This is a genomic window from Spiroplasma endosymbiont of Halictus nicosiae (genome assembly GCF_978018445.1).
Genome location: NZ_OZ389573.1, coordinates 2,422,202 through 2,479,872, shown reverse-complemented (window position 1 = coordinate 2,479,872; position 57,671 = coordinate 2,422,202). Strand labels below are relative to the sequence as shown.

82 protein-coding genes and 5 pseudogenes (1 of these 87 cut by a window edge) are annotated in these 57,671 nt (G+C 25.5%); 34 read left to right on the top strand and 53 right to left on the bottom strand.

What is annotated here, in order from left to right:
• From ACZ91P_RS16845 to ACZ91P_RS16805, 9 genes are all read right to left on the bottom strand, one after another.
• Nucleotides 1–380, bottom strand: partial view of a hypothetical protein gene (locus ACZ91P_RS16845; RefSeq protein WP_465155641.1) — the 5' portion only. Its footprint begins 91 nt before the window's first position; 380 of the gene's 471 nt are visible here — the first part of the coding sequence; the start codon lies at nucleotides 378–380; its stop codon lies off the left edge, out of view.
• Nucleotides 365–1,273 (bottom strand): recombinase RecT, encoded by a 909-nt coding sequence (locus ACZ91P_RS16840; RefSeq protein WP_465155639.1) that lies wholly within the window; start codon nucleotides 1,271–1,273, stop codon nucleotides 365–367. Before ACZ91P_RS16840 ends, ACZ91P_RS16845 begins: the two co-directional genes overlap by 16 nt.
• Nucleotide 1,274: 1 nt before the next feature.
• A complete protein-coding gene (locus ACZ91P_RS16835) occupies nucleotides 1,275–1,976 on the bottom strand; it encodes a hypothetical protein (RefSeq protein WP_465155637.1) in 702 nt (233 codons plus the stop codon).
• 2 nt (nucleotides 1,977–1,978) lie between these two features.
• Nucleotides 1,979–2,116 carry a hypothetical protein gene (locus tag ACZ91P_RS16830; protein WP_465155635.1) on the bottom strand — a complete coding sequence of 46 codons (138 nt, stop codon included), beginning with the start codon at nucleotides 2,114–2,116 and terminating at the stop codon, nucleotides 1,979–1,981.
• Between the two features lie 2 nt (nucleotides 2,117–2,118).
• Nucleotides 2,119–2,283, bottom strand: a complete 165-nt coding sequence (locus ACZ91P_RS16825) for a hypothetical protein (protein WP_465155633.1) — start codon at nucleotides 2,281–2,283, stop codon at nucleotides 2,119–2,121.
• Nucleotides 2,276–2,530, bottom strand: coding sequence for a hypothetical protein (locus ACZ91P_RS16820; RefSeq protein WP_465155631.1), 255 nt, complete (start codon nucleotides 2,528–2,530; stop codon nucleotides 2,276–2,278). The genes ACZ91P_RS16825 and ACZ91P_RS16820 overlap by 8 nt, the downstream gene beginning before the upstream one ends.
• Before the next feature lie 13 nt (nucleotides 2,531–2,543).
• A complete protein-coding gene (locus ACZ91P_RS16815; RefSeq protein ID WP_465155746.1) occupies nucleotides 2,544–2,702 on the bottom strand; it encodes a hypothetical protein in 159 nt (52 codons plus the stop codon).
• Between the two features lie 9 nt (nucleotides 2,703–2,711).
• On the bottom strand, nucleotides 2,712–2,996 hold the full coding sequence (locus tag ACZ91P_RS16810; protein WP_338991147.1) for a hypothetical protein: 285 nt from the start codon (nucleotides 2,994–2,996) through the stop codon (nucleotides 2,712–2,714).
• Between the two features lie 519 nt (nucleotides 2,997–3,515).
• The gene (locus ACZ91P_RS16805) at nucleotides 3,516–3,755 is read right to left on the bottom strand and encodes a hypothetical protein (protein ID WP_338988931.1); all 240 of its coding nucleotides are present in this window, start codon (nucleotides 3,753–3,755) and stop codon (nucleotides 3,516–3,518) included.
• 677 nt (nucleotides 3,756–4,432) lie between these two features.
• On the opposite strand from ACZ91P_RS16805, the gene ACZ91P_RS16800 reads away from it, so the two are divergent.
• Genes ACZ91P_RS16800 through ACZ91P_RS16765 form a run of 8 tightly spaced genes read left to right on the top strand, consistent with a single transcriptional unit; the run spans nucleotide 4,433 to nucleotide 8,735 of the window.
• Complete coding sequence (locus ACZ91P_RS16800) at nucleotides 4,433–4,744, top strand: hypothetical protein (protein WP_465157426.1); 312 nt, start codon at nucleotides 4,433–4,435, stop codon at nucleotides 4,742–4,744.
• A gap of 12 nt (nucleotides 4,745–4,756) precedes the next feature.
• Nucleotides 4,757–5,197, top strand: coding sequence for a hypothetical protein (locus ACZ91P_RS16795; RefSeq protein ID WP_465157425.1), 441 nt, complete (start codon nucleotides 4,757–4,759; stop codon nucleotides 5,195–5,197).
• Nucleotides 5,198–5,218: 21 nt separating this feature from the next.
• Nucleotides 5,219–5,452, top strand: a complete 234-nt coding sequence (locus ACZ91P_RS16790; RefSeq protein ID WP_465157424.1) for a hypothetical protein — start codon at nucleotides 5,219–5,221, stop codon at nucleotides 5,450–5,452.
• Nucleotides 5,452–6,006, top strand: a complete 555-nt coding sequence (locus ACZ91P_RS16785; RefSeq protein ID WP_465157423.1) for a hypothetical protein — start codon at nucleotides 5,452–5,454, stop codon at nucleotides 6,004–6,006. The genes ACZ91P_RS16790 and ACZ91P_RS16785 overlap by 1 nt, the downstream gene beginning before the upstream one ends.
• A gap of 15 nt (nucleotides 6,007–6,021) precedes the next feature.
• Nucleotides 6,022–6,291: a hypothetical protein gene (locus ACZ91P_RS16780; protein ID WP_465157422.1), complete on the top strand. Its 270-nt coding sequence runs from the start codon at nucleotides 6,022–6,024 to the stop codon at nucleotides 6,289–6,291.
• Between the two features lie 13 nt (nucleotides 6,292–6,304).
• Nucleotides 6,305–7,558, top strand: a complete 1,254-nt coding sequence (locus ACZ91P_RS16775; protein WP_465157421.1) for a hypothetical protein — start codon at nucleotides 6,305–6,307, stop codon at nucleotides 7,556–7,558.
• A complete protein-coding gene (locus ACZ91P_RS16770) occupies nucleotides 7,558–8,415 on the top strand; it encodes a hypothetical protein (protein WP_465157420.1) in 858 nt (285 codons plus the stop codon). Before ACZ91P_RS16775 ends, ACZ91P_RS16770 begins: the two co-directional genes overlap by 1 nt.
• Nucleotides 8,385–8,735, top strand: a complete 351-nt coding sequence (locus ACZ91P_RS16765) for a hypothetical protein (protein WP_465157419.1) — start codon at nucleotides 8,385–8,387, stop codon at nucleotides 8,733–8,735. Before ACZ91P_RS16770 ends, ACZ91P_RS16765 begins: the two co-directional genes overlap by 31 nt.
• A gap of 973 nt (nucleotides 8,736–9,708) precedes the next feature.
• Here the strand turns inward: ACZ91P_RS16765 and ACZ91P_RS16760 are convergent.
• Both ACZ91P_RS16760 and ACZ91P_RS16755 read right to left on the bottom strand, forming a co-directional pair.
• Complete coding sequence (locus ACZ91P_RS16760; RefSeq protein WP_465157418.1) at nucleotides 9,709–10,209, bottom strand: lipoprotein; 501 nt, start codon at nucleotides 10,207–10,209, stop codon at nucleotides 9,709–9,711.
• Entirely contained in the window at nucleotides 10,209–10,568 is a 360-nt protein-coding gene (locus ACZ91P_RS16755; protein WP_465157417.1) for a hypothetical protein, read from the bottom strand. Before ACZ91P_RS16755 ends, ACZ91P_RS16760 begins: the two co-directional genes overlap by 1 nt.
• Before the next feature lie 404 nt (nucleotides 10,569–10,972).
• Between ACZ91P_RS16755 and ACZ91P_RS16750 the strand changes: the two are divergent.
• Nucleotides 10,973–11,581: pseudogene (locus ACZ91P_RS16750) on the top strand (transposase); the annotation flags it as partial.
• A gap of 109 nt (nucleotides 11,582–11,690) precedes the next feature.
• Here ACZ91P_RS16750 and ACZ91P_RS16745 read toward each other — a convergent pair.
• Nucleotides 11,691–12,065, bottom strand: a pseudogene (locus tag ACZ91P_RS16745) (transposase); the annotation flags it as partial.
• Between ACZ91P_RS16745 and ACZ91P_RS16740 the strand changes: the two are divergent.
• Entirely contained in the window at nucleotides 12,053–12,280 is a 228-nt protein-coding gene (locus ACZ91P_RS16740) for a hypothetical protein (protein WP_465157416.1), read from the top strand. The pseudogene ACZ91P_RS16745 and the gene ACZ91P_RS16740 overlap by 13 nt on opposite strands.
• A 240-nt stretch (nucleotides 12,281–12,520) precedes the next feature.
• On the opposite strand, the gene ACZ91P_RS16735 is transcribed toward ACZ91P_RS16740, so the two are convergent.
• The 8 genes and pseudogenes from ACZ91P_RS16735 to ACZ91P_RS16700 form a co-directional block, all read right to left on the bottom strand.
• Complete coding sequence (locus ACZ91P_RS16735) at nucleotides 12,521–12,643, bottom strand: hypothetical protein (RefSeq protein ID WP_465157415.1); 123 nt, start codon at nucleotides 12,641–12,643, stop codon at nucleotides 12,521–12,523.
• Between the two features lie 2 nt (nucleotides 12,644–12,645).
• Entirely contained in the window at nucleotides 12,646–12,810 is a 165-nt protein-coding gene (locus ACZ91P_RS16730) for a hypothetical protein (protein ID WP_465157414.1), read from the bottom strand.
• Between the two features lie 804 nt (nucleotides 12,811–13,614).
• Nucleotides 13,615–13,851: a hypothetical protein gene (locus ACZ91P_RS16725; RefSeq protein ID WP_465157413.1), complete on the bottom strand. Its 237-nt coding sequence runs from the start codon at nucleotides 13,849–13,851 to the stop codon at nucleotides 13,615–13,617.
• A 258-nt stretch (nucleotides 13,852–14,109) separates the two neighbouring features.
• A pseudogene (locus ACZ91P_RS16720) lies at nucleotides 14,110–14,501 on the bottom strand (RidA family protein).
• 287 nt (nucleotides 14,502–14,788) lie between these two features.
• Nucleotides 14,789–15,322, bottom strand: coding sequence for an aminotransferase class I/II-fold pyridoxal phosphate-dependent enzyme (locus ACZ91P_RS16715; protein WP_465157412.1), 534 nt, complete (start codon nucleotides 15,320–15,322; stop codon nucleotides 14,789–14,791).
• A gap of 150 nt (nucleotides 15,323–15,472) precedes the next feature.
• Nucleotides 15,473–15,649, bottom strand: coding sequence for a hypothetical protein (locus ACZ91P_RS16710; RefSeq protein ID WP_465158950.1), 177 nt, complete (start codon nucleotides 15,647–15,649; stop codon nucleotides 15,473–15,475).
• Between the two features lie 60 nt (nucleotides 15,650–15,709).
• The gene (locus ACZ91P_RS16705) at nucleotides 15,710–16,402 is read right to left on the bottom strand and encodes a DDE-type integrase/transposase/recombinase (protein ID WP_465157411.1); all 693 of its coding nucleotides are present in this window, start codon (nucleotides 16,400–16,402) and stop codon (nucleotides 15,710–15,712) included.
• A gap of 1 nt (nucleotide 16,403) precedes the next feature.
• Nucleotides 16,404–16,556 (bottom strand): hypothetical protein, encoded by a 153-nt coding sequence (locus ACZ91P_RS16700; RefSeq protein WP_465157410.1) that lies wholly within the window; start codon nucleotides 16,554–16,556, stop codon nucleotides 16,404–16,406.
• Between the two features lie 203 nt (nucleotides 16,557–16,759).
• Between ACZ91P_RS16700 and ACZ91P_RS16695 the strand changes: the two genes are divergently transcribed.
• The 3 genes from ACZ91P_RS16695 to ACZ91P_RS16685 all read left to right on the top strand — a co-directional run bounded on the left by ACZ91P_RS16695 (nucleotide 16,760) and on the right by ACZ91P_RS16685 (nucleotide 19,499).
• Nucleotides 16,760–17,683, top strand: a complete 924-nt coding sequence (locus ACZ91P_RS16695; RefSeq protein ID WP_465157409.1) for a ribosome-inactivating family protein — start codon at nucleotides 16,760–16,762, stop codon at nucleotides 17,681–17,683.
• Between the two features lie 260 nt (nucleotides 17,684–17,943).
• The gene (locus ACZ91P_RS16690) at nucleotides 17,944–19,038 is read left to right on the top strand and encodes a hypothetical protein (protein WP_465157408.1); all 1,095 of its coding nucleotides are present in this window, start codon (nucleotides 17,944–17,946) and stop codon (nucleotides 19,036–19,038) included.
• Between the two features lie 20 nt (nucleotides 19,039–19,058).
• Nucleotides 19,059–19,499: a spiroplasma phage ORF1-like family protein gene (locus ACZ91P_RS16685; protein WP_465157407.1), complete on the top strand. Its 441-nt coding sequence runs from the start codon at nucleotides 19,059–19,061 to the stop codon at nucleotides 19,497–19,499.
• 25 nt (nucleotides 19,500–19,524) lie between these two features.
• On the opposite strand, the pseudogene ACZ91P_RS16680 reads toward ACZ91P_RS16685, so the two are convergent.
• From ACZ91P_RS16680 to ACZ91P_RS16565, 24 genes and pseudogenes are all read right to left on the bottom strand, one after another.
• Nucleotides 19,525–21,606: pseudogene (locus ACZ91P_RS16680) on the bottom strand (spiroplasma phage ORF1-like family protein); the annotation flags it as partial.
• A gap of 130 nt (nucleotides 21,607–21,736) precedes the next feature.
• Nucleotides 21,737–22,045 carry a hypothetical protein gene (locus ACZ91P_RS16675; RefSeq protein ID WP_465156743.1) on the bottom strand — a complete coding sequence of 103 codons (309 nt, stop codon included), beginning with the start codon at nucleotides 22,043–22,045 and terminating at the stop codon, nucleotides 21,737–21,739.
• 11 nt (nucleotides 22,046–22,056) lie between these two features.
• On the bottom strand, nucleotides 22,057–22,293 hold the full coding sequence (locus ACZ91P_RS16670) for a hypothetical protein (RefSeq protein WP_465155605.1): 237 nt from the start codon (nucleotides 22,291–22,293) through the stop codon (nucleotides 22,057–22,059).
• Between the two features lie 18 nt (nucleotides 22,294–22,311).
• Nucleotides 22,312–22,746 carry a hypothetical protein gene (locus tag ACZ91P_RS16665; protein WP_465155607.1) on the bottom strand — a complete coding sequence of 145 codons (435 nt, stop codon included), beginning with the start codon at nucleotides 22,744–22,746 and terminating at the stop codon, nucleotides 22,312–22,314.
• A pseudogene (locus tag ACZ91P_RS16660) lies at nucleotides 22,739–23,751 on the bottom strand (hypothetical protein). Before ACZ91P_RS16660 ends, ACZ91P_RS16665 begins: the two are co-directional and overlap by 8 nt.
• On the bottom strand, nucleotides 23,751–23,954 hold the full coding sequence (locus tag ACZ91P_RS16655) for a DUF2649 family protein (protein ID WP_465159005.1): 204 nt from the start codon (nucleotides 23,952–23,954) through the stop codon (nucleotides 23,751–23,753). The pseudogene ACZ91P_RS16660 and the gene ACZ91P_RS16655 overlap by 1 nt, the downstream one beginning before the upstream one ends.
• Before the next feature lie 152 nt (nucleotides 23,955–24,106).
• Complete coding sequence (locus ACZ91P_RS16650) at nucleotides 24,107–24,544, bottom strand: DUF3627 domain-containing protein (RefSeq protein ID WP_465157406.1); 438 nt, start codon at nucleotides 24,542–24,544, stop codon at nucleotides 24,107–24,109.
• 255 nt (nucleotides 24,545–24,799) lie between these two features.
• Nucleotides 24,800–25,027: a hypothetical protein gene (locus tag ACZ91P_RS16645; protein WP_004028563.1), complete on the bottom strand. Its 228-nt coding sequence runs from the start codon at nucleotides 25,025–25,027 to the stop codon at nucleotides 24,800–24,802.
• Complete coding sequence (locus tag ACZ91P_RS16640; protein WP_465156735.1) at nucleotides 25,027–25,176, bottom strand: hypothetical protein; 150 nt, start codon at nucleotides 25,174–25,176, stop codon at nucleotides 25,027–25,029. The genes ACZ91P_RS16645 and ACZ91P_RS16640 overlap by 1 nt, the downstream gene beginning before the upstream one ends.
• Nucleotides 25,177–25,927: 751 nt before the next feature.
• Nucleotides 25,928–26,398: a hypothetical protein gene (locus ACZ91P_RS16635; RefSeq protein ID WP_465157405.1), complete on the bottom strand. Its 471-nt coding sequence runs from the start codon at nucleotides 26,396–26,398 to the stop codon at nucleotides 25,928–25,930.
• Complete coding sequence (locus tag ACZ91P_RS16630) at nucleotides 26,374–26,583, bottom strand: hypothetical protein (RefSeq protein ID WP_465157404.1); 210 nt, start codon at nucleotides 26,581–26,583, stop codon at nucleotides 26,374–26,376. Before ACZ91P_RS16630 ends, ACZ91P_RS16635 begins: the two co-directional genes overlap by 25 nt.
• A 209-nt stretch (nucleotides 26,584–26,792) precedes the next feature.
• Nucleotides 26,793–27,158: a hypothetical protein gene (locus ACZ91P_RS16625; RefSeq protein WP_465157403.1), complete on the bottom strand. Its 366-nt coding sequence runs from the start codon at nucleotides 27,156–27,158 to the stop codon at nucleotides 26,793–26,795.
• Between the two features lie 226 nt (nucleotides 27,159–27,384).
• Entirely contained in the window at nucleotides 27,385–27,651 is a 267-nt protein-coding gene (locus tag ACZ91P_RS16620; protein WP_465157402.1) for a PTS fructose transporter subunit IIB, read from the bottom strand.
• Between the two features lie 83 nt (nucleotides 27,652–27,734).
• The gene (locus tag ACZ91P_RS16615) at nucleotides 27,735–27,968 is read right to left on the bottom strand and encodes a PTS sugar transporter subunit IIA (protein WP_465159033.1); all 234 of its coding nucleotides are present in this window, start codon (nucleotides 27,966–27,968) and stop codon (nucleotides 27,735–27,737) included.
• 224 nt (nucleotides 27,969–28,192) lie between these two features.
• Nucleotides 28,193–28,477 (bottom strand): hypothetical protein, encoded by a 285-nt coding sequence (locus ACZ91P_RS16610; protein WP_465157401.1) that lies wholly within the window; start codon nucleotides 28,475–28,477, stop codon nucleotides 28,193–28,195.
• A 98-nt stretch (nucleotides 28,478–28,575) separates the two neighbouring features.
• Nucleotides 28,576–29,007 (bottom strand): MurR/RpiR family transcriptional regulator, encoded by a 432-nt coding sequence (locus tag ACZ91P_RS16605; RefSeq protein ID WP_465157400.1) that lies wholly within the window; start codon nucleotides 29,005–29,007, stop codon nucleotides 28,576–28,578.
• A 252-nt stretch (nucleotides 29,008–29,259) separates the two neighbouring features.
• Entirely contained in the window at nucleotides 29,260–29,694 is a 435-nt protein-coding gene (locus tag ACZ91P_RS16600; protein WP_465157399.1) for a hypothetical protein, read from the bottom strand.
• Nucleotides 29,695–30,354: 660 nt separating this feature from the next.
• Nucleotides 30,355–31,002 (bottom strand): hypothetical protein, encoded by a 648-nt coding sequence (locus tag ACZ91P_RS16595; RefSeq protein WP_465157398.1) that lies wholly within the window; start codon nucleotides 31,000–31,002, stop codon nucleotides 30,355–30,357.
• A 283-nt stretch (nucleotides 31,003–31,285) separates the two neighbouring features.
• Entirely contained in the window at nucleotides 31,286–31,867 is a 582-nt protein-coding gene (locus tag ACZ91P_RS16590; RefSeq protein WP_465157397.1) for a hypothetical protein, read from the bottom strand.
• Between the two features lie 72 nt (nucleotides 31,868–31,939).
• Complete coding sequence (locus ACZ91P_RS16585) at nucleotides 31,940–32,161, bottom strand: hypothetical protein (protein ID WP_465157396.1); 222 nt, start codon at nucleotides 32,159–32,161, stop codon at nucleotides 31,940–31,942.
• Nucleotides 32,162–32,207: 46 nt separating this feature from the next.
• Nucleotides 32,208–32,573 (bottom strand): hypothetical protein, encoded by a 366-nt coding sequence (locus ACZ91P_RS16580; protein WP_465157395.1) that lies wholly within the window; start codon nucleotides 32,571–32,573, stop codon nucleotides 32,208–32,210.
• Nucleotides 32,574–32,620: 47 nt separating this feature from the next.
• Nucleotides 32,621–33,370 (bottom strand): ribonuclease III, encoded by a 750-nt coding sequence (gene rnc / locus ACZ91P_RS16575; protein WP_465157394.1) that lies wholly within the window; start codon nucleotides 33,368–33,370, stop codon nucleotides 32,621–32,623.
• Nucleotides 33,371–33,377: 7 nt separating this feature from the next.
• Nucleotides 33,378–34,382: a phosphate acyltransferase PlsX gene (gene plsX, locus ACZ91P_RS16570; protein WP_465157393.1), complete on the bottom strand. Its 1,005-nt coding sequence runs from the start codon at nucleotides 34,380–34,382 to the stop codon at nucleotides 33,378–33,380.
• A gap of 79 nt (nucleotides 34,383–34,461) precedes the next feature.
• Complete coding sequence (locus ACZ91P_RS16565; protein WP_465157392.1) at nucleotides 34,462–36,570, bottom strand: polyribonucleotide nucleotidyltransferase; 2,109 nt, start codon at nucleotides 36,568–36,570, stop codon at nucleotides 34,462–34,464.
• 106 nt (nucleotides 36,571–36,676) lie between these two features.
• On the opposite strand from ACZ91P_RS16565, the gene ACZ91P_RS16560 reads away from it, so the two are divergent.
• On the top strand, nucleotides 36,677–37,003 hold the full coding sequence (locus tag ACZ91P_RS16560; RefSeq protein ID WP_465157390.1) for a rhodanese-like domain-containing protein: 327 nt from the start codon (nucleotides 36,677–36,679) through the stop codon (nucleotides 37,001–37,003).
• 49 nt (nucleotides 37,004–37,052) lie between these two features.
• Here ACZ91P_RS16560 and dnaJ read toward each other — a convergent pair whose 3' ends face one another.
• From dnaJ to ACZ91P_RS16535, 5 genes are all read right to left on the bottom strand, one after another.
• Nucleotides 37,053–38,195, bottom strand: a complete 1,143-nt coding sequence (dnaJ, locus tag ACZ91P_RS16555; RefSeq protein WP_465157389.1) for a molecular chaperone DnaJ — start codon at nucleotides 38,193–38,195, stop codon at nucleotides 37,053–37,055.
• A 60-nt stretch (nucleotides 38,196–38,255) separates the two neighbouring features.
• Nucleotides 38,256–40,037 (bottom strand): molecular chaperone DnaK, encoded by a 1,782-nt coding sequence (gene dnaK, locus ACZ91P_RS16550; RefSeq protein WP_465157388.1) that lies wholly within the window; start codon nucleotides 40,035–40,037, stop codon nucleotides 38,256–38,258.
• Between the two features lie 28 nt (nucleotides 40,038–40,065).
• Nucleotides 40,066–40,689, bottom strand: coding sequence for a nucleotide exchange factor GrpE (locus ACZ91P_RS16545; protein WP_465157387.1), 624 nt, complete (start codon nucleotides 40,687–40,689; stop codon nucleotides 40,066–40,068).
• The gene (gene hrcA / locus ACZ91P_RS16540) at nucleotides 40,682–41,743 is read right to left on the bottom strand and encodes a heat-inducible transcriptional repressor HrcA (protein WP_465157386.1); all 1,062 of its coding nucleotides are present in this window, start codon (nucleotides 41,741–41,743) and stop codon (nucleotides 40,682–40,684) included. Before hrcA ends, ACZ91P_RS16545 begins: the two co-directional genes overlap by 8 nt.
• Nucleotides 41,744–41,830: 87 nt before the next feature.
• On the bottom strand, nucleotides 41,831–43,972 hold the full coding sequence (locus tag ACZ91P_RS16535) for an ATP-dependent Clp protease ATP-binding subunit (RefSeq protein WP_465157385.1): 2,142 nt from the start codon (nucleotides 43,970–43,972) through the stop codon (nucleotides 41,831–41,833).
• Between the two features lie 190 nt (nucleotides 43,973–44,162).
• Here ACZ91P_RS16535 and ACZ91P_RS16530 point away from each other — a divergent pair, with 190 nt between their 5' ends.
• Together ACZ91P_RS16530 and ACZ91P_RS16525 are read left to right on the top strand one after the other, a co-directional pair.
• Complete coding sequence (locus ACZ91P_RS16530) at nucleotides 44,163–45,026, top strand: Cof-type HAD-IIB family hydrolase (protein ID WP_465157384.1); 864 nt, start codon at nucleotides 44,163–44,165, stop codon at nucleotides 45,024–45,026.
• Nucleotides 45,027–45,228: 202 nt separating this feature from the next.
• Nucleotides 45,229–45,438 (top strand): hypothetical protein, encoded by a 210-nt coding sequence (locus ACZ91P_RS16525; protein ID WP_465157383.1) that lies wholly within the window; start codon nucleotides 45,229–45,231, stop codon nucleotides 45,436–45,438.
• Between the two features lie 399 nt (nucleotides 45,439–45,837).
• Here the strand turns inward: ACZ91P_RS16525 and ACZ91P_RS16520 are convergent, their stop codons facing one another.
• Nucleotides 45,838–46,236 (bottom strand): hypothetical protein, encoded by a 399-nt coding sequence (locus tag ACZ91P_RS16520; protein ID WP_465157382.1) that lies wholly within the window; start codon nucleotides 46,234–46,236, stop codon nucleotides 45,838–45,840.
• A 56-nt stretch (nucleotides 46,237–46,292) separates the two neighbouring features.
• Nucleotides 46,293–46,619: a hypothetical protein gene (locus tag ACZ91P_RS16515; RefSeq protein WP_465157381.1), complete on the bottom strand. Its 327-nt coding sequence runs from the start codon at nucleotides 46,617–46,619 to the stop codon at nucleotides 46,293–46,295.
• A gap of 97 nt (nucleotides 46,620–46,716) precedes the next feature.
• Here ACZ91P_RS16515 and ACZ91P_RS16510 point away from each other — a divergent pair, with 97 nt between their 5' ends.
• A complete protein-coding gene (locus ACZ91P_RS16510; RefSeq protein ID WP_465157380.1) occupies nucleotides 46,717–47,091 on the top strand; it encodes a hypothetical protein in 375 nt (124 codons plus the stop codon).
• Nucleotides 47,092–47,400: 309 nt separating this feature from the next.
• Nucleotides 47,401–47,742 carry a lipoprotein gene (locus tag ACZ91P_RS16505; RefSeq protein ID WP_465157379.1) on the top strand — a complete coding sequence of 114 codons (342 nt, stop codon included), beginning with the start codon at nucleotides 47,401–47,403 and terminating at the stop codon, nucleotides 47,740–47,742.
• Between the two features lie 135 nt (nucleotides 47,743–47,877).
• Here the strand turns inward: ACZ91P_RS16505 and ACZ91P_RS16500 are convergent, their stop codons facing one another.
• Complete coding sequence (locus ACZ91P_RS16500) at nucleotides 47,878–48,813, bottom strand: hypothetical protein (RefSeq protein WP_465157378.1); 936 nt, start codon at nucleotides 48,811–48,813, stop codon at nucleotides 47,878–47,880.
• Nucleotides 48,814–49,186: 373 nt separating this feature from the next.
• On the bottom strand, nucleotides 49,187–49,375 hold the full coding sequence (locus tag ACZ91P_RS16495) for a hypothetical protein (RefSeq protein ID WP_465157377.1): 189 nt from the start codon (nucleotides 49,373–49,375) through the stop codon (nucleotides 49,187–49,189).
• 995 nt (nucleotides 49,376–50,370) lie between these two features.
• On the opposite strand from ACZ91P_RS16495, the gene ACZ91P_RS16490 reads away from it, so the two are divergent.
• The 16 genes from ACZ91P_RS16490 (at nucleotide 50,371) to ACZ91P_RS16415 (ending at nucleotide 57,587) form a co-directional block, all read left to right on the top strand.
• Entirely contained in the window at nucleotides 50,371–50,592 is a 222-nt protein-coding gene (locus ACZ91P_RS16490; protein ID WP_465157376.1) for a hypothetical protein, read from the top strand.
• A 16-nt stretch (nucleotides 50,593–50,608) separates the two neighbouring features.
• Entirely contained in the window at nucleotides 50,609–50,950 is a 342-nt protein-coding gene (locus ACZ91P_RS16485; RefSeq protein WP_465157375.1) for a hypothetical protein, read from the top strand.
• A 126-nt stretch (nucleotides 50,951–51,076) separates the two neighbouring features.
• Nucleotides 51,077–51,343: a hypothetical protein gene (locus ACZ91P_RS16480; RefSeq protein WP_465157374.1), complete on the top strand. Its 267-nt coding sequence runs from the start codon at nucleotides 51,077–51,079 to the stop codon at nucleotides 51,341–51,343.
• A gap of 15 nt (nucleotides 51,344–51,358) precedes the next feature.
• Entirely contained in the window at nucleotides 51,359–51,598 is a 240-nt protein-coding gene (locus ACZ91P_RS16475; protein WP_465157373.1) for a hypothetical protein, read from the top strand.
• A 653-nt stretch (nucleotides 51,599–52,251) separates the two neighbouring features.
• The gene (locus ACZ91P_RS16470) at nucleotides 52,252–52,635 is read left to right on the top strand and encodes a hypothetical protein (RefSeq protein WP_465157372.1); all 384 of its coding nucleotides are present in this window, start codon (nucleotides 52,252–52,254) and stop codon (nucleotides 52,633–52,635) included.
• Nucleotides 52,636–52,737: 102 nt separating this feature from the next.
• A complete protein-coding gene (locus ACZ91P_RS16465; protein ID WP_465157371.1) occupies nucleotides 52,738–53,100 on the top strand; it encodes a hypothetical protein in 363 nt (120 codons plus the stop codon).
• Nucleotides 53,093–53,317 carry a hypothetical protein gene (locus ACZ91P_RS16460; RefSeq protein WP_465157370.1) on the top strand — a complete coding sequence of 75 codons (225 nt, stop codon included), beginning with the start codon at nucleotides 53,093–53,095 and terminating at the stop codon, nucleotides 53,315–53,317. Before ACZ91P_RS16465 ends, ACZ91P_RS16460 begins: the two co-directional genes overlap by 8 nt.
• A 491-nt stretch (nucleotides 53,318–53,808) precedes the next feature.
• The gene (locus tag ACZ91P_RS16455; RefSeq protein WP_465157369.1) at nucleotides 53,809–54,432 is read left to right on the top strand and encodes a hypothetical protein; all 624 of its coding nucleotides are present in this window, start codon (nucleotides 53,809–53,811) and stop codon (nucleotides 54,430–54,432) included.
• Between the two features lie 247 nt (nucleotides 54,433–54,679).
• Complete coding sequence (locus tag ACZ91P_RS16450) at nucleotides 54,680–55,096, top strand: hypothetical protein (RefSeq protein WP_465157368.1); 417 nt, start codon at nucleotides 54,680–54,682, stop codon at nucleotides 55,094–55,096.
• A gap of 12 nt (nucleotides 55,097–55,108) precedes the next feature.
• Nucleotides 55,109–55,234 (top strand): hypothetical protein, encoded by a 126-nt coding sequence (locus ACZ91P_RS16445; RefSeq protein WP_465157367.1) that lies wholly within the window; start codon nucleotides 55,109–55,111, stop codon nucleotides 55,232–55,234.
• 117 nt (nucleotides 55,235–55,351) lie between these two features.
• The gene (locus ACZ91P_RS16440) at nucleotides 55,352–55,567 is read left to right on the top strand and encodes a hypothetical protein (protein ID WP_465157366.1); all 216 of its coding nucleotides are present in this window, start codon (nucleotides 55,352–55,354) and stop codon (nucleotides 55,565–55,567) included.
• Nucleotides 55,531–55,968, top strand: coding sequence for a hypothetical protein (locus tag ACZ91P_RS16435; RefSeq protein ID WP_465157365.1), 438 nt, complete (start codon nucleotides 55,531–55,533; stop codon nucleotides 55,966–55,968). Before ACZ91P_RS16440 ends, ACZ91P_RS16435 begins: the two co-directional genes overlap by 37 nt.
• Before the next feature lie 109 nt (nucleotides 55,969–56,077).
• Nucleotides 56,078–56,236 carry a hypothetical protein gene (locus ACZ91P_RS16430; RefSeq protein WP_465157364.1) on the top strand — a complete coding sequence of 53 codons (159 nt, stop codon included), beginning with the start codon at nucleotides 56,078–56,080 and terminating at the stop codon, nucleotides 56,234–56,236.
• Nucleotides 56,237–56,359: 123 nt separating this feature from the next.
• Nucleotides 56,360–56,638: a hypothetical protein gene (locus ACZ91P_RS16425; RefSeq protein ID WP_465157363.1), complete on the top strand. Its 279-nt coding sequence runs from the start codon at nucleotides 56,360–56,362 to the stop codon at nucleotides 56,636–56,638.
• Nucleotides 56,639–56,651: 13 nt separating this feature from the next.
• Nucleotides 56,652–57,437: a hypothetical protein gene (locus ACZ91P_RS16420; protein ID WP_465157362.1), complete on the top strand. Its 786-nt coding sequence runs from the start codon at nucleotides 56,652–56,654 to the stop codon at nucleotides 57,435–57,437.
• Between the two features lie 9 nt (nucleotides 57,438–57,446).
• Nucleotides 57,447–57,587: a hypothetical protein gene (locus ACZ91P_RS16415; protein ID WP_465157361.1), complete on the top strand. Its 141-nt coding sequence runs from the start codon at nucleotides 57,447–57,449 to the stop codon at nucleotides 57,585–57,587.
• Nucleotides 57,588–57,671: the final 84 nt, after the last annotated feature.

The following is a 57,671-nucleotide window of genomic DNA, read 5'->3' as shown; positions in this document are numbered from 1 at the left end:
GTTAAATTATTATCTTTATCATATTTTCATATACAACTATCATTATATTTACTTAAATTTTCCATATTTTTAACAACTGATTTAGTATGTTTTGGTGATACTCAATTAACATTATTTAATTCGTGTGTATCATATTTAATTACTCCAATTATTTTTAATAAATCATCACGGTCTTTTGAACCATTAGCATTTGTATATAAACAATCTTCAATATTAATAATTGCATCTTGTTTTAACTTATCTAAAATAATATCGGTTTGTGTAATTCAATAATGATTTGTATATTCAGATTTATCAATTAATTTATTATCTTCAAAAATAGCAACGGCCGTAGTGCCAGTTCCTGATGGGTCAATACCTATTTTTATCAAGTCGCTCATTCCTCATCGTTGTTAACTGTTGGTAATACATTTGATATATCTTCTTCTTTTACTACATTATTATCTGTCAATCTTTCATTTGATTCATGTAATAAATTATTATTTGATATATTTTCGTTGCTAATTTGACTCTTATTTATGTTTATATTATTATCATTATCAATATAAATCTTTTCATCATTAGTTGTAATAACTGCTTGGTCTGATTTATAAGCTTGTTGTAATTCGACTGACATAATACCTCATTTTCGCAATAAACTAGTTAATACTGTTTTAAGTGCCATTTCATCAAAACTAGCAATATAAAATGATTTATTTTTAGCATAAGTTTTAGAATATTTCATAAAATGATTTTCCATTTGTTCTTTTGTCATATATAATGTTTTTTCAAAACCATTAACCATTTTAAAATATGCTACATAACCTATAATTGGTAATTTTTCTCTTTCATCTTCATTTTGTATTCAATTAAAACTAGTTCCTTTTAATCTATCATAATTTACTAATTCATTTTCTCTGACGTCTGATACTGACATATCTAAATATTGACCGCTTCTTTGAGCTAATTGAATATAACCTTTATAACCCATTTGAAATTGTGCTTGATTAATTCATTCTTGGATTTCACGACCATTAATAATTCTTGTTATTTTAGTATTATATGGAACGACATAAGCATATCCGAATTGCTTTTCCATAGGTAAATTTAATAAAACACCTTGATAACAAGCGGTCATAATTGTTTTTGGGTCTGCTTTTTGTAATAATTCATTACTGTTTGATATTGAAACTATATTACTCTTAAATCTTGCAATTTCATTTTCATTTGAAAATTTACTTTTTATTCATTCTGTTGCTTTATCTGTTCTTAAAAATTCAACAATATTTGCCATATTATTTTTCTCCTTTATTTATTTTAAAATTAATACCTTTAATACCAATTAAATTAATATCTTTATTACTATCTCATTGTTCTTTAATTTCATTTTTAACAATTTGTTCATCAACAATTAAATAGTTTTTAATAAGATTAATAAGTTCTAATTTATCAGCTTTTTGTAAAAAATCATCATTAATACCTATAACTTCAATATCTTTAACTAATAATTTTTCTTTACGAAAATTACTAGTAATAATTTTTAATTCTTGCATTTGTTTTGCTACACTTTTAATTTCTAAAAATTGTTCTTTTTTGTGATTTTCAATAATTTCATTTTGTTTTTGAAATTGAATATTAATAACACTATTTTTAAAAGAATCATGATTACTTTTAATATTATTTTCTAAATTCAAAATATCTTTTCTAATAAAATTTAATTCATCTTTAAAATTTTTTATTAATTCTAATGGTTCTCTAAAAATATAATCAATTTTTGAAACTACTAGTTTTAAATCTTTTAGTGATTGTGATTTATATTCTCCATTTATTAATCAAGCTTGTTGTCGATATATAAATTCTGCTAATTCTTGCCCATTTTCATCAATTCATTTTTTAATTGTTAATGCTTTTAAACTTAATTCTTTAAAATCATTTCCTTTTAAATAAAATGGATAAGTAATATTTTTAACTTCATTATTTAATTTTAAGTCTTCCATAATTAAATTTCCTCCAAATTCATATTCATAATTAAATTATCAATATACTCATAAGCACCGTCTTCTGAGTGACATTCTTCTAATGCTATATTAAATAAGTCTTCTTCGGTATAAACCTTACCATCTTCATCTTTTCACATATTTACTCACATCCTTGTCATTTAATATTTTTGTTTTCTAAATCAATAATTGTAGTTTTACAATAATTTAAATTTTCAGAATAAATTCTTGCCTCATCAAATGTATAAAAATATGTAGTATTTAAGCTATATTTATCTTTTGTTACTAATAAGTATCTTTTATTCATAATTTATCACCTCATAATCTGCTTCTTCATCTGCTAAATAATCACTAATTAAACTTTTAACTTCATCAATTTCATATCATTTGCAATTTAAGTCAAAATTTGTTGGCAATGAAATATTACCCACATGTCGTTCCTCATCACCAAATTTAAGATATAAATTTAACTCTAAATTATCTGAATAATCACTATCAATTTGTGCATAAATAATATCTTTATTGGTAATTTTTAATGCTTTATTACATATCATTTTTTATTTCCTCCTAATTTTGTTTTCCTAATGCTCAATGTTCATCAGTCATATCTTCAAATGATACTGAATAACTTTTAAGCATTAATTCATTTAATTTATTTTCTTGATTACATTTAAAGCAATAACCTCAATATCTTTTTTTAAGACAAATTTTATTTAACTTTTTCATATAAACCTCCTAAATTATTCCTTTGATTTTTTGGTCAATTTGTAATATTTTTCAACCATCAGAAGCTAAATCTAAAATATCGTTAATTTTGTAATATTGCATATAAGAAGCAATAACATCTCATTTATCTTTAAATAAATTTAAGTACATTTTGGCTCATTCTAAACATTGCAAATCATAATGTTTTTTATGATGTGAAATACGACAATTAATAGGTTGACAATTAACTCAATAAAATGATGTTGTTATTTCATTTCAAGTTTTATTAATATATTTACTTTTATATTCTGTCATTTATTTTTTCCTCCTAGTTTTAACTCGCTGGCACTCACTCCCAAGTGAAAGTGCCAAGCGAGAATTAGTTATATAAGTATTTATCTATTTACTTACTACGCCATCCGCCTCACTGGGGGTGAGCGGTGGCGATATGTTAATTGTTTGAATGTTTAATAATCCACAGTTGTTTTTTTAATATTGACGCCAGACATATATATGTCTTCCTTTATCCGTGCCCATTTGTGCTTTTGCTCTGGGATTTGACGTTCAGTTTTTAAATTAAAAATTCACTCGCATTTTAAAGGACCAAATGCTATAAAACTCCAACCAACCACACTTTTCGCAAATTTAATTGTAAAGTCACTATCTCTATTTTTATTGTCGTTTGATATTAACCTTGGACTTATCACGACCATCGCTTAGTTCTAATGAACCAGCGCCGATTTACATTTTTCCTCATACACTATTTCAGTACTTGCCTCGGCCGGCTGTGGAATAAAAACACTTAGTTATTTAAAATAACCGTTTCGCTCTGCATTAAGTTGTTTTATAAAATTTAAGTTTTAATAAACCAGTTTCATAATCAAAGATAATTTTTGAATTTTCTAGGCGTTTATAAAACCGCTTTTGTGTTTTATCTTTTACTTTATTCAATAAATCTTTATGTTTTTCACAAGTTCATAAAACTTTATTTGATAAAAATTCTTCGGTAATGAATGATATTGCTTTATAGCAATTATCAACATCACATATTGTTTGTTGCTTATTAATTTTCATTACCTACTCCTTCCTTTATTAAGTTTTTTTATTAGCAAATTAATTAACTGAAACAGAGAAAGGACAACACCTTAAAATTGGAGAAAAAACAGGTACACTTTATAAAGATTTCTAAGATATTTAATAAATGTGTAAACAACTTAAAGAGGGTATCAAAAAGTTGTAATAAAAAGTTTCTATTTTAAGAATTTAAGATGCTGTCCTTTCTCTGAATCAATTAATAATTTTGGTTTTACAAATAAAAAAACCATTTTAGTAAATGGTTTATTATTTTTATTCAATTTCTATGTATTTGTTAAAACCCTTCTTTTTTACATGCGACCAAAAAATTATTAGCCCCAATTGAAAAACAAATAATTACTATTAAACAAAAAGTAATTAGTAAAATTACTGATAAAACTAAAAAAATATTATCTAAATTTGAAACTAAGGCTACTAAAAAAGATCAATTATTACCTTTTGCTTATGGTTCTGATTTTTTTTAGCAGTTAAAATTGTTCCTTTATCAATTGCGGGTGAAGTTGCTTTAACAATATATTATAAAAATCCTAAATATGTCCCTATTGTCATTATGACAACTTTAATCAAAGCAGAACAGTTTGTTTTGGCTCCTGAACCGTTTAAATTCTATATGAACAGTGAGTGGTTTATTGGTTGGGGATTTTAAAAAAACAAGTTTGTTTAATTTAGTTTCTTTTGCCCCACTTGCTTATCAGCAAGTAGTAAAAGATAGTTTTAAAATATATCGGATAATTGCTAAGATATTAAAAATGCAAGAACAATTTAAAAATAACTTTAATAAAGATAAATTGTTAAATACGCTAGAAGATAGTGCAATTACTAGTTTATTGGGTAATGGACTAGTATTTCAAGCATATAAACAACTCAGAACAAAACAAGATTTAAACAAAAAAATTAAAACAAAAACATTACTAAATAGTAAAAAATTTATATTAAAGAAAATATATTCTAAAAAAAGTAAATGATAAAGAGATGATTAAATGTTAAATGAATTATGACAAAATGTTACTTTGGAAAATTATAATAATTTTATTCCAATGACAGGTAAAATTACAAAAGTTCCAGTTCGTTATAATAAGTTCTTTAAAGGTGATGTAGAATTATGATTTAAAACATTTGCTTTAAGAGCCCAAAATATGATTAATTCTTACTTAAACTATCCATTTTCAAAGCTAAAATTTGAAACATTTAAAGACCCATTATTAAAGAAAATTTGTATTAATATGCTGTTTATTACGATTGAACATTGAACATTTAACCGTATTCCAATTGAGTTTTTTACTTCGGCAAATATGAGTGTTGGTGATATTAATTATTCTTCGCAAAATGACCCTATGGCAACATGACAAGGTCTATTGCCTACCTATGCAAAATCATTGGCTAATTTAACAACTTTAAAGAAAATGTTTCGTACTTTTTAAGAAGAAGGTATTGATTTAACAATGATTGATTTAGAAGCATATTATACTCAATTAGAAGTTGATGCTTTAATAGAAAAAGAAAAAACTAAGATTGACAATAAAACTATTGTTAAAAATAACAATAATGAAATAAATGTTCCCTTTGATAAAGATACTATTTATGAAAAAATGGTGTCTGAAAAGCAAAACAAAGTGGCGGTAGTGATATTAAAATTGATAATAAAACAATTATTAAAAATACTGCTGATGAATTAATGGTTTCAGATTTAAAACAAAATAAAATAACTTTATTACCTAATAGTAGTGGTCGTGTTAATGCTGATTTTAATGTTGAAAACGGGGAATTAAGAATTTGAGACCCTAGTTTTGAAGGTGGTAAAAATACTGCTGATTATATCATTATTGTTAGTACAGTTGCGGGAATTGAAAGTACTGATGATACATTTGGTACTACTAAATATTTAGATAAATTTTATTTACAGAAAAAAGATTTACCTAAAATATCAAATGATTGAAAAGTTGTTGATACTAGTGATTTTGTTCAAGATTCTAAAGGATATAAAATCAAAAATTTTAATAAGTCAGAATATTATTATCATTTATGGTGTTATACAACGCTTGAGATAGAACTATATATAATTACGCATATAAACTTTAAAGGTCAATTAGCAAGTGGAATATCATATGGAAATAATCCAAGTCGTTGAATTACCATTCAATTATTTTCCGACGGTGAGTTTAAATTATCATCAATATCAAATAGTGTTGAAATTAAAGGATTGTATATTGAAAGAAAAAAAGTAAGTTAGGAAGGAGATGGTATTATGCCAAAAGTAACTATTAAAGATATGATTATGTTTTTGAAAATCTTTGGAGTTTCATCATTGTTTTTTATTGCCAGAATTATTATTTGTTTTATCGGAGAAAAAACATTGGATATTTCTTGACCAGCATATGTTATTGTTTCAGCAATGCTTATTGGAGCAGGAATTATAGTTTTAATTATTGAAACTATTAGATTTATCAAAACTCATAACAAACAACAAAAACAAGATAGTATTGAAGATGTTATTAAAAAAGAAAATACAAAATAAAGAGGTGATATAAATGGGATTGTTACCAGCAAAAAAGAAATTAAAAAAAGAATATGATGTTGATAGTTATTATCTTAATTTAGCATCAACGATTACTAATCGTAAAAATGTTACTGTTCAAAAACATAATGAAATTTTAGAAAAAAGAATTTGTGAAGATAATGCTAATTTTTTAAATCCACGTGATTTAGAAATTAGCATTTATAATCCAATTAATAATAAACAGATAGATACTAAATTAATTAATAACTTTTTAAAAACGCAAGACTTTACTAATAAGAATTGATATAACGAATATAAAATTAATAAGAATGGTAAAGCTGCATATTTTATTTTTGCTAATAATTCAAAACTTAATTTTATTACGATTGATTTTTACAATGACCAATATGACGAATTAGGTAATTTAGTTTCGTATACTTTTGATTATAACCCTTATCTTAAAAATGACCAGAGTGTTTTTATTACTGAAAAATTAGAAATTAATTATGTAACTAAACAAGAAAAAGTTATTAGAAAGTTAAAAACACGATTATACAGTACTATTACCGACTTATATATTGATGATACTAAATGAAATAACTATACAACATTACAAAGAGAGGAAATATTGCAACTTAATTTTATTCCGATTGAAATTATTCCTAATAACCCTAATTTTGAACCTTCTGCTCGTTATGGTAAACAATTTGCTAGTATTTTAGATATTATTGCGAAAAAGATTATGTTAGACCCATTATTAAATAGTGGTAAATTTACCATTAATACTAATGGAGTTACTGGTGTTGTTGACCAAGAAATTAGTAAAATGTTAGCTTCGTTTATTGAAAATGACTTGTTATTAGTTGAAGGTGACCCCGATAGTAATTTTCAACCAGTAGACTATATTGCTGGTAACTTTAAAGGTGAACAATTAACCAAAATATATGATTGATTATTAACTAATTACTATAAAATAAATCGCCACCATGTTCCCGCAATCGCTAAGGGGGCTCAACAAACACAAGCAGAAGTTGCTGGTGTTAATATTCAAACAAACGCTTCGTATGAACAAATGATATATATCAGAGAAATTAAATTAACTGAATTCATTATTAAGTTAATTAAATATGATAATGCTATTTTAAATAGTAGAACATTTAATATTAAAAATATTGATAATTTAATTGTTGATGTTCGCTTACCAGTAAATGCTACTTTAAACAGACAATTAAAAAATAATGAAACTATTATCAATATGCCCAATGAAAAAGGAGAACAAAAATAATGCTAAAACCATCTGAAAAAATGTTAGCACAATTAGCAAAAAATGATGAACCAATTGACTATTCAATTGATAGTATTCCGTTAGATTTTGCTAATCAATCGCAGTACAGCGATCCTGATTTAGCACAATTATTTAGTGAAGACCGCGCCATAACCTTATATATTTATAAAATTAATAATCTTGTTAAGACAAAGCAAAAACCTACCTTAAACTACTCACAAAATAGTGTTAAAATCGGTTTTATTGACAAAGATGAATATATTAAAATAACTGGTTATGAAATTAGTGACTTTAATTTTAAATTACAAGTTCAACAAAACACCACAGTTCAAGATAATAGTACTAGTTATGTCATGATTGATGAAAAAGATATTTTAATTAATGATATTTCAAAACAAGACAAAGAATTTTTAGAAGCATTAGATTTAAAAATAGTATCTATTAATGAACCAATTAGTGAAGACAATAAAAATGAATGTTATATCATTGAAGAATATAAACGCCCCTATTCACCCGATGGTGTTGACATTATTAAATCTACGTATTTAGTTAAAATAACTGACTTTAAATGAAAAAACCAAAATAGTATTCATTTAGTTTTACAAAAACCATTGCCTAAAGATACAGTATTTACTGGTATTGAAATTAAATATTTTAAATCTATGCTATTTGGAAATATTAAATGTTGAGGGAATATTAATGGTGTTTATTCTTATCCATTATCAAATATTGAAAATGCTAGTTTAGTGCTTTTGTTATCAATGCCTATTGAAACAAATCCTAATTTAAGAATATTTCAATATTGATTTAGTGAAAGTTTTTTACCATGAAATATATCAAAAAATATCTTCAAGTAGAAGATATTTTAGGTTTAATAAAAAATAATGATTTAGAAAAAGTTTTATTAAATTATTTAACATATCGATATAATTATGATAGAAAATTTGAAGGTGCAAAATACGATGAAAAAGGAAATCCTATCAATAAAGCGGCTGAACTACGCCAAAAATTTGAAGGTCAAAAACCCGAAAATGTAATTGATGGTTTATTTGAAAACTGAAAATTAGATAATTCTACGTCTTTAGATGATAATTCTGTAAAAAAATTTAAACAAGTTATATATATGTTATCAAATTATACATATAGTAAATATGCAATTAAAAACCAAATAAAATAGACAATGGATATTGAGAATTTCAAAATTGTAAAGTACAATTAATATCATCATATTTTGAATTTATTGGTATACCTCCACAAAATTATTGAAATGAAGTTTATGCAAGCGAAAAACCTTTTAATCCAACGGGAGATTATAAATATTATATAATTATATGGCGTGGTGATGAAAATGATAATTGAACAATTAAAAAGTATAAAAATAGATATGAAGAAGTTGGGAGAATTGATACATCATATAGTGATGCAGCATTATATAGAAATAACGATGATTTAGTTGCAAATAAAACAAGAGAGCACGCTACTTGAATTACAGATAATGGTACTTATTTTAAAGCAGTTTATCGTTGAGACAATAATAATGATCCAAATACTCCAATTATTAATTCAAATACTGGACAAATTATAGATTGAAATTTAAAAAATAAAAATAATATAAATAACAATGATGAAATTAAAGTAACTGTTAAAAATAAAGATATTTCAGAAAACCCTATTTATCAATTAGAAGCAAATTTTTTTAATTGATTATCAATAACAAATGAATTAGAAAGAAATAATATACCTTCCCTTATTCCCTCTGAAATTAAGCTATCAGATGGTGAATATGGCAAGTATTTAACTAATTTAATTGTTTCTAATGACAAAATAGAAGAATATTTAAACTATTTTTCTCAATTATATAGATTACTTTATTCAAAAGCAGTTTGGACAAGTATAACTAAAAATTTAGTTGAAGATAATATTAAAATATCTTTTTATAACCATCAAAAACTATTTATTTTAAATCAAATTGAATTATCTGGAATATGAGGTTATGGAAATTATGATATTAAAATTTTTACTGAAAAAGAAGAAATTAATATTAATAATTTACAACTATTTAATAAAAATAATGAAAAACTATCATTAATTACACTAGAAATATAAAAACTCATTTTAATAAATTAGTTTTTATATTTATCAGTATCGGTCTAATCTTCTTTAACTTTTATATTACCGTAATCATCAATAATTAAATCGGGGGGTATTATATCTAAACTTCAACGATAAACTGCTTTAAAATAAGTACCATTATCTGTAATTCAAGTAGCGTGCTCTCTTGTTTTATTTGCAACTAAATCATCGCTATTTCTATATAATGCTGCACCACTATATGATGTATCAATTCTCCCAACTTCTTCATATCTATTTTTATACTTTTTAATTGTTCAATTATCATTTTCATCACCAGGCCATATAATTATATAATATTTATAATCTCCCGTTCGATTAAAAGGTTTTTCTTGCGAGGTTATTCATTCTAAATTGTTTTTAATAGTTTCATTTGTTGTATCTATTTGGTTTTCTTTTTTTAAATGTTTCAATTCTTCAGGCGTATATTCTTTTTCTTGTGGTGTATTACAAGAAACTAAAGTTGTTGTACTTCTTCCTACTAATGATATTGATCCAATAATATTTAAAATTTTTCTCATTATTTTTGCTGATTTAAATAATTAATACGTTCAAAATAAAAAGTTTTTGTATTTTCAATATTATTTAAATGTTTTCTAAAAAATCTCATTTGTTCTCTATAAACATCACTATATCTTTGATATCCTGTATCATAAGTTTCTGCGTATAATTTTGAATATTTTTCATAATATTCTTTTGCATCTGAAAATTCTATTTCTTTCTTCCTAATATCATAATTTAAAAGAAATAATTTATGTTCAATTGTATTTATTTCATTCTGAATATATATTTTATTATGATAATGAGTAGAAGCAATTGTTGTTGGCAGAGAAATTCCACTAATTGTTAATACACTTAATAAACTTAAAAGTTTTTTCATTTTATATAATTTCCTTTCTTTAATCTTGAAAATTTTTTTCAAGATCTATTGACAATTATATATATAAGCACTTTTAAAGCATATTTGAGAAAGGTAGTTATTTAAATGATTATTATTGTGATTATATTGTACTAAATCTGGGCTCGCGGTGATTTTCATAATTTTATGAAAAATTACTTAAAGTTTAAAAAAACTTTTGCCGCGCTTTTCAAAATATTCGGGAAAAATTCTAAGTGTTAAGCGAAGAATTTTATAAAGGTTCCCAAATTTGTTTGAAAGAACCTCAAAATCTTTTTTAACTTGTAAGTTATTTTATCACAAAAATTTAAGAAAATCAACCGCTCGTCCAAAACCTCAAAAAACTATATAATTAGCTTTGTATATAAAAGAAAGGATTTTTTAAAATGGATAAAACAAAGCATCATTTTACTTTTAAAGAAAGAGTAATGTTAAAAGATTTATTAGAACTTGATTCTTTAAAAAGAAAAAATGGTAAATCCAATATATCTAAAATAGCAAAAATATTGCATAAAAATCGCAATACAATTAGACAAGAAATAAAAAGGTTAAAAGATAATGAATATGACGCTAAATTAGCACACGAAGATTATTTACAAAAACGACAAAAATGTTTTAAAAAATAATCATTATTGCTAAATATTTTAGAATGACTAGATGAAAAATATAACAAATTTCATGATTCACCAGAACAAATCTGTAAAAAATATGAAAAAGAGTTTAATATTAAATTTCCGGTATGTTTTAAAACTTTATATAAATATATTCATTTGAGATTTTTAAATTTCAAGAAAGATAATTTGTATTTTCATGGTAGAAAATATAAAACAAAAAATCGAATTGATAACCGTGGAAAAATAAAAAATTTTAGAACTATTGAAGAAGCAAAACATGATAAAAATGAATTTGGTTGATTTCAAATGGATACTATGGTTAGTGTAAATTGTACTATGAAGTGTAGCATCTTACTTAATTTTATTATAACACCAATAAAATAAATGTTCAATATAATTTATTTTAAAAAAATTTAATATTTTTGTTTTAAATTTATGAATTTTGGCACACTGAAAAATAAAATGATTAAAATTTTTATGGGTAATTATATTAAAAATTAAACATTTGTATAAAAACTTCTTTTGAAGATAGTCAATGTAAAGATTTTTTAAGTTTAGAGTTTATTATATTAGCAACTTCTTGATAATAATTTCTTGAATAAATACTTAAATCAATTCCTTTGGAAAATCAATGTCTAAAATCACGAATTGCTCTTTCAACTTTGGGTTTTTGAGTTGGAGTTCCAGCATCACAAAAATATACTTTAGTATTTGTTATTTTTTCAATTTTTTCTCAATCAGCAAATTCTTTGCCTTGATCTGTTATTATTCCTTTGCATCTATCTTTAAAAAATCTGTTAGAAAAAATTCGTTTTAATGCGTTTGTAACTTCTTTTGTTGTTTTTTCTTTTAATGGTTGAAGAAGGTATTGTAAATCAATCATTAAAATATAATATTGGTTGTCATGTTGAGGGTGATGTATCGCATTATATTAAGGCTGTTAAAGGGCGCGGCGCAAAAATATATTGTAAAGAAACATTTATCAATATGTTAATTGCTTCTATGTTAAGACTTAATAATCAAATTAATGATGAGAAAGTTGATAAAACTAATAAAAATAATAAAAAAAATTGAATTTAATATATTTAATTTAAATCAATTTCAAAATCAATTTTTATCTTTATAAAAAAATAAAAACCTTTTAAAATTAGCAATAACTTTAAAAAATATTTTTTAGTGTATCAAAATTCATAAATTTATAAATTATTTTTTCAACTAAAAATTATATTTTTAAAAAAGTTGAATTTTTTATAAATTTTGTTATCATTCAATTATAAGCGAAACTTAATTTGTTTCTAATTACTTAATTTTATTAAAAACCTAAGAATAATGAATACTACCAAATTCAAGGTAATATCTATCTCAAATATCTAAGCTATAATCTTGTGTCGCTTCTGGGTAGTTATCAAATAATTCATTCGATAATTCTTTTAAATTCATCATTATTATTCACATCCTTGTCATTTAATATTTTCATTTTCTAAATCAATAATAGTTGTTTTACTATACTTTAAATTTTTAGAATATGCTTTTGCTTCTTTAATTGTGTAAAAATATGTAGTATTTATTCAAAAACTATTTTTTGCTACTAATAAATACCTTTTTTCCATAATTATTTATCCTAAGTTCTTTTTATTTACAATTAAATTTTCTAAATTATAAGTTTGTAATCAATGTTTTTGACATAATATTATTTATTTTTTGTAATTTATATTGTATTCAAATTGATTATTTAAGTTATTTTTTTCTAAATAACTATTTCCGCAAAAACCATTATCAATACAATTAATTCTTTGACATTTCATAGATTTTTTAATCCTAATTCTTTCTACCTAATGCTCAATGTTCATCAGTCATATCTTCAAATGATACTGAATAACTTTTAAGCATTAATTCTTGTAATTTATTTTTTTAAATCGCATTTAAAGCAATAACCTCAATATTTTTGTTTAAGACAAATTTTATTTAACTTTTTCATATTTACCTCCTAAATTATTCCTTTTATTTTTTGGTCAATTTGTAATATTTTTCATCCATCGGAAGCTAAATCTAAAATATCGATCATTTAATAATCCACAGTTGTTTTTTTGTTTTTTACGCCAGAGAGTTTTCTCTCTCTTCTTCCGCACCATTTAAGGTCAAAGCGTTCAGTTTTTAAAATAAATTTACTTGCACCTTGAAGAGCCTAATACTAATCGCAAATTTATTTATAAAGTGATCATCTCTTTATTTTATTGTCGTTCGATGTTGACCTCGCACTTATCACGACTATCGCTTAGTTATAAAACCAGCGTCGATTTACATATTTCCTCATACACTATTTCAGTACTTGCCTCGGCCGGCGGTAGGAATGAGTTGATACTCATGTTCTTATGGAAACACTTAGTTATTTAAAATAACCGTCCCACACTGCATTAAGTTGTTTTATAAAATTTAAGTTTTAAAGAACCAGTTTTTCAATCAAAGATAATTTTTGAATTTTCTAAGCGTTTATAAAACCGCTTTTGTGTTTTATATTTTACTTTATTCAATAAATCTTTATGTTTTTCACAAGTTCATAAAACTTTATTTGATAAAAATTCTTCGGTAATGAATGATACTTTTTTATAACAATCATTAACATCACATATTTTTTGTTGTTTAATTATCATTACCTTCTTTTAGGAGTTGTTTTATTTCAAATAAAAAACAACCCTAACAAGAGTTGTTTTTTGCCGCTTTATCGTACACGATGCCATTATATAAAAAAGTTAAACAAAAAAAGTTAGAATTTATTTTTATCAAATTATTTGCAAAATAAGAATAAAATTTAAATAATAATTTGTCATTATATTATAACTTCATTAATGAATACATTTAAAAAATAAAAAAGAGAAAATTGAATTTTCTCTTTTTCAAAACATAGTTTTTTAATTTTCTTCTCTTAAAGATCCAATTACTTCAATTTCAACTAAAGCATTTTTAGACAAATTGCAACTGCAACAGCAGAACGAGCTGGAAAATTTTCTGTAAAATATTTTTGATAAACTTCATTCATTGCTGGGAAATCATTAATATCTTTTAAGAAAATATTAACTTTAACAACATCTGTTAAACTGTAACCTGCTGATTGTACAATTGCTTTTAAATTTTCTAAAGCACATTTTGTTTGTTCTGTAATTGTTGTTCCTTCAATCATCATTGTTGTTGAATCTAATGGCAATTGACCAGAAACATATAAGAAGTTCCCTATTTTAACTGCTTGTGAATATGTCCCAATTGCTTTTGGCGCCAAATGTGTTGAAATAATTTTTTTACTCATAATTAATCATTCCTTTCTGACTTTTTAAAAATCATTGTTAAAATATTGATGATATTTGTTACCATCGCAAATTAAGTCCCAATATTAATTCGAAAGCAAGTTATTGGTGCTTCAACAAAATCATCATTTTTACTAACAATTAATTTATATTTTAATAATAATTTTTTAACTTCCTGCGCTGACATTTTAGTCCCTTCATAATTAATCCAAACCAAATATGAGGCTTCTAACTGCATTATTTTTAACCCCCCAATTTGTTCTAAGGTTGTTTTTACAAAAATATAATTTTAAATAAAATATTTTAACATAGTTGTTTTTCAAGTTAATACTTCTGGATTAGAATATGCAGCTAAATAAGCTGGAATTGTAAAAACATTTGGTGATGTAATCGAAGCAGATTCATATTGTTCATTAATTTTCTTTCGTAATTTGTCATTAAATGTAATTAAATATGATGATTTTAATACGCCAAGATTAAAAGCCTTGTTTGGAAAATTACAAACAATAACCTTATTATTTTGAATTGAAAATGATAGCAACGAATTAAATTTAACATTTGGTAATGCTAAATCGCCGTGTACTTCATATGATATTATTAAAACATGATATTGTTGACAAATTGCAATTATTTTTTGTAATTCTGCTCTTGTTCAAACACACCCACCAGGATTATGCGGATTACATAAAATAAATATTTTTGGTTGATATTTTTTTATAATGTTTGCAAAATTAACAAAATCTATTTGATAACGATTATCCTTTCATCTTAATTGATTTGTTAATAATTGACGGTTATTATTTAAAACTGTAGTATACCACACACATTTTGGAGATTGCAAGAAAACAAGAAAAAATAATAAAATATATAATTTAAAATATAAAAACATCATTAAAAATGATACATATTTAAATAAAAATTCTAAAATTGACACACTAAAAAATAGTTTAAATAAAACTTTATAAATTTAAAATTATTTAGTTAAATTATTTAAAAATTCAAATGGTGTCTGAAAATTCAAAGATTTATGCACTCTTTCAAAATTATAAAAGTAATAATAATCATTTAGTTTATTTTGTAAACCAGCTGCATCCAATATTTTTTTATCAAATACAAATAACTTAGTATAATTTTGATGAAATCTTTCAATTTTACCGTTTGACTGCGGAGAACGAACGGGTGTTGTTTGATGTAAAATATTTTTATCTGTTTAAAATTGAGTAAAATTATTTTCTTTAACAGTACTTTTTTGATTATTCCGATGACTATTAATAAATTCAGAACCGTTATCAGTTCTAATTCGTGTTATTTTAATACCAAATATTTTTTTAAAATCACGGATTGCTCTTTTAACAGCATCAATAGCATTCTCAGTGCATAATTTATCATAAATATAACCGAATACTCCTCTGATTCTTTCATCAATAAAATCATAAACATAATACTTTTTATCAACTGGAAATTTACTTGGCATAAAATATTTAGCATCCATTTGTAATAATCCTAATTCTTTAACTTCATATCTTGGGTGTTGTCTTTTAATTTCTTTAATTTTATTTTTTATTTTTAATCAACGTTTATCTTTTTTAAGTCAACGAAAAAATGTTTTTAAATTTTTTGGTGCTTTACTTTTTAATTCTTCGCTGTGAATTCCTTTTTTTAAATTATAAAACAAAGATAAAACACCGCCACCGTGTTTATTACAATACTCAAAATATAAATCACATATATTTTTTCGAGTATCTTCACCATATTGATAATTAATATTATTAGGAACTGTTGATTTTAATAATAAATCTTCAAAATTATTATTTGCATATGCAAGTAAAATTTTATTTGCTCAATAATAAAAAGTTGAAAATTTATTTTTAAAATATTTTTTAATTAAATCTTTTAATAACAACTTAGTTTCAAAAAAACTCCTTACATAAATTAATATATGCAAATATTTTCTTTTTTATTCTTTTATAATATTTATTTTGACAATTTTTACTTAAAAAATCTTGCAATTTTGCTTGTAAATCACTTAAATTAGAATCATTAATAATATATTTCATTAATTCACCTCATTTTTTTAAAAAAATAATATAGTATAGTTATATCATTTAAAATAATTTTTATAAAACTTCAAACTTTTTTAAACAATCATAATCATAAGTAAGTATCGTTTCTAAAATATATTTAAAAATGCTTATATATATATATAATGTCAATAGATCTTGATAAAAAGTTTCAAGATAAAAAAGGGAAAATACAAATAATGAAAAAACTTTTAAATTTATTAAGTATATTAACAATTAATGGAACTGTAATACAAACAACAATTGCTACAAGTACAGCTACAAGTACATATGAAAAGCAAGAAAATAATTTAGAAAATTTAATCAGAAATAAAAGAGAAAACAATAATTTATTTAATGTTAATTTAGAAGATATAAGAATTAACATAAATAATCCTAATTCTTTTAAAAATTGACATAATAAAGTTTTTCGTGCTTTAATACAAGCTAACATACTACGTGTTATATTTAATATAGAGAATGATCAGCCTAGTACAAGTACTGTTATAAATGATAATAGTGAGATTGTTGTCTTAAATAGATTTAAAGTTGAAGATAATACTACACCCAAAATGGGAGATAGATTTAAAGGTTCAGTAAGAGGTAAACCAACATATAAGTTTGTAGGCACACCCTACAACGGTTTTACTGTTCCTGTTATTATTGAGGAAAATTCACAATCTCAAAGAATTGATTTAGTTTTTAGAACTAGGGATCTTTATTTGGAGGGGTTTACTGTAAAAAATAAATATTATTATTTTTCAGAAGCTGATATAAGACATATAGATTCTATAGATAATATTAATATTAGTAGTTCCACTCCTTTGAAATTTAAAGCTGATTATAGAGATCTTTTCGTTGATGGAAACGGAAATGGAATTAATTTAAATATTAATTGAAGCACAATTGTTAATTCCTTTAAAACATTATCTAACTACCAAGGAGAAATTAATAGAAATATTAGAAATTCTTTAGGGATAATTGCTGTAGTTGTTGCAGAGAATTGACGATTTAGAAAAATAAATAATGAAATTAACAATAAAGTTATTGAAAATAAACAATCTATTGTTTTTGGGAAAGGTGAGCAAACAAAAGAAAATCTTTATAAAATTGCAATGGACTAAAATCAACAAGGTAGCAGTATTTTGAGATTAGCTTGAGAACGTTGAAATTATGGTATTCAAAGCCACCCGTACAGTAATTATTTTGACGAAAATCATCAGCCAATAGGAGTTATTAATAGAAATAATAGAAACACATGAAGAAATTGATTTTATGAACAAGTACTATCTTATACACCAATAAATGTATTTTCAGATGAAATTTATAATTCCCATACTTTAAGAATTTTATTTTTAATAGCTGTTAATTATATAACTACCTCATGCCATCATGGATCAAACCAAAAAGAGATATAAATGATAATTTAAATCAAAAATTTTGTGATTTAGAATCAGATATTGCAAAAATTAAGGGAGATATAATTTCAGTCCAAATTTTAGATAAAAATACTAAGGCTGTAGATAGAGAGGTTAGAGATGCTTATATCAGAACCACTGAGGACTTGTATTTAATCCGTAATAAAAATGGGAATGTTTTAAAATTAGAAAAATTAATGGATTGTGATTATAGATTAATGAGTAGTATTACATTTCCATTACAAAATTATTGTTCAAATGAAAATATTAGAAGTATAAGAGAATCAAGTGGGGTCACACAAAGTGGTAAAGTATATTGGGTTGGTTATAATCTTTTAGATAGAGATGCTTATTTGCTACCAAGTATTCCAGACAATGTTACTTCAATGGCTTTATTACATAAGGATAGTGCTGGTGAATTAAAAACAAACGCAGCTTATTTTGGAACAACAAATGGTGTTTATTATAGAAAAGGCAATGGTAGTGATGAAGTAAAAAAAGTATCTGGCCTAAATGAACCAATTCAATCAATCACTGTTGATAATGATGGTTCTGCCTGAGTTCTTACCGAAATTTTTAAAAATAAAAAACTAAGAGATAGTGGTTTTAATGATAATGGTAGTTTGACTTGTTTACCAATTAGTGATGAAAATCCATATTATGATTCTAAAAATGATTTTTTTAAAATAATTTGAAATTATGGTCATAATGGACTCGTAGTTAAATTATCATTAAATACTTCTCGCGTTATTGAAAAAATTTTCTTTGAAAGAAGTACGTCTGATTTTAAATCATATTTATTTAAATTAATTTCAAAATTACCAATAAGATTTTCAGCCGAAAATATGGAGACGGGGTATATAAATTATATTGTAGATATTATTTACTCAGGATTTTTTGAATTTCATAACGAGGTGATTAACCTAGTTAAAAGTGGTAATCCTGACAATAAATCAATTTTTGTTGTAACACGAAATACTTATGGTTGATCAAATTTAAGTTCTGATGAAAGACAAAAAGCCATTTACGCAGATACAACAGACTCTTATCATTTTGGTTAATATTTTATAGAATTAAAAATATGAAAAAAATATTAAGTCTTTTAGGAACAATCATTTTAACTGGAACAAGCACAACATCATTAATTAGTTGTGAAAAACCAAATAATAGTGAAAACGGGGAGGGCAATAAACCAGAACCATCATATAATCCACAACAACCACCCAAAAATAGTAATTGAAAATTAGTTAATGATTATAATTCATTTGTTTTTAATAAAGAAAATAAATTTTATTTTTTTGTTTTTCAACCTTTCAATGGTAAACAATGAAAAATATTAAAATTTAAACATGATAGAGATTTTGCTAAAGAAATAGATGGTATTCCTTTTATTCCTAGTGATATAAAAGTTTATGCTGAAGCAAGTAAATTAAAAGGTCTTTATCGTTGAGATGATAATGGTGAACCACAAATACCAGCAATTAATAAAACCATTGGTGAAATTACAGATTGAAAAGGTTAAAAAGGAACTATTTTTAAGTTCCTTTTTAAATTAATCGCACAAATTTCATAAATATAATTAATAAAAATAAATTAGTTATTGCACTATACAATGCAGGACTAAATTTTCATACTTCAAATGTTTGACTAAAAAAACTATAAATTGTTTGAAAAATCTTACCAACACCACTCGCTAGTTCGTTTACTTGTTTAATACCAGGGATATTATTAACTATTCAAATTGCCGCATTTCTGATATGACACGCTAAATTATATCAACTACAACTTTCATATTGTGCTTGTCATCATTGACTATCAGGAAATAATCCACCGTTATTAATTTCTTGTCAGTTATAAATACCAAAATTAAAATCATAATAATAATACATATCATTATCTTTTTGTGCTTGTAATTCAAAAACATTATAACCGATTTTTTGTTCTTCCATTTTCTTATATTTTAAACCATACTTGTTTTTTAAAGTTCCTTCAAAAACATAATCCTCATTTTGATTAATATTATAATCATTTGCAACAGAAAAATCATAATTAAATACATCTCCATAATTAGTGTTATAAAATCGATTTTTATAAGCAGAATACATCTTAAAATCTAATGATTTATATTTATCAGAAAAATAAAAGTAACGAGGATAAATTTTAAAACCATTATTTGCTAATAAACCATATTTTTTATTATATCCTTGTGTATAAGTATTATTTTCTAAATCAAAAATTGTTCGTAAATAATCTTTATAAAAGTTTTGTGAAACTGTAAACATACTATTTAATAATTTTTCAAATCGATTTTTATTAATATTATTTTCATCAATTAAAACATCTCTAAAATTAACTAATTTTAAACCAAAAAAATTAATTAAAACAGTATCATATTGTAAATTATCAATATAACCACTTTCAATAAAATTACTACGATTTTGAAACACAGGTACCAAAGCATATGCAAAAAAGGCTTTTAAAAATTTATTAATATCAATTTGACCTTTCATCTGTTCAAAAACTTCTTTACCAGTATTAGGAGTATTACCCTGATAATAATTATATGTTTCAGCACTAAAATTAAATGTATTTTCTTTATCTTTCATAAAAGAAAATAAAAAACCTAAATCATCAGTATATCGATAACTATTATAATCATATCCATTCCAATATTGTTTAAGATATATTAATTCTAAACTACCAGCAATAATATTATTATCTTTATCAATTGTTAAAACCATCCGATAAATTGATTTTTTAGTTAAAATAGTATCAATACTAGACTTGTCCAAATTATTAATAATTTCAAAATCAAAGATTATTCGTTGTGTTCCAACAATGGGAATCTCATAATCAGGATTACCGCCTTGCTGTACTCTAATATTTTCTTAAATAATAACATCTAAGTAATTATTTAAAAAATCTTTAATCTTATTTTGACTATTAATATTTCAATCTGTAATTTCACCAATGGTTTTATTAATTGCTGGTATTTGTGGTTCACCATTATCATCTCAACGATAAAGACCTTTTAATTTACTTGCTTCAGCATAAACTTTTATATCACTAGGAATAAAAGGAATACCATCTATTTCTTTAGCAAAATCTGTATCATGTTTAAATTTTAATATTTTTCATTGTTTACCATTAAAAGGTTGAAAAACAAAAAAATAAAATTTATTTTCTTTATTAAAAACAAATGAATTATAATTAGTAATTAATTTTCAATTATCTTCTATTAAATTAACTGATTGTAAATCATTTATATTTGTTTTTAATTTATTTAACATTTGCGTTAAATTATATTTAGTTGTAAAAGAACAAATAAAATTTGTTAATTCTCTTAAAAATTGTTTTTTATCAACATCATAAAATTTATTAATGTTATATTGTTTAACATAAGTATTTCAATTTTTATATAAATCCATAAACTTATCACTAGTTTTATTGTAAGAAACACCAGTTGAATAACTATCCTTTAAAAAATCTAAATATCATTTATCGTTATAAATTAATGATTTTGATGTTTTTAAAGTAGGATTAATAAAATAATTGGTATCACTTCAATTTTCGAAAAAAATACTGCGTAAAAACATTGTATTAATAAAATCAGTTTCATTTATACCAGTTTCTACACTTCGCTTTGTTCTTGCTTTTTCTTCTGTTTGTTATGATTGATGGTTTTGTTGTAATGTCATCGCCCCTAATGAGAAAAAAGAAATCAATAAAATTGGTATAAACGAAAATAATACTAAAAACTTACGCATTATTTTTTACCAATTTATTTTTACAATTTTCTTTTATTAATTTAATAATTTCATTAAATAAATAACCATAAAAATAATGAATTATTAAGATATATCACAATATATCAAATCATAAACCATAAATTATATAAAAATTTATACCAGCATATTTTTCTTTTAATTCTTCAATCGTTGAAACTGTATCTAAAATACATACAAGCGTTAACAAAAAACTTATAATAAGATACAAAATCAAATCAACCCAAGAAATAAACAAACCATTTTGTTTCTTTTCTTTTTTATTTTCTACATTACTTTTCATAAATTCAACTCCTAACTATATAATGTTTTTGAAATAATAAAACCAATAATATATAAACTTGATATTGTTAACATTAACGGATGACTAAATAAAATGGCCATTTTACCAAAAATAGATAATAATCAAGTATCAGAATTATATAAATCCATAATAATATTTTTTGCTGATGTTAATTGATTTATAATAATTGTTATAAAACCTGTACCGAATATAGCGATTGCCACTACCAATAAAACTAACTTAATCATATAAAATCAACTCCTTACTTATTTTTTTATTCTTTTAGTGCTATGAATTCTTTTAAATCCTTGTTCTCTTGTTTTTGCTTGTCTTGCTAAACTTGATAACTGTTGTTTATTGCGACTAACTTTAAATTGTTTTCATTCTTTAATATGTTTTTGTAAACCTTGTTTAGTACTAGAAACACTCCGAACAGTAGCACCGTATAGTTTAGAACTATTAATAACACCACTTTTAACTGTTGAACCTAAATCGTTATAATTAGTTGATGTTCCATGAATAGCATAAATTGATAACTTAATAACCATAAAAAAAATTAAAAAATAAGCAATCGTTATATTTGTCATTGGCAATTTAGTATTTCAAATTACATCAAAAACAAATAAAAAAGTATCAAAAATAAAACTAAAAATCTTATTTCAATTATCGTTATTAACGCTTTCACTTAATAAATTACTCATTTTTTATCTTTCCTTTCCCTTTTTTTGCTTTTAAATTTTCTTTCAAAATATCAATATCAAACAATTCTAAGCGTTGTTTATTATTTAATTTTGATATATCTTTTCAAAAATATTCTTTTTTATTAACAACTTCATCATTTTTTAAATCACGGACAAAACTTAATCAATGACTATCGTATTTATTTGCAAATTCAAGCGGAATAATTATTTTAAAAAATCGAATTCCTAATCCAACATCCGACTTATGTTTTGCTCGTTTACCTTCTGCTGTTCGTTCTACTGATTTTGTTTTTCAAATTTCATAATCTGTAATATCTTGGAAAATACCAATTCGCATAACAAAACTACGATTAAAAATATTACCTAATTTAGATTTAACGGGTTTTTCAATGAAATCGGAATAATAATACCACTTGCTAAATGACGAATATTATTTCACATCATTCCCTCACGCTGTACGGTAAAAATCGCTCTATTTTTAAAATGTCTTGCTAAAACAATCCACACACTTTTACCACCATGAACTTTTTTAACTTCGTGGGGACTAGTTCTATCAATATATAAAAAACTTTCATCAAACAAAATTAAACTATCGTCAGGCGGTACTAATTTAGTTCTATCAGTAAAATCTAAATTATTAAAAGTTAAAAGTTTTATTGCATCATCTTCAATTGGATAATTACTATAAATTTTCTTTGTTAAAAGTTTCATAACTTGTGATAAAAAAGTTAAAAGTAATGTTTTACCAGTTCCTAATTTACCAATAATTACTGATAACGGATTATCTCAAATAAAGTAAACTAAACGAAAAACATTTAACTGATAAAAAACATTTTTTCAAATTCACCAAACAAAATAAACACACTGCAAAGCAAATAAAAGTCAAAATACTAAACCAGTATAATTTAATGAAATTATTCAAAGTAATAAATCAATTAAACTAAACAAAACCATTGAACTATTAATAAAACAAAAATTTATTAGAAAAAATACAAACTTTTTCATTACTTAAAATACCCAACTATTTTAAAAATCATTCACAATAAGAACCAAGTTAAAAACAAAATTACAATTCAAACACCAATCATTAAAGTTAAATATTCATTTTGTGTTAAATTTCAAGTTGTAATAGTTTCAACATTAGATTTATTTATAAATAAAAATATATGAATAAAAAACTCTTTTAATTTTTCTCAATCATTTTGCAGTTTTAAAAACTTCACATTTTTTGAATAAGTTTGAAAAAAATTCCAAAAAATAAAACTATAAATAATACAAACGATATGACATATAAAAATTCAGGGGCATTTGAACCAATAATATAACTAACAAATTGAACTCAATAATTATATAAACTCATTTAATTTAAACTTTCTAAGTCATTAATTAATTGTTGTACTTTTTCATCACTTCAATTTGTTAAATTATTATTGTTATTTGTTTTTACTTTTTTAGGTTCATTTTGAAATAATGCTTTATGCATACGCGTAAAATAGTTTTGTTTATATTGATTATACAAATCAATTATTTCTGTTCCAGTTAAATATTTTCAATCGTGTTGTTTTAAATTTTCATCATATTTTACAATACGATAAGAATTATCATAAATCAAACCAATTGCTACTTGTTCTGAGTATTTTTCACTCGGATAAATAAATTTATTACTCAATCAAAAACCAATATGACGATTATGATTAGGTAAATTTATAAAACTTGCTTTATCTATTTCAAAAGCAATAAGTTTCTTAGAAATAAAATAATTTGCTATATTCTTATTTTTCTTATAAAAATTATTCAATTTTATCAACTCCTAACTAATTATTTGTTTAATAAACAATGTTATATTTAATGTTTATATATTGCTTATTTTTGATAAAAACACTGATTATTAACAATGTTATACATAATATATAAAATAATAAAAATTGGCACACTGAAAAATACTATTAAGTTTTAAAGTAATAGTTATATAAAATAAATTAATAAAAAATAAATAAACTAGTGTACCTTAGTTTTTGTTAAAATACTTTGAATATTAGAGTAATATACTCTATTAAAATCCTTTAACCATATGACGGAAAAAGTTTAATATCTTAATAATAATAAATAATCCAAATGGAATTAAAATAATTCACGCATCACCTAAAAAGGTCATTAATTGCGGTAAAATACCATATACAGCATCTTTTACTTTACCCATTGCATTACCTAAACCAGTTCAAATGGAATTCATTCCATCACCAAAACCGATTTTTGTAACTGTTTCAGTTAATAAATTCATTATTTTCTATCCTCCTTTTTTTCAAATTCTTTTTTTTCTTTTTTCTTATCTTGAATTTGTCTAACTTTTTGATAAATTGATAAACCAATTCACGCAAAAATACCTAACAAAATCAAAATACTAAATATTCATGTTAATCATACTGGCATGATATAACTCCTTTCATAAATTAAAAAATTGAAATTTGCAAACTCGCTCTGCTCGTTGTCGCTTCGCTCCACTTAAAAACATTATTGAATAAATTATTCCGCGTAATTTATTAGCGGATAATTTATTCTTTTACTTTTTAATTTCAATATCTTTTACAATCTTATTAACAGTATTAATAAAAATATCTTTACCATACTTTTTCACTAATGACCGCAAAATTAAATATTGCTTTGTTTGCATAATTTTAACTCCTTATTTAAAATATTAATAAAATTTATTTTGTAAAAATGTAAATACCACAAAAATACAAAATGTATGTGGTTTCTACAGTTATTATTTAAAACTGCCTTCCCAAAGGGGCCATAAACTGGCGTTTGAATTAAAACATAATCATTAACATCAGTTAAACATTGAATTAGTTGATGAAGAGCATTAACTGTCCCATGTACAAGTTTGATTTTATCTTTTGGAATTGTAAGTTGATGTTGATAATAATATCAAATACTTACCGCTTCATAAAAAACATTACTAACATAAGTATAACTATATACTCCTTTTTCTGCACGATTTAAAATAGCATTGGTAATTGGCTGTGGTGTAAGAAAATCTAAATCAGCAATTAATGAATTAATGATATTATCACCAGTTAAATGATAATTATCTGCAATATATGTTTGATCTCATTTTCGTTCGGAATTTTTTGTTCGATCAATGATAATATCAAAATTATATTTTATCGCAAATTTATCTTTACCTTTCTACCTTAATCTTTGTTTTTTTCTGTTTTTGATTTAAATATTTTTCTTGTTCACTTGATGATAATTTATTATATTTTTTTAATTGTTGTTTTTTAATACTTGGAGCAATTCCCAATGACATAATATTAATTGTCCAAGTATGCACTTTTTGCTCTAAAACTGGTTTTGTTTTAATATATTTTAATCCCAATAATAATGTTGTTGAAATTGCACAACCAATAATTGCAAAAATTAATCACAGTAGAATGGCAACACCAATTGCAACAGTTCCTGTTGTTGATTGGATTCCTGCCATTGTAATAAAACCATCTCCCGTAATGGTTGAACCTAAATTAAAAGCTGCGCATAAACCCCCAGATACAGCACTTCCTATCATAAAAGAAGGAATCACACGGAATGGGTCTGATAAAGCAAATGGTATTGCTCCTTCAGTAATTCCTAACGAAGATAAGATTCATGACATTTTTCCAGCTTTTTTTCATATTGATTTGAAAACCGATGACCAATAAAAGTTACTAAAGTAGTCGTTCATCCAGTTCCAATTCCAGTAGCTCAAAAGCATGCATATGGAACTAACAAGGTTGGATTAGTCAATTGTCCACTTGTAAAAGCTTGTGAAAATGATGCAAATGAGAAAGCTCATGCCACTTTATTAAAAGGACCCCCAAAAAATTAAAAATACACATCATTCCAATAATAATTCCCAATATTGCTGCTAAATTTGAAGTTTGTAAAGTTGTCAATCCACTAAAAATAACATTAATTAATAAGGCAATTGGTTGACCAATCACAAAGAGAATTAAACAAATACTAATTAACGATCCTAAAACAGGATAAACAAATCAAGTTAAGACACCTTACATTTTTTTACTAACAAGATACTTTTTAAATCCTTTCATCATATAACCGACAACAATGCCAATAATTAAACCACATAAAAAACCTAGTCCATTAACAATTACAGTGCCATCATTGGCGGTTTTTGTTACATAAACACAAGCTAATCCTCCTAAAAAACCTGGTGTTAAACCTGGCTTATCTGCCATAGCATATGCAATATAGGCTGCTAACACTGTAGCTAATAAAATACTTAAACTTTTACCAGCAACATCACTTAAATTATTTAATCAATTAGCATGTTCCTTAATATAATCAACATCCGCAATTTGAGTAATAATTGTAATTAAAGCTTGAATTGCTGTTCCAGCAACAATGACAGGCACTGCATAGGAAATCCCTGTTAAAACAGCATTTTTTAAACTAACAGCGCCAGCTTTAAAATGTAATTTAAATCATCCTTTTTCTTTTTTTCTTTTTTAAATTTTTTAGTTGGAATCTGTTGGTTAGGTAACGGTCGCATAATTTGTATGGCTTTTGAAAAACCGTTTCAATATCATGTAATGATTCAGTAATTGCTACTTTTAAAATAGGAATATCAACAAATCGTTCTTATTCACCAACTGCAATATCAGCAGCAATAATTAAAACATTAGCATTTAAAATATCCTCTGGTGTTAATTTATCTTCATATCCATTAGCACCTTGTTTTTCAAATTTTACAGCATATCCTAATTTTTTTGCTTCATCTTCAATTTTTTTGGCAGCCATATAAGTGTGCGCTACTCCAGCTAAACAAGCTTTAATTCCTAAAACATAACCTTGATAACTTTCATTGTTAACTATCTTTTCATTATCAACTGCCTGCAATAATTTCAAGATTTCAATTTTATTAGTTGATGTTTTTAAAACTTGACGTAGATTTGAATTTAATAATTTTTTAGCAACATTACTTAAAACTTCTAAGTAAATGTCATTTTTTTATTAGTCGGAATAATTAGTGCAATGGCAACTTGAACCTTTGTATTATCAAAAGTTAACCATACTAATCCAGTTTGATAGCGAACAAAAATAACAGCTGGCTTTTTAATGTCTTTAATTCGAGCATGTGGAATTTCAAAACCATCTTCTAAACCAGTTGATGTTTCATGTTCGCGCGCTCATAATGCTTTTACTAATTTTTCGGAATTATCAATGCAACCCGCTTGATACGCTACTGCTGCTAATTCATGAAATGCTTTATCTTAAGTTTTTGCAAATGAATTTAAAATAATTTGTTCTGATGAAAAAAGATTATTTTTGTTTTTATTACTCATATTGACCTCCTAAAATTAAAATATTAAACTGTTTTTGTTCTTCCTTTTATTAAAGCAAAAACAATATTTTTAACAAGAAAAAAACTATATTTTGAAATATAGTTCTAAAAAATGTAATTAATTTTATTAAATATTTTTCCGAATAATTTTGCATATAAATAATCTAAAAACTGCATAACAGTTTGTGAACGAATTGAAAAAATATCTCAAATATCATTTTCCCGAGAATTAATAACAAAATAATCACTTAAACTAATAATTAACTCAGTTTTCTTCCCAATAATACCAAATGAATACACAATGGGTTTAACTTGTTTTGCAATTGTTGCAATAAAAGTTGATTGCCCACTTAATGTTATATAAAGAACCATATCATTTTCATTAATCATTGGCAAATATGATTCAATTGAATTTAAATCATTTTGATGAATAACATTTTTATTAATTAACCGTAATCTCTGAACAAAATTTCGGGAAACATTATATTTTAAATTAAAAGCAAAAATAAAAACTGTTTTTGCGGTAATAATTTTTCAATTAAAACTGATAAATCAGTTTCAAAAAAATTAGCATGTAAATCTTGTGCAGATTCAATCTTAATTTTCAAATATTCATCAAAAAAAGATGTCTCATTTTGTACTAATTGTTTATTTGCACTAAATTGTTGCGAATTTAATGTAACATTTTCTGTTAAGTATTTTAATTTAAATTTTAATTCATTAATTCTCTCTAATCCCAATTTTGGGCAGAATCGAATAATACCCGCTGTTGAAGTAAAACAATGATTAGCTAATTCATTCGTAGTTAACTTACTAATTGTTGTAATATTATCTAAAATATAACGAGCAATTGTTTGATTTGTTAAATTTTTTTCATCGGTTGCTAAAATCTGCAATTGTTTTAATAAATATGTATCCATTCAACTCTGCTTTTAAACATTAATAACAAAATATAAATAATCTCCTCATTAATTTCAATTCATTGTTTTTAAAATTGGATAAGGATGGTCCATAAATTTTTTGTTTAAAAGAAAAGCAATAATAAACATTACAAGTAATCCTAAAAAACTAATCAAATAATCACCAATATTAATAGTTTCTGACACATATGATAACATATTAAAAATAATTTGATAGCGAATTAAGCCAATAATGGTTATCCCAATGGGAATTTAAATTACTCAGTTAATTAAAATAATTGGTAAATAAATCAAGAACATCCGATTAAAAATTAATAAATCAGAATACCCTAGTGCTTTAAAACTATTCAAAACTTTTAAATTATCTTTTAAAATGATATTTGTAATAATAAAAATTTGGAAAATACATGCCATAATTGAAGCAACTAAAATTAATAAATAAATTAAAAATAAAATAATTTGTAAATTAACTGTTTGTTGCAATAAAATTTTTAAATTTTGTGTTCAATTATAAATTGGTGCTGATTCATACTCTGTTTCAAATGAAGCATCATAATTATTATTTTTATCATAAACACCAATATAATGATATGTTTCATTATCGCGTAATTCTGAATATAGGTTTGCTAAACGTTTTGGCCTTAAGCATTGATTATTATACTTATTAATTAAAAACATATTTTTCATTCCATTATCAAATTGATCAACAACAATATAAAATATGGCACTTCGATCATTAAAATTATCTAATAAAATGTAACCAATATTAATATTATTTAAATAACGATAAGTATGATTAATAATAATTGGGTATAATTGAATCTGATAATTTTTTGGATTTCAATTAGGATTTTTACCATGAAATCATTTTTTACTTTAAATTAATTTTTTCATTTCATTAACTTGCAAAATCGCATAATTAACAACTGGACTAAAATGATTAGTTTGTGCTGCTCGTAATAAACTATCATCATCAGGTTGATCAAAACTCTTAATTTTATTAAAGAATCAATTAATATCTGTTTTTTTCTCAACATTTGGGTAAAATAACGTTGTATTATTTTTATAATCATAAAATTCAATAGTACTACCATATAGACTTTTTAAATTTCTATGACTAATAAAATTCCGATAAAAGGTTGGAATTAATAAATCAATTTTCGAATTTGTGTTAGCAATTTGATATTCGTTTAAAAACTGTTCTAATAAACTATAGTTTATTGCTTCTCGTGCATATAAATTTTGGGTATTTGCAAAAATTTCTGATTGATATGGACCATAAATAATTGGTTGATAACCTATCGTAATAATTCCATCTTCCTTACTTAGTTGATTAATAAAATATTCTTAAACTGTTCCCTTAATAAATTTGGTAATTTGTTCATAATACTGGGTATCTTTACAATTTTCAACATATCATTCATAAAATCTTGCTTTAAATCATTTGTATTTAAACGACTTAATAATATTACTGTCACCAACAAATGGCCGACATACTGGATCACCAAAACTAAAAGTATTATATTTTTTTAATACTAATTCTTCTGTAAATTGTCGTATTTCGGGTTGTAATAAATAATATCCAGAAACATCCGGTTCTTTAACTGTCTCGGGATTTTCATAAACTAAATAATCATATGGTGGTATTTCACTAGCACCATAATTATAATTATTATCATAACGATAAACATACTTCCAATTTGCATTTGTTTTTAAATTAAGATTAATTTGACTAAAATTAATAATTGTTGTTAATCCTGTAAACAACATTGCTCCGGTTAACGTTGTTACAACAAGTGCTAATAATAATTTTCACTTAGCATCTAACGCAAATTTAAGACTAATTTTATATTTAAAATTTAAATGTAATAAATGATGACCTTTTGGAATTCGTGTTTTAACTACTTTTGGTTTTAGTAAAACTAATGTTGGTCGTGACACTTCAATAATAATGAATAAAAAAGCATAAAAACAAACAACAAAACTAGGTAACAAATATGTTCCAACTATTAATCACCAAGGGGGGAACTGAAATATAAGCAGTAAATTCTAAAAAACCTTGATAAGTAATATTTAAGATAAAAGAGAAGATTCAACTTATTATTAATGATAATGAAGAAATAATAAACATTAATAATAAAAAACAAGAAAGAAGTAAAAACGCAATTGTTCCCGTTCCGTATCCTTATGCTTTTAAATTACCAATAATTCCCCGGTTTAATAATAGTTTATTAACAATCATACTAATCATAATGAAAGATGAAATTATTAATAATAATTAAATTGCAATTAAAATTGACCAAATAATATCTTCTTTATTTTTAATAAGTTCTTTCATATGATGTAATGGTGTATAAGCAACTGCAGAACGTGAAAAAGTAGCATTATCATAAACATTTGGAATATCACTTCAACTATTTTGAGCATACAAAAAACCAGGATTTAATTCTGTTGATGCAAAAGCAGCGTGAATACTAATTATGCTGTTAATAAGCTGTGGTGCATCATTAGTGATTTTTGTTAATAAATTTGTATATTCAGGACCACGAAGTCATAAATATGGGTTATAAATAAAAGATGACTCATTTGCTGCACTATTAACATAAGCATTTGTGGCAAAACCAATCACACGATATTCGTAAACATAAATATTAAAAAGATCATTAATCTTGATTTTATTATGTGAAGCATAAGAATTATTAATAATAATTGGAGGATAATTATCGCTTACCTGATAATTTAAAAAATCTTTATAATTTCCTTTTATTATAATTGGTGTTGTCCAATAATATGGTTGCACACTTTGAATATAAAAGTTTTCTGCTTTAAAAATATCGTAAAGTCGCATTGTTTCACTCATTAGAGCACGATCAGCAACTGAACCAATAATAACAGAATTTAAAAGACGAGTTTGTAAGTTATAAATTCGTTTCTAATTTGTACTAAAATCCTTATAAGCATTAGTAAAAATTAATGTATCTGTGACTAATCTAGGATTATCTGGTGAACTTACGAATGGAATCAAGTTTGCTGGATTTTGTAAATAACTAACCAATTCATGATAATCAGCATTACTAAAAAAATAAACACTATCAGGAACAATATTAGTATTAAAGTTTAATATTACTTCACCGTTTTCCTTTAACTGTTCCATAAAATATGAATTTGAACTATTTGAAGCAAGCCATTTTCCTGACTGGTTACTTTCTGAATCCAATACAATTTGAAGTATCTTTGCCATTTGGTTTTAACTGAAAATAAGGACTTTCTACTTTATTATTGTCTAAATTTCCATCCTCGTTAATATAATTAATATTGTTTAAACCATATGATAAATTTTGATGGTTTGAAATAATTTTTAAATTATGATTAAATTGAAATGAAATATTAGTATCATACAAATCATTACCAATTAATTCTAATTGAACTGTACTTAAACTGCTTGACATAATCATTCAGCCAAACAAGGTAATAATAATTCCTAACATTAAAAATAGGCCTAAAACTTGTAAACTATTTCTAGTAAAACTTAATCAAAAATTCTTAAACAAATATCTTATCATCATTACTTTTCATCTCCATATACTTAAATTAGTTTAGTCATATTACATTGTTATTTATTTTCGAAATGATATTTTGATTTTGTTGCTAATTTTTGTAGCGTATCACAAGCAGCTAATTGCTCAGCTTCTTTATGAGTATAACCGCATCCTTTGCCATAAGGAATTCCCCCAATTTCTGCAACCACAGTATATAAAACTCGATTTCCTTCTAATGGTGGTGATTCTTTAATTAATTTATATTTTAATGTTCACGCATCACCAGCTTGTAAAAATTCTTGTAATTCAGTTTTGTAATCTCGAATTTGATCAAAAAAACCAGGATTAGAAACCATTTGAATAAGGGTGTCATTAATAAAATTACGAACAACTTCTTCACCCAAATCAAGATATAATGCAGCAATCATTGACTCATAAATATCAGCTAAAATACGATTTTTTTCATATCCTTTTGTTTTAATTTCTCCTTTTCCTAATAATAAGAAAGGTGCTCAATTCATTCGACGAACTAATTCTGCTAATGTTCCTTCCCGAACAATTTTACTACGTAAATTAGTAATTTCACCTTCATTTTTATCAGGAAAACTTAAAAATAAGTATAAGGAAATTTCTTTTGCTAAAATTGCATCACCCAAAAATTCCATTCGTTGATAAGTATAACTTAAATTATTTTCATTTGCATAAGAATTATGAGTTAAGGCTTCTAAATAATATTGTGGTTCTTTAATAAAAACATGATACTGTTTTAAAAAAACTTTTAACTCGAAAAAAAGTTGTTCTGGCTGTTTGTTTATAAACTGCATCGTATAATTAATCCCTCTTTAACAATTTAACTGTCATTTTTTGCACAAAATCATTGACAACTGCGGTACGAGTTAATTCTAAAGTACTAATTCATGATTTTTCATCACTACTACCATGCGTTTTAACAGCAATTGCTCTTAATCCTAAGACTAATGCTGCTGCATTATTTCGATAATCAAAGGTTTCACGAACTCTCCGAAAAGCTTTTCGCAACGAAAAAGCTTTTAATTTTCGATAAAAATTCTTTGTTAATTCGTGTTTAATAACACCCATTAAATTTTTAGCCATTCCTTCCAATGTTTTTAGAGCAATATTACCAGTAAAACCATCTGTTACAATAATATCAACAACATCACTAGTAATATCACGTGGCTCAATATTTCCTTTAAAAAAAATATTTTTATTATTTGCTAATAATTTATAAGCTTCTTTATGATAATCTTTTCCTTTTGATACTTCTTCACCAATATTTAAGATTGCCACACTTGGTTTTGGATTGTGTATAATTTCTTGCACATAAACACTAGCCATAATTGCAAAATTAACAAGATCTTGGGCATCATTTTCTAAATTAGCACCAACATCTAGCATCAAAACAGACTTTCCCTTGTTAACTGTTGGAATAAAAGGCATAAAAGCTGGCCGTGAAACTCCGGAAATTTCTCCCACAATAAAATGACACGCTGCTAAAAAAGCTGCAGTTGAACCACCAGATACCAAAGCATCTACTTTTTGATCACGCAATAATTCAGTTCCACGAACCATTGAACTATTTGGTTTACGACGAACTTCCATCATACCTTCTGTCATTGCAATTACTTGTGTTGTAGCAAAAATTTCATATTTTGTATTATCTAACTTTGCTGCTGCGGTGGCAGCCTTAAGTTCCTTCTTAGCTCCAATTAAAATAAAAGTAACATCGTCATATTTCTTCATAAAAACTTTCAAAGCGTCAATAATTGGTTTAATGCCTAAATCAGTTCCCATCATATCAATTGCAATTTTACTCATAATTAAATCTCCTAACTCCTTATTTAATTATAACAAATATTTTAGTTATTTATTTAAGAACCAACATTAAAAAATTAAGTTACTTTTTAGGTAATATTTCAATTAATTGTAACTTAATTTTCCCTTTCCCATCAATTTCTATTACTTTAACTTTAACAATATCGTTTAATTGAACAATATCTTCTGCTTTTTCAACATGTTGTTTAGCTAATTTAGAAATATGAATTAAACCATCAAGATTTTCTTTTAAATTAACAAAAACACCAAATTTTTCAATTTTAACAACTGGTCCAATTATTTCTTCGCCAACAATAATTGGTATTGCAATTGCTTTAATTAACTGATATGCTTTTTCAATCGCTGTGCTTTCTCTATGGTAAATTGTCACTTGGCCATCATCCTCAATATCGATTTTAACATCATCTGATTTTTCAATAATAGCTGTAATCATTTTACCACCCGGACCAATAACTTCCCGAATCTTATCAACAGGAATCATAAATGTTTTCATTTTTGGTGTTGTTGGTGCTAAATGTGCTCGTGGTTCAGAAATAGTTGCTAAAACATTAGCTAAAATTGTTAACCGTGCTTCTTTTGCCGCTTCTAAAGCTTCTTGGAGAATTGCCTTATTAATTTCTGCAATTTTAATGTCCATTTGTAAGGCACAAATTCCCTTTGCAGTTCCGGCTACTTTAAAGTCCATATCACCAAGATGATCTTCCATCCCTTGAATATCAGTTAAAATAGTATAGTTATTATTTTCTTTGATTAAACCCATGGCAATCCCAACTACTGGCGCTGTAATTGGCACTCCAGCCGCCATTAGAGCTAATGTAGCAGAACAAATTGATGCTTGGGAAGTACTACCATTTGATTCTAAAACTTCGGAAACAATTCGAATTGTATATGGAAACACTTTTCCACTAGGAATAATTTGTAATAATGCTTTTTCTCCTAATGCGCCATGACCAATTTCTCGTCGTGAAGGAGGACCCATCCGCCCAGTTTCACCAACTGAAAATGGTGGAAAGTTATAATGATGCATAAAACGTTTACCTTCTTCATCGGTAATTCCATCAATAATTTGATTTTCACCTAATGCACCTAATGTTACAACTGATAAAACTTGTGTTTCACCCCTAGTAAACAAAGCACTACCATGAACAACTGGTAATATATCAATTTCACTACTTAATGGGCGAATTTGATCTAATTTTCGGCCATCTAAGCGTGTTTTATCAATTAAAATTTGGCGACGCACTTCTTGACGAATAATATTATGTAAAGCTGTTTTTAATTCTAGAGTCAATTTTTTCTGTTCTTTTTCTGAAAGTGGAACTGGAATAGAATAATTATTAATTGCTTGTTCAACTAAATGTTCAATTGTTTCATAACGTTTTGTTTTTTCTTTAATTCGAGCAGCTGTAATTAACTCTTTTGCATAATTGTTATTAACATAAGTAATAATTTCAAGACGAATTTGAAACAACTCAACTTCCATTTTTGGTACCCCAACTTTTGCAATAATTTCATGCTGAAAAGTAATTAATTGTCGAATAACATCATGTCCTGCTAAAATTGCTTGCAACATTAAACTTTCAGAAACTTCTTTTGCCCCCGCTTCAACCATATTAATTGCCTCCGCTGTTCCAGCAACAATTAATTCCATTTTGCCATTATTAATTTGTTCTAATGTTGGATTAATAATAATATTATTATTTTGATCAACAGTTACCAATGCTCCCGCTACTGGACCAGCAAATGGAATTTTAGAAATACTAAGTGCTAATGATGCCGCAAATAAACTAACTACCCGCACATCATGATCATTATCAACAGCAAGAACATTAATAACAATTTGAACTTCATTACGAAAATTTTCTGAAAATAATGGCCGTAAAGAACGGTCAATTACTCGTGCTGATAAAGTACCATATTCAGATGGCTTCCCTTCTCGTTTTAAAAATCCACCCGGAATTTTTCCGACTGAATATAATTTTTCTTGAAAAACAACTGTTAAAGGAAAAAAATCACTTTCACTAAGTTTCTTATTAACTGTTGTGGTTACTAAAACAACAGTATCACCAAAACGTACTAAAATTGAACCACTTGCTTGTTTTGCTAATTGGCCATGCTCAACAATTAGTTCCTGATTATTTATTATTTTTTTAAATACTTGTTTTGCCATCAAAACTCTTAATTCCTCTCTGTGATACTTAATCTTCTTAATTTTATCACACATTATTTTATATTCACGATATGATATAAATATACAAAAAAATAAGGAGTACATAATGAACCAAAAAGCAGTCTATATGGATAATGAAATCTTTGAAACACAAAAAGAAGAAGCTTTATTATTAGATGTCCGCACTGAGATTGAATTTAAAGCGTTACAACAAATTCCAAATTCAATCAATGTTTATATTTTTGATTTGCTCCAAGATCCATCGCGTTACTTATCAGACAAAAACCAATTAATTATTACATTATGCAATGATGGTAATCGCAGTAGTGAAGCAGCATTAGAACTACGACAATTAGGATATCATAATGCTTATGTTTTAAGAACTGGGATTTATGGTTATTACCGTTGAAAAGAACAAGAAACAAAAAAATAAAAAGTTTTAAGCATGATATTAATATCATAATTAAAACTTTTTTTAATAATTATAAATCCTCATAGAAATCATCTGTAATTTTAAACGAACTATTATTTCTTAACTTTTGTAAAATTGTTTTTTCTTCTGGCGATAATTTTGTTGGAATTGCTACAATCACATTAACAATTAAATCTCCTCGTTTTGTCGATGTTGGTGATTTGAAAAACCCATGATTTGGAATATTAAAAATACTATTTGTTTTTGTATTTGGTGGTAATTTTAAATGAACATCCCCATCAAAAGTTGGAACTTTAATTTCAGCTCCTAGTAAAGCATCTAAATAAGATACTGGTAAATTTAAATCAAGGTTATCATTAACCCGCTTAAAATATTTATTTGGTTTTACTGAAATTTCTAAATAAATATCTCCCCGTGGACCATTATTTAGACCGTAGTTTCCTTTTTCACGAATTCGCAACCGTTGATTTTCATAAATTGATTTCGGTAACTCAATTTCTACTGTTTCTTTCCCACGATAATTCCCTTGACCTTTACATTTTGAACATTTATTAGTAATTACTTTTCCGCGCCCTTTACAATCAGGACAAGGTTGTTGTGATTGAATCACACCAAAAATACTACGCTGTTCAAGGTTAACATAACCATAACCATCACAAGTTGTACAAGTATGAATGTCTTTTTTAGGGCCTTTTGCTCCAGTTTCATCACACATTTTACATTTTTTATAAATATTTAAATCTAGGTTTATTTTCTTCCCAAACATTTGTTCTTTTAACGTTAATGTAACACGTGCAGCAATATTTTCCCCTCTAATTGGTTGATTACTAAAACCACGGCGTTTTTTACCACCACCAAAAAAGTTTTCAAAAATATCACCAAAACTGCCAAAACCACCAGAGAAAATATCTTCAAAATCTCCCGCACTACTAAAACCATGACTAAAGCCACCAAAACCATTGGGGTCAGTTCCAGCATGACCAAACTGATCATAATTGCGACGTTTATTTGAATCAGATAAAACTTCATAAGCTTCATTAATTTCCTTAAACTTTGCTTCGGCATCTTTCTCTTTTGAAACATCAGGATGATATTTTTTTGCTAATTGTCGAAAAGCACGTTTAATTTCATTATCAGTGGCATTACGATTAACGCCCAATACTTCATAATAGTCTCGTTTTCCCACTACCATCTTCCTACTTTCTCTTTTAAAGAAAAGATAACTAAAAGAATTTTAGTCATCATTATTGTCTTATTTATCTTTTTTGTCATCATCATTCGTAACTTCTGGTTCAGATTGATTACCTTGTTGGTCATTCATAAATTTTGAAGCTTCAGCCATTGCTTGTTCTAATGCTGCCATTTTTGCTTCTAAACCAGCATAATTATCTTTTTCTAACAATTCTTTAATTTCTTTGGCCATTTCTTCAGAAGCTTTTAACTGTTCAGGATCCATTTTATCCTTATTTCCTTCTAAAGCTTGTGTAATTGTTGAAAGATATAACTCTGCCTTATTACGCAATTCAATGTTTTTTAATTTTTGCTCATCTTTTTCTTTATTTTGTTCTGCTTCATTAATCATTCGTTGAATTTCTTCTTCTGTTAAACCACCACCATTAGTAATGGTAACTGATTGTTCTTTACTTGTTTTTAAATCTTTTGCAGTAACTGATACAATTCCGTTTGCATCAATTGAAAACTTAACTTCAATTTGGGGAATTCCTTTTGGTGCTGGTTCAATCCCAGACAATTGGAATCGTCCTAATGATTTATTATCTGCTGCCATTTTACGTTCCCCTTGTAAAACATGAATATCAACAGCTGGTTGATTATCAGCAGCGGTTGAAAACACTTGTGATTTTGATGTTGGAATTGTGGTATTACGAGGAATTAAAACAGTTGAAACTCCTCCTAATGTTTCAATACCTAATGATAATGGTGTAACATCTAATAATAAGACATCTTTTACATCACCAGCTAAAACTCCCCCTTGAATTGCTGCACCAATTGCAACAACTTCATCAGGATTAATTGTGCGGTTTGGTTCTTTTCCTAATTCATGTTTAATAACTTCTTGTACCGCTGGAATTCTCGTACTTCCTCCCACTAGTAAAACTTGGTCTAAATCACTAGGTTTTAATTTTGCATCAGCTAATGCTTTACGAACTGGTTCAATTGTTCATTGAACAAGGCTTTTTGTCATTTCATCAAATTTTGTTCTTGTTAATGTTAGGTTTAAATGTAATGGATTTCCATCACGCGCAGTAATAAATGGTGCTGCAATTTCAGTTTGTAATTGTGAAGAAAGATTTTTTTTCGCTTTTTCTGCTTCTTCTTTTAATCGTTGCATTGCCATTTTATCTGTTTTTAAATCAATACCATTATCTTTTTTAAATTCATCAACCATTCATTGAATAATAACTTCATCAAAGTCATCTCCTCCTAAATGATTATTTCCAGCAGTTGCTAAAACCTCAAATGTTCCATCTGCTAAATCTAAGATTGAAACATCAAAAGTTCCTCCCCCTAAGTCAAATACTAAAACTTTTTGCTCTTTATCAACTTTATCAATTCCATAAGCTAATGCTGCCGCAGTTGGTTCATTAATAATTCTTTCAACTTCTAATCCAGCAATTTTTCCAGCATCTTTTGTTGCTTGTCGTTGTGCGTCATTAAAATAAGCTGGAACAGTAATAACTGCTTTTGAAACTTTTTGTCCTAATTTTTTCTCAGCATAGTTTTTTAAATAACGTAAAATTTCAGCAGAAATTTGTTCAGGACTATAATCTTTATTATTAACATGAACTTTTTCTGATGTCCCCATTTTACGTTTAATTGAACTAATTGTATTTGGGTTTGTTACTGCTTGCCGTTTTGCCGCATCTCCCACAATAATTTCTTCATTTTTAAATGAAACAACTGATGGTGTTGTTCTTTGCCCTTCCGGATTTTCTAAAACTTTAAAATCTTTTCCTTCCATCACAGCAACACATGAATTTGTTGTTCCTAAATCAATACCAATAATTTTTGCCATATTATGATACCTTCCTCTCTTAAATTAATTATTTTGCAACTTGTACTGATGCATGACGTAAGACACGATCATGAATCATATATCCTTTTTGTAAAATTTTAACAATACATCCTGATGAAACATCAGTTGTTTCAATAATTTCAATTGCCGAATGGAAATTAGAATTAAAGTGTTCTCCTACTTTTGTCTCCATTGCGGTAATAGCTTCTTCTTCAAAAACCGTTTTAAACATACGATAAATCATTTCAAACCCTGTTAAAAAGTTTTTCACTTCTGGTGTTACATTAGTAACTTGCAAAGCACGTTCAAAGTTATCTAATGTTGGCAATAATTTTTCTGCCATCCCTGCTGCACGATAACGTTTAATATCAGCAACTTCTTCATGAATTCTTTTCTTTAAATTTTCACCATCAGCTAAAGCTAATAATTTTTCTTCTCGCAATCGTAAATTGTCTTTTAACAATAAATCAATTTCATGTTCTAAATCTTCAATAATTGCCAAATTATTTGCTTCAGCTGTCGGTGCTGTTGCTATTTTCCCTGATTCTGACGGTGAATCAGCAGGTTGATTATTTGCTAATTCTTTCCGTAATTGTTGAATTTTTTCTTTTAATTGGTTTGGCGAAGATTTATCATTTTTTTCATTACTCATTAATCTCACCCTCTCTATCTTCTTTTTGATATGCTTCTTTAATCCGATAAACTAATCATTCAAGAACTTCATAAAGCTTATCATATTCTAACCGCTTTGGCCCTACTAAAGCAATTCCTCCTTCTTGTATATCATCAACCTTATAAGTTGTTGTCAACAAAGCCATATCATCATTGTTAAACCCTGTTTCATTCCCAATTTTAATTGAAACAAGATTTTCGCTTGGGTTATTCTGTTGTTTTTTAAAATAATCAAACGGTGAAATTGTTTCAATTAAGCGAATAACTTGTTTAATTCGTTCTGAGTTATTATATTCCGGATTTTGGAGCATATATTGAATCCCATGAGTTGAATAACTTGGTTTAACAATACTTGTTAAAGCGTTAACAAATTGTTTTAAAATATATTCATAATGTTTTACTTGTTGTTCTAAAATTGGGCGAATTACCTCAAATTTTGTTGGAATATCAGTTATTTTAGTATTTTCTAACCGTGTATTAAATAATTCAACAGAAATTTTTAAATCGTTCATTGAACTATTTTTATCAATTGTAAACATTTTATTCTCAACATGCCCATTTGTTAAAACAAAGACAACAACTGCTTGTGTTTCAGAAATTGGCAATAATTCAATTTTTTTTAATAATTCTTCTTGAAAGTTTGGACCAACAACAACTGTTATTAAATTTGTCATTTCACTTAAAATTTGGCCTGTTTGATCAAGAATATCATTAATTGACATATTTCGATTAACAAATAAGGCTTCAATCCGGTTTTTAATATCATCAATATTTTTCTCAACCATCAAGTTATCAACATAATAACGATAACCTTTTGTTGATGGAATTCTTCCCGATGAAGCATGTTCTTTTTCTAAAAAACCTTCTTTTTCTAAAATTGCACATTCATTACGAATTGTTGCAGAAGAAGAATCTATTAAGGACGAAGCCATAATAGCTTTACTTCCAACAGGCTGTGCTGTTTTTGTGTATTCTTCTACAATTACTTTTAAAATGTTTTCTTGTCGTTGGGTTAACACCAGCAACACCTCCATTCTACAATTCTTATAAATATTTGGCAATTAACACTAAATAGTGCTAACACTTAATATTATAAATTTATCATTTAAAGAATGCAAGTGCTAATTTAATTTTGTGCTATTCTTAATAACCATTTCGTTCTTAACTACATCAATTGTATAAAATTTACCCTCTTGAACTTCTTCTGAAATAATAGCATGAGCAATTAACGATTCAAGATTTCGTTGAATATATCGCTTAATTGGCCGTGCTCCAAATTCACGATCATATCCTTCGTTTAAAATTTTTTCTAATACCTTTTCAGAATAACTAATACGAATGTTTTTACTATTTTCAATTCGTTGTCTTAATTCAGCTAATTCTTTTTCAATAATTTCTTTAATAACATCTTTTGATAAAGCATTAAAGGTCACAACATTATCAATTCGATTTAAAAACTCTGGTTTAAATTTTCTGGATAATTCTTTTTGAATTAATAAACCAACAACATCATCATTTTCATTTAATAAATATTCTGACCCAATATTAGAAGTCATAATAATAATTGTATTTTTAAAATCAACAGTTTTACCTAATGAATCAGTTAAACGACCATCTTCTAAAATTTGCAACAAAATATTTAAAATATCAGGATGTGCTTTTTCAATTTCATCAAATAAAACAATTGAATATGGGCTTCGACGAACAGCCTCGGTTAATTGTCCACCCTGTTCATGACCAACATAACCTGGTGGCGCCCCAATTAATTTACTTACTGAATGTTTTTCCATATATTCAGACATATCTAATCGTACCATTTGTTTTTTTGAGTTAAAAAGAACATATGCTAAACTACAGGCAACTTCTGTTTTCCCAACTCCTGTTGGTCCTAAAAAAAAGAAACTACCAATTGGTTTATTTGGGTCTTTAATTCCACTTCGACTACGAATAATTGCATCAGCAACTACTTGAATTGCTTCGTTTTGACCGCGAACACGACGTCGTAAAATCTTACTTAAATTTAATAATTTTGCCTTTTCTGTTTCTACTAAACGGTCAACTGGAATACCAGTTCACTTTCCAACAATTGCAGCAATATCACGCTCAGTTACATCTTCTTTCAAAAGATGTGAACCTGAAGCTTGTTTTTCTTGTTCATGTAATTGTTTTTCTAGTTTTGGTAATAAAGCATATTGAATTTCACCAGCACGATTAAAATCACCACTTAATTGCGCTTGCTCTAACTCTTTTTTCAATTGTTCAACTTGTGATTTTAAGTTTTTTAATTTAGTAATACTTTCTTTTTCCGAATTTCATTGAATATCTAATTTTTGTTGTTTTGCTTTTAATGGTTTCAATTCATTTTCAATATCAACTAACCGTTCATTAGATGCCTTATCAGTTTCTTTTTGCAAAGCTGCTTTTTCAATTTTTAACTGAACAATTCGCCGATTTAAATTATCTAATTCGGTTGGAACTGATGCAATTTCTGTTTTAATTGTTGCAGAAGCTTCATCAATTAAGTCAATTGCTTTATCTGGCAAAAACCGGTAAGTAATGTACCGAGACGATAAGTTAACTGATGCAACTAAAGCATTATCATGAATTTTAACCCCATGAAAGGTTTCAAATCTTTCTTTTAAACCTCGTAAAATTGAAATACTTTCATCAATGGTTGATTCACTGACAACTACTTTTTGAAAGCGTCGCTCTAACGCAGCATCTTTTTCAATATATAAACGATGTTCATCTAAAGTCGTTGCACCAATACAATGCAAATCGCCACGCGCTAACATTGGTTTTAATAAATTACTAGCATCCATACTACCTTGTGTCTTACCAGCTCCCACAATTAAATGCAACTCATCAATAAAAAAAATAATATCGCCATTTGATTCTTTAACTTTATTTAAAACTGCTTTTAAACGTTCTTCAAATTCACCTTGAAATTTCGCACCAGCAATTAATGCTCCCATATCTAATTCATATATTGTTTTATTTTTTAAATTACTAGGAATATCACCTTTAACAATTCGCTGTGCTAGTCCTTCAACAATCGCTGTTTTTCCAACACCAGGTTCACCAATTAAGACCGGATTATTTTTTGTTCTTCGTGATAAAATTCGAATTACTCGATTAATTTCATCTTCACGTCCAATAATTGGGTCTAATTTTCCAGCAAGAGCCTCTTTATTAAGATTTTTGGCAAATTTTTCAAGAACTTTTGGATCTTTACCTGGTTCATATTGTTGTGTTAAATCCATACTTTTGCCTCCTTTAATTTTTAGCACTCTATATGCTTGTTTGCTAATTTTACAATTATATATTATCATACTAATTAGCAAAGTCAATTAAATACTGCTAAATTTTAAAAAATAATATAAATATAAAAATATTAGATATAATAAGAGATACAGGGATTAGAAACATAATTATTTTTTAGAAAGGAGTCCCATGAAATTACAACACCTAAATAAAAAACGTTTAATTCTAATTGATTTAGATGGTACAATATTGATGAATGATGGCAAAACAATTCATCCAAAAACACAAGATGTGATCAAAGAAGCTGTTAAAGCTGGGCATAAAGTATGTATTACAACTGGTCGCCCTCATCGAGCAAGTATTCGCTTTTATCGTGAATTAGGGTTAGACACCTTATTAACAAACTTTGATGGTGGTCATATTCATGACCCATTAAAACGAGAGTTTAAACGTTTAGTTTTTCCAATTTCTTATGATGTTATTATGAGTATTATCAACCATCCTGATGTAAAAAATATTGTTGCAAATGTCTTAATTGAACATTATGATAAAGCAATTTGTTGAAAAAAAGATGAGGCAATTGAAAATTACTTTCATCTTGATGATGTGGCTGATGATGAATATTTTATTGCCAATCCTTATACTGCTTGAAAAGGTCCAGCTAGTAATATGGCCTTATATTTAAACAATGCTAATGAAAAAGATCAAATTTTACGAATTTTTGAAAATTTTAAAAACTCTGTCCAAGTTAACATTGGGCATTATAGTAGCAGTCAGGTGCAAATAATGATTAACATTACAAATAAACTTGTTTCAAAAGGATTTGCAGCTAATATTTTAGCACAATATTATAACGTTGATATTCGTGATGTTATTGCCTTTGGTGATGAAATGAATGACTTAGAACTATTGCAAAATGTTGGTTATGGAATCGCAATGAAAAATGGAAATGACAATTTAAAAACTAATGCTTGGGGAATTACACACTTAACTAATGATGAAGGCGGCGTTGGTGATTATTTACAAAAACTATTAAAAGGAGAAAATGTTTAAAAACATTTCTTTTTTTATCTTTAAAACAATTAAAAAATATTTTCATTTTTTAATGCTAAAATACAATTACTAAATCAGAAAAATGATTTAGGCTGTTATATTAATTAAATTAAAATTGGAAGTATTGAATATTTAAGAATAATAAATATTTTCATAATAAAATTTTATAATAACACCTATATCATTTTTGTTTCTATGAAATATGAAAAAAATATTAAGTATCTTAACAATGTCAACAGCTATTTTAAATGGAATAAGCACAATTACTGCTATTAAACCTAATAATAATGAAATTTTAACAAACTTTATTAATACTGAAACTGAATATGCTAAGTTAATAAAAATTAATACATTCATTATACCACACACATTTTGGAAATTGCAAGAAAAAATAATAAAATATATAATTTAAAATATAAAAATATTATTTAAAATGATACATATATAAATAAAAATTCTAAAATTGACACACTAAAAAATAGTTTAAATAAAACTTTATAAATTTAAAATTATTTAGTTAAATTAGTTAAAAATTCAAATGGTGTCTGAAAGTTTAAAGATTTATGTACTCTTTCAAAATTATAAAAATAATAGTAATCATTTAATTTATTTTGTAAACCAACTGCATTCAATTTTTTTCATCAAATACAAATAACTTAGTATAATTTTGATGAGATCTTTCAATTTTATTATTTGACTGAGGAGAACGAACAGGTGTTGTTTGATGTAAAATATTTTTATCTGTTAAAAATTGAGTAAAATTAGTTTCTTTAACAGTACTTTTTTGATTATTCCGATGACTATTAATAAATTAAGAACCGTTATCAGTTCTAATTCGTGTTATTTTAATACCAAATATTTTTTTAAAATCACTGATTGCTCTTTTAACGGTATCAATAGAATTCTCAGTGCATAATTTATCATAAATATAACCGAATACTACTCTGATTCTTTCATCAATAAAATCATAAACATAATATTTTTTATCAAATGGAAATTTACTTGGCATAAAATATTTTGCATTCATTTGTAATAATCCTAATTCTTTAACTTCATATCTTGAATGTTGTCTTTTAATTTCTTTAATTTTATTTTTTATTTTTAATCAACGCTTATCTTTTTTAAGTCAACGGAAAAATGTTTTTAAATTTTTAGGTGCTTTATTTTTTAATTCTTCGCGATGAATTCCTTTTTTTAAATTATAATACAAAGATAAAACACCCCAGCATGTTTATTACAATACTCAAAATATAAATCACAGATATTTTAACGAACATCATTACTATATTGATAATTAATATTATTAGGAACTGTTGATTTTAATAATAAATCTTCAAAATTATTATTTGCATATGCAAGTAAAATTTTATTTGCTCAGTAATAAAAAGTTGAAAATTTATTTTTAAAATATTTTTTAATCAAGTCTTTTAATAACAACTTAGTTTCAAGAAAAAAATCCTTACATAAATTAATATATGCAAATATTTTCTTTTTTATTTTTTTATAATATTTATTTTGATAGTTTTTATTTAAAAAATATTGCAATTTAGCTTGTAAATCACTTAAATTAAAATCATTAATAATATATTTCATTAATTTACCCCCATTTTAAAAAAATATATAACATAACTATGTTAATTATAACATTTGAAAATTTAATTAACTTTTTATTATTTTTTATTCATAATTTGTGATTTATATTTTTTATAAAACCTCAGCTACTGCTAATTATATCAAAAATAATTTATTAACCACTCGTACTGTTGTTTCATCAGAAACAGGGGAAGCAGTAGAAATGACCCCACTTTTATCAGAAAGTACTGTAGCAGAAGGTTTAACAGCTGCAGAAACTCTATCAGTGGCAGAAGGAACCGCAGTTATTGGAACAGAAGCTGGTACTTCTGCGGCTTTAGCTCCCGAAACACTAGGTTTATCATTAGCAATTGGTGAGATGTTAATTGCAGGGACTTCTATTATTTGATGGCTTAATAGTGACCATACAACAGCAACAAAACACGAATCACATAATCAATATAATGAAATTGAAAATATTATAAACTTTTAGCACATGATCAAATAAAATTAGATATTAGTAGTAATGAGTGAAATAAAATTAAGCAAATTTATGAAGAAAATAAAGATAATTTTGAAGCATTCAAAAATAAAATTAAATTAGAAATTAGTAATTTTAACAAAGAAGATCATTCTGGTGTGAGAGGATCAATTAATGTTGAAGATATTAATACTTTAATTAATGTTATTTACAATCATTTTGAAGAAATAAATAATCATTTTTTTCTAACTCTAACCATGGTTGAAAAATTATTTCAAATACTGTGGGCAGTTATTTTATAATTGAGGAGAAACAGAAAAAATGAAAAAAATATTAAGCATTTTAGGTGCTATTACATTAACGGGAAAAAGTACAACAACTTTAATTGCTTGTAATAAATCTAAACCAGATAATAATAGCGAAAACGGGGGAAATAAACCTGAACCTACACCAAAACCAGAAAAATCACAAGAACCTCCAGTTGAAAGTAATTGAAAATTAGTTAATAGTTTTGTTAATCAAAAAAATAATGAAAATAAAAATTATATTGGTGTTATAAAAATTGAAAACGGTTGAAAAATTATAAAATGAATTGGGAAATGAATAGATTATAAATATCAATATCTTGTGAAAGAATTACAATTTCATCAGTTCCACCATTAACATTAATTCTATTTTGCCGTAAATCAATAGTTGAATAAACTTTGGTACCTAAATCTTGACCAGTTGAAGAATAATAATGGGTTCTAATTTTATCTGTTAGTTTTAACATACAATCAAATGTTAATGAATTACTTCCTAATAAACCAAACCACCAACTTGGTTTTCTGTTTCATTACGAAACATATCATATGGAATATTATCTTTTCCTTTTGATGTATTACTTCATAAACTATTTTGAATAATTTCATAACTTAAATAATCAATAAAAGCATTTAGTTGTGCTATTTTTGGAATTAATTTAGTATTTTTTTGACTCATTAATTTAACTGGCAAACCTAAATCAAAAAATGAAATTATTTTACCTACAATAGGCAAGTTATTAATACTAAATTTAGTAAATTCATTAATATCTCATGGTAATAATGAAATTGATGAATGTGTATAACGATTAGCATTTAAAATATCATGAAATGATGATGATTTTAAAGATGAATAATCAAATGAAGCAACACCAAATGGAACCTTTTTATATTCTGGGTCTTGATAAATAAATTTACGAATTTGTCTAGTATCATATACACCTGATGGTTTAAATTGTAATCCACTATCTCAAAAAGGTATTTTATTTGGATTTGTTTTTCTAGTAGCTTCTAAATTACTTCCTAATACTCCCTCAGCATTTTTCTTTGCTAATGGGTCTGCTAAATTATTAAAAACATTAGTTCATTCACCATATGTTGTTTGATTAACTGGTATTAATCCTTGTAGATTATATAAAACATTAACAGGGTTTGAATTTGTTAATAAAGTATCAGGCATTCCACTTAATTCATCAGAAAATAATAAATATCGTGGCTGATATACTCTTGTATTAATTTGTCCTGCTTTTACAGGGCTACCAATAATTGTTAAAGATGTAAATGCTGTTAAACCTAATACTTTTAAATCAATTCATTTAACACCAATATCTTTTGCTAATTCAGGATCATAATCAACAACACCATTAATAATTTTTGGGAAAAAATATCCTTCTCCAATTGCTCCATGTTGTATTTTTTGTCATATTGCCATCCCAGATTTAGATAATTGGTCATTAACACTACTAAATGTAATTTCTTGAAATAAAAACTTTTTATTATCAAATGGGTCATAGTAGTCTGTAATATTAGAAATATATAATCATTGGATAGATTGATTATATTCGTAAGTATTAATAGTTTCTCCACCAATATTTTGATTATTATTTTTTAAAACAATATATAAATTTAACTCATCATTTTGATTAAATTGTTTTTCAGTAGATAATAAAGTATATTGTCTTTGAGTTTATATGCCTTGAAATACTGGGTCAGGTGTACCTTGCGATGAAAAATATGCTCCACTAGTTGAATTTTGTAAATATGCTTCATACATATCACCACGATTAGTAGGATAATTCATTGGATTAATAAATTTTAGTATAAAAATTATCAGCATCTTTAAAATTATTTTCTTTTGTTCCTTTATTAACTTGTTTTAATTTAAATGCATTTCTTCATTGAGCAATAATAGTTGCATTACCAGTAATTGCTAATGTAAAATCTGAATAATCTTGGGGAATACTATTAATTGGTTTATATCCACTTGTAGTCATTGGAATAACTCCGTTTGTAATAAAAAAAGGAAAGATAAATCATTTATCTAATTCTTGTATTTTTCTTTTAATAATTTTTTGAATCAGTAGAGGCCATTCTCATTGTTGTATATAATACTTGGTTATTAATTTGTATTGCTTCTTTTGAATTATTTTTGTTTAAATTCATCTTTTATGCCTCCTGTATTATTGCTTTCGTTTTGTTCATCTTCATTTTCTAAATCAAATGGTAGTCGGAAAAAAGCTTAGGTTTTATAAAAATTATAAATAAAGTAATTAAATACAAATTAAAGTAATCGCTTATTAGAACGATTTTTTTATTTGCATTATTCATCAGATAGTATCTTTAAAATTAAAAATTAACCTATTTTGCCCTACAAACTAGTTAATTTTTATAATTTCCTTTCTGTGATTTATTATATTTTTTCGGTTTAACAACTAATAATATCATTTTTAATAAAGGTATTATCTGATGAATAATGCAATACTAAAACTTAATATTTTGATGCTTAAAGATGGATAACTTATCTATGGCACGAAATCTTAAAGAAAGTGTGAAAGCGATTGGATTTACTCTCCTATTTATTTCTTTAATTCTCGACAAGATTAATCACTTGTGAAATGTCAGAGCATGTGTTTTTTGGCTTGTTTTCATAAAAAGAGTGTTGTTAAACCGAAAAAAACAATATCGGACACTAAAAAACAAGAGGGTTGGAACTCTAAAAGGTTATTTTCTTTATATAAAGTTGTGTAGGAATGGATGAAGCGTAATTAATAACTGGGTAAACTGTTTTTTGTTTATTTCCGTATGGGGGTGGTAAACTCTATCAAAATATCCTATCCGCCCCCGCTCACCTTCAAAGTGAAGCGGGCGGTGAAGTAATTAAATACTAAAATAAATTACAAGAATTAATGATATGTGCTTATCCAGTAACTGCAAATAATATTAATGATGAAATTTGATCAACAAATAAAAAAATTAAGGAGTATATATAATGACAGAATATAAAAGTTTGTATATTAATAAAACCTGAAATGAAATAACAACATCTTTTCTTTGAGTTAATTGTCAACCTATTAATTATCGTATTTCACATCATAAAAAGCATTATGATTTGCAATGTTTAGAATGAGCAAAAATGTACTTAATTTTTTTGAAAACAAGTGAGATATTATTGCTTCTTATATGCAACATTACAAAATTAACGATATTTTAGATTTAGCATCAGATGGATGAAAAATATTACAAATTGACAAAAAAATAAACCAGATAAATTAAAATATATTATTGCAATTGACCCTGCTGGAATTGGTCAAACTGGTATTATTATTTATAATGTTTTACAAAATAAAATAATTAATAATATTACTTTTAATTCCAAAAATGAAGAAAAAGCAATAAATAATATGTATTTAATATTAAATGAGTTTAAAAATAAAATTTGTTCTTATTTAAATAAAGTTATTGTAATAATTGAAGATTTTCAACTTTACAAAGGTTTAAAAAAAATCCATTATCTACTCCTAAATTCATTGGTGGTTCAAAAGTTTTATGCAAATATCTATTTAATTTAAATTATGTTTTACAATCACCAGTTGTTAAGAAAAATTATATTTATAAAGGAAATATTAAAATGACAGATCACGAATTAGATGCTTGAAAACATTTACAATATTTTTAAAAAAAGGAAGTCATAAATAATGACAATAACAGAATCAATTAAATTTAACAAACTTAAAGAAGAAAATGAAACACTTAAAAAAGAACTTGCTGAAAAAGAACAAGAAATAAATAGTTTTAAACAACAAATAGATATGGCACATAATTTTAATCAAAATTTAGGTAGTGAAATTGAAAAATTAAAACAACAACAATTATATAAAGAAGATTTTTACAAAAATCCATATTCAACAGGGTTCTATCGATTAAATATTAGTTGACAGTTCAAAATATGACAAATTATCTAATAAAGATGTTAAATAATGTCTCAAACAAAAAATAATTTATCTAAAAAATCAATAACTAATAAACCTAAAATAAAAAAAGTTAATAAGTTAGAATTAACTGTTAGATTACATGAAAATCCTATTAAAACAAAAATTAAGGCTCTTGTTACTGGTGGTGTTGAAGTTGATGCTTGTTCGGCTAAATGCCAGTGAGAAGGATTAAATTACTCAACATTATCAATATATAACCCATCTGATATAACCCATCTGTTTTAAATGAGTTTTTGAAATTAAAAAAAGATGATGAGATAAAAATTAAAGACTCAGTATTTAATCAGTTGAATATATAAACTAAACGCTATTTTTTGTCTTTTAGAGTAGATAGTTTTGAAATTATACAAAAAAACGATTAGAAAAAGAACAAATACAAATATTAAAAAATAGGAGGAAAAACAATGGCATTAAAAAATGTAAAATATGTTCTTTTAAATGAAAAAATGAACCTATTAAAAATGAAGATGATAGTTTAGATATTAAAACTGCTGAAATTATTTTAAAAATACTGCTGAAGTTGAAGAATTTAATTCAAGTAATTTAGAAAATAATAATCAGCAAATCAACGAACTACAAGCAAAAAATACTGAGTTAACTTCACAAATTGAACAACAAACAATTCAACTAAAACAAATTGAAGTAATTGATTTTATTAATTCTTCAACTGATAATGAAGATTTTAAAAATGTTTTATTAAAATCTTATGATATTACTGATGATATTGAAATCATAAAAACACAATTGCAAAGTGTTTATGATGAATTAATTAAGGTACAAACAGTTAATACTGGGGGCGTACCAAAAGTAGTAAACAAAGAAAACAATATTTTAGATACAGACAATGTATTTAATAAATAGAAAGAAGGAATAAAAATATGGATCCAAAAACAATTTTTGGCGATATTGCTAATCAAGAAACACAAAGAGATTGAGAAACATTTGAACAATGATATTTACAAACTTATCAACAAAAATTTAGTTGAGAAACTTTATTTGCGTGAAAAGAAGCAAATAAATTTGGTTTAACATATAAAAGAAAGAAAAATATTAAATATAATGAAGGTTTGGGAAAAGATGGACAAGTATTTAATACCGATGATAATCTTCTAAAATATTCAACAGTAGAATTTGAAGATGGAGTTGTTGAATTAGATACAATTTTAACTTTTGCTCGTAAATTAGACCCTGTAGAAAATGATTTTAATCCTAATCTTTGGGTTGCCGATATTGAGCAAGCAATGGATACTGAGGTTGCTTAATAAACGCAATAAAATTTTAGAAATTATTAATAAAGGAACAGTTACAACTATTTAAGGCAAAAAGCAGATGATACAAATGCTTTACAAATTCATGATGAAATTATGGATAAAATATATGAAAACGGCTTTACTCCATCAGAAACAATTGTTTTAGGTCCGGCTGATTTTATTCGTGGAATTCATAATAAATTACAGTTACAACTTGGAGCAAACGACCAAATAAATAGTGTAATCACAACAAGTGGAGCAATGAAAACTGTTGAAGGAACAACATACTATATGGTTCCTAAAAAATTACCAATTATTAATAAAGATGGTTCAGAAGGAACAATTGAATTATTACCAGATGGTGTTAATGCAATTGCCTTTAAGTTTAGCAAAAAATATGACCTTCTTATTTTACACAAAAAAAGATCATACTCCGTTAAGAGTTGGTGCTGCTGCGTTAGGTACTGGAATGGGTAATACTTTGATTATGGAAAGAGTTTTATATTTAGGTAGAGCAGTGTTTGAACCAAAAGGAATTATTAAACATATTGTTTCAAAAATTGATATTAATAAAATTAATAAAATAGATAAACCAACTATTCATGTTGCAGACCCAACAAAAGCAACAGCCGAACAGTTAAAACCACAATTTAAAGATGTTGTTTTAAAAGCAGTAAATAGTTCTTTAACTTAAAGTGATTTTGATTACTTTATTGAAAGTGCTGGTGTTGATTGACCAATAAATATTACAAATGATACCAAGATTTTTATCCAAATTGAAGGTAAAAACAACGCTACTGGTCAAACAAATCCGATTGATGTTAAAATTAAAAATTCTTAATAGTACTAAAAAATAGTACTTTTTCGTTTGATATATATGCCAATTGGAACATCTAAAACAGCCCTTATTTATGCTGTTAAAAAAAATCCAACTAGATTGTCAATCCAACAACAAAAAAAAGTTTTGGTTTACAGTTATTAGAATTTTTAGGAATTCAAGTTTTAGCTCTTGGTTTATTAGTTTTAACTGGTGCTATTGCTTCGGCTGTTGGTCTTGGTGCGGGATTATCTAATTTTGCCGCAGCATTTATCTCGTTTGGAGTAGAAACAGCAACCGATTTTGCCGTAAATCAAATATATGATAAATTAACATCAGAAGTAACAGCAAAAAGTACCGCCTTAAATTTGTTACCAGCAATTGGTGGAATTGGTAAATTAACGCGTGCTGTTCGAACAACTAGAATTTTAAAATTAGCAAAAGAAACTAAACTACTTGAAAAATTAGGTGTAATAACTGCTAATAATTTAGAAGATGTTGTAAGGCAAGTTACAGATAAAAAGATTTTATCTTCTAAATTAATATTTGATTTTACAAAGCAGGCTAATAATGAAACTTTATTATATACAATTGGAAAATTAGCCCGAAATGATTTTTATAAAGGTTTTAAAGTTTCTAATTTAGAAACAATTAATAATTTATTAAAAATTGAGAAAAATATTCAAAAAATAAGTCCTAAATTAGTTCAAAAAATACCACGTGTGAATGAAAAAAATACTAATAAATGATTGTCTGAATATGGATTAAATATTGATAAAATAAGTAAAATTAATACTAATGAGTGATATAACATTATGACTAATCTTCATAAAAAAGGTGTTGGTAAAAATCTACTATTAAATGCTAATTTAATGAGGGGCAGTAAAATATATAATAATAAATTATTAAATATTTTTCATCAAACACCAATTAAATTAAATAAAATTTTTAAATCATTTAAACCCAAATTTTTATATTCAAAAAGTAACTAAAAAATTATTAGCCCCTATTGAAAAACAAATAATTACTATTAAACAAAAAGTAATTAGTAAAATTACTGATAAAACTAAAAAAATATTATCTAAATTTGAAACTAAGGCTATTAAAAAAGGTCAATTATTACCTTTTGCTTATGGTTCTGATGTTTTTTTAGCAGTTAAAATTGTTCCTTTATCAGTTGCGGGTGAAGTTGCTTTAACAATATATTATAAAAATCCTAAATATGTCCCTATTGTCGTTATGACAACTTTAATCAAAGCAGAACAGTTTGTTTTATCTCCTGAACCGTTTAAATTCTATATGAACAGTGAGTGGTTTATTGGTTGGCGATTTAAAAAAACAAGTTTGTTTAATTTAGTTTCTATTGCCCCACTTGCTTATCAGCAAGTAGTAAAAGATAGTTTTAAAATATATCGGACAATTGCTAAGATATTAAAAATACAAGAACAATTTAAAAATAACTTTAATAAAGATAAATTGTTAAATACGCTAGAAGATAGTGCAATTACTAGTTTATTGGGTAATGGACTAGTATTTCAAGCATATAAACAACTCAGAACAAAACAAGATTTAAACAAAAAAATTAAAACAAAAACACTATCAAGTAGTAAAAAGTTTATCTTAAATAAAATCAAATCAAAAAGAAATAAATGATAAGGAGATGATTAAATGTTAAATGAATTATGACAAAATGTTACTTTGGAAAATTATAATAATTTTATTCCAATGACAGGTAAAATTACAAAAGTTCCAGTTCGTTATAATAAGTTCTTTAAAGGTGATGTAGAATTATAATTTAAAACATTTGCTTTAAGAGCCCAAAATATGATTAATTCTTACTTAAACTATCAATTTTAAAAGCTAAAATTTGAAACATTTAAAGACCCATTATTAAAGAAAATTTGTATTAATATGGTGTTTATTACGATTGAACATTGAACATTTAATCGCATTCCAATTGAATTTTTTACTTCGGCAAATATGAGTGTTGGTGATATTAATTATTCTTCACAAAATGACCCTATGGCAACATGACAAGGTCTATTGCCTAGCTATGCAAAATCATTGGCTAATCTAACAACTTTAAAAAAATGTTTCGTACTTTTCAAAAAGAAGGTATTGATTTAAGAATGATAGATTTAGAAGCATATTATACCCAATTTGAAGTTGATGTTTTAATAAAAAAAGAAAAAACTAAGATTGATAATAAAAGTATTATTAAAAATAATAATGGAGAAATTGCGGTTTCAGATTTAAAACAAAATAAAATTACTTTAATGCCAAATGTTAGTAAGCGTAATAATGCTGATTTTAGTGCTGAAACTGGTGAATTAAGAATATGAGACCCAAGCTTCCAAAATAATGACCAAGTTGCAGATTTTAGTGTTGTTAAAACAAACAAAACGCCCGGACTAGAAGCAACAGATGACACATTACCAACTACTAAATACATTAATGAACATTATGCTTTAAAAAAGTATTGAGCAGTGAAAAGAAGTAGGAGAAAGAGTAAACAAAAAAGTAATTAAATATAAATTTATTTTAGGGAAAAAATATAAAGTTCATTTTACTTGAGAACGACCAACCGCAGATTTTGTTATAACAACTTGTTTTGAATGTAAAAATAATGGTGGTGGTTTGCAAACTATTTCAACTAGTTTGGCCTTGGGAAAAGGCGGGGCAACAAGAATTGGTTTTTTAAATGTAGATAATTTTTCTAATAATCATAAAGTAGTAATTTCAATGACGGGTGATGAATATTCGCCAACAATTCTAAAATTAGAAGAGTTACAATAAATTAACGAAGATAATTATGTTTAATAAAAATATTACAATTAAAAATAATAATGAATTAATTACAAATTAATGCTAATTTATTAAAATAAAAAAATAATTTAGAAAGAAAGTAGAGTGTTATAAATGAATTTAAAAGATTATAAATCAGAAATTTTATTATTAATTCGTAAAATATTTATTTGGGAATTAGGGGCAATTTTAATAATAAGTGCAATTGTGTTATTTTTTTGCAAAGCATTTAAAGTAATTGAAATTTCATGACCAGAATATTTTTATATTGGTTTATTATTACTTATTAGTGGTGTTTTAGTCTATTTAATTGATAAAATTTTTGAATTTTTTAAGAAAGATAAAAAACAAGATAGTATAGAAGATGTTATTAAAAAAGAAGAAACAAAATAAAGAGGTGTTATAAATGGGATTGTTACCAGCCAAAAAGAAATTAAAAAAAGAATATGATATTGATAGTTATTATCTTAATTTAGCATCAACAATTACTAATCGTAAAAATGTTACTGTTCAAAAACATAATGAGATTTTAGAAAAAAGAATTTGTGAAGATAATGCTAATTTTTTAAATCCACGAGATTTAGAAATTAGCATTTATAATCCTATTACTAATCAACAAATAAACTCTAAATTAATTAATATCTTTTTAAAAATGCAAGACTTTACTAATAAGAATTGATATAACGAATATAAAATTAATAAAAATGGTAAGGGTGCATATTTTATTTTTGCTAATAATTCAAAACTTAATTTTATTACTATTGATTTTTACAATGACCAGTATGATAAATTAGGTAATTTAGTATCTTGCACTTTTGATTATGACCCTTATATTAAAAATGACCAGAGTATTTTTATTACTGAAAAATTAGAGATTGATTCTGTAACTAAACAAGTAAAAGTTATTAGAAAGTTAAAAACACGATTATATAGTACTATTACCGACTTATATATTGATGATGTTAAATGAAATAACTATACAACTTTACAAAGAGAAGAAATATTGCCACTTAATTTTATTCCAATTGAAATAATTCCTAATAACCCTAATTTTGAATCTTCTGCTCGCTATGGTAAGCAATTTGCTAGTATTTTAGATATTATTGCTGAAAAGATAATGTTAGACCCATTGTTAAATAGTGGTAAATTTACCATTAATACTAATGGAGTTACTGGTGTGGTTGACCAATAAATTAGTAAAATGCTGGCATCATTTATTCAAAATGACTTGTTATTAGTTGAAGGAGACCCTGATAGTAATTTTCAGCCAGTAGACTATATTGCTGGTAATTTTAAAGGTGAACAATTAACCAAAATATATGATTGATTATTAACAAATTAATATAAAATAAATCGCCATCATGTTCCCGCAATCGCCAAGGGAGCCCAACAAACGCAAGCAGAAGTTGCTAGTGTAAATATTCAA